This is a genomic window from Burkholderia mycopellens (assembly GCF_964265025.1).
Taxonomy (GTDB): domain Bacteria; phylum Pseudomonadota; class Gammaproteobacteria; order Burkholderiales; family Burkholderiaceae; genus Burkholderia.
This window is the reverse complement of sequence record NZ_OZ183804.1, coordinates 911,305-967,526: the sequence shown is the minus strand read 5'-3', so window position 1 is coordinate 967,526 and position 56,222 is coordinate 911,305. Positions and strand designations below refer to the sequence as shown.

52 protein-coding genes and 2 pseudogenes (2 of these 54 only partly in view) are annotated in these 56,222 nt (G+C 68.9%); 27 read left to right on the top strand and 27 right to left on the bottom strand.

Annotated features, from left to right (window positions below):
* The 4 genes from ACPTTC_RS38335 to ACPTTC_RS38320 all read right to left on the bottom strand — a co-directional run.
* Window positions 1-706 carry the 5' portion of a universal stress protein gene (locus ACPTTC_RS38335; protein WP_423396443.1) on the bottom strand. 128 nt of this gene lie to the left of the window's left edge, so the window shows 706 of its 834 coding nt (coding positions 1-706); the start codon lies at window positions 704-706; the stop codon falls past the left edge of the window.
* Window positions 703-1,206, bottom strand: coding sequence for a universal stress protein (locus ACPTTC_RS38330; protein WP_423396442.1), 504 nt, complete (start codon window positions 1,204-1,206; stop codon window positions 703-705). The genes ACPTTC_RS38335 and ACPTTC_RS38330 overlap by 4 nt, the downstream gene beginning before the upstream one ends.
* Before the next feature lie 69 nt (window positions 1,207-1,275).
* The gene (locus ACPTTC_RS38325) at window positions 1,276-1,503 is read right to left on the bottom strand and encodes a hypothetical protein (protein WP_423396441.1); all 228 of its coding nucleotides are present in this window, start codon (window positions 1,501-1,503) and stop codon (window positions 1,276-1,278) included.
* 8 nt (window positions 1,504-1,511) lie between these two features.
* Window positions 1,512-2,351, bottom strand: coding sequence for a universal stress protein (locus ACPTTC_RS38320; RefSeq protein WP_423396440.1), 840 nt, complete (start codon window positions 2,349-2,351; stop codon window positions 1,512-1,514).
* 189 nt (window positions 2,352-2,540) lie between these two features.
* Between ACPTTC_RS38320 and ACPTTC_RS38315 the strand changes: the two genes are divergently transcribed.
* From ACPTTC_RS38315 to ACPTTC_RS38300, 4 genes are all read left to right on the top strand, one after another.
* Complete coding sequence (locus ACPTTC_RS38315) at window positions 2,541-3,077, top strand: hypothetical protein (protein WP_423396439.1); 537 nt, start codon at window positions 2,541-2,543, stop codon at window positions 3,075-3,077.
* The gene (locus ACPTTC_RS38310; protein ID WP_423396438.1) at window positions 3,067-3,813 is read left to right on the top strand and encodes a beta-ketoacyl-ACP reductase; all 747 of its coding nucleotides are present in this window, start codon (window positions 3,067-3,069) and stop codon (window positions 3,811-3,813) included. Before ACPTTC_RS38315 ends, ACPTTC_RS38310 begins: the two co-directional genes overlap by 11 nt.
* Window positions 3,810-5,624 (top strand): PHA/PHB synthase family protein, encoded by a 1,815-nt coding sequence (locus tag ACPTTC_RS38305; protein ID WP_423396437.1) that lies wholly within the window; start codon window positions 3,810-3,812, stop codon window positions 5,622-5,624. The genes ACPTTC_RS38310 and ACPTTC_RS38305 overlap by 4 nt, the downstream gene beginning before the upstream one ends.
* Window positions 5,625-5,770: 146 nt before the next feature.
* Window positions 5,771-6,811: a zinc-dependent alcohol dehydrogenase family protein gene (locus ACPTTC_RS38300; protein ID WP_423396436.1), complete on the top strand. Its 1,041-nt coding sequence runs from the start codon at window positions 5,771-5,773 to the stop codon at window positions 6,809-6,811.
* 68 nt (window positions 6,812-6,879) lie between these two features.
* Here ACPTTC_RS38300 and ACPTTC_RS38295 read toward each other — a convergent pair whose 3' ends face one another.
* Entirely contained in the window at window positions 6,880-8,283 is a 1,404-nt protein-coding gene (locus tag ACPTTC_RS38295; protein ID WP_423396435.1) for an MBL fold metallo-hydrolase RNA specificity domain-containing protein, read from the bottom strand.
* A gap of 278 nt (window positions 8,284-8,561) precedes the next feature.
* On the opposite strand from ACPTTC_RS38295, the gene ACPTTC_RS38290 reads away from it, so the two are divergent.
* The gene (locus ACPTTC_RS38290; protein WP_423396434.1) at window positions 8,562-9,017 is read left to right on the top strand and encodes a hypothetical protein; all 456 of its coding nucleotides are present in this window, start codon (window positions 8,562-8,564) and stop codon (window positions 9,015-9,017) included.
* 31 nt (window positions 9,018-9,048) lie between these two features.
* Here ACPTTC_RS38290 and ACPTTC_RS38285 read toward each other — a convergent pair whose 3' ends face one another.
* The 5 genes and pseudogenes from ACPTTC_RS38285 to ACPTTC_RS38265 all read right to left on the bottom strand — a co-directional run bounded on the left by ACPTTC_RS38285 (window position 9,049) and on the right by ACPTTC_RS38265 (window position 13,638).
* Window positions 9,049-10,524 (bottom strand): efflux transporter outer membrane subunit, encoded by a 1,476-nt coding sequence (locus tag ACPTTC_RS38285; protein ID WP_423396433.1) that lies wholly within the window; start codon window positions 10,522-10,524, stop codon window positions 9,049-9,051.
* Window positions 10,502-11,587, bottom strand: a complete 1,086-nt coding sequence (locus ACPTTC_RS38280) for an HlyD family secretion protein (protein WP_423396432.1) — start codon at window positions 11,585-11,587, stop codon at window positions 10,502-10,504. The genes ACPTTC_RS38285 and ACPTTC_RS38280 overlap by 23 nt, the downstream gene beginning before the upstream one ends.
* On the bottom strand, window positions 11,584-12,288 hold the full coding sequence (locus ACPTTC_RS38275) for an ABC transporter ATP-binding protein (RefSeq protein WP_175970415.1): 705 nt from the start codon (window positions 12,286-12,288) through the stop codon (window positions 11,584-11,586). Before ACPTTC_RS38275 ends, ACPTTC_RS38280 begins: the two co-directional genes overlap by 4 nt.
* Window positions 12,285-13,421 (bottom strand): annotated as a pseudogene (locus ACPTTC_RS38270) (ABC transporter permease). The gene ACPTTC_RS38275 and the pseudogene ACPTTC_RS38270 overlap by 4 nt, the downstream one beginning before the upstream one ends.
* Before the next feature lie 28 nt (window positions 13,422-13,449).
* Window positions 13,450-13,638, bottom strand: coding sequence for a DUF2964 family protein (locus tag ACPTTC_RS38265; protein WP_175970347.1), 189 nt, complete (start codon window positions 13,636-13,638; stop codon window positions 13,450-13,452).
* Window positions 13,639-13,926: 288 nt separating this feature from the next.
* On the opposite strand from ACPTTC_RS38265, the gene ACPTTC_RS38260 reads away from it, so the two are divergent.
* A complete protein-coding gene (locus ACPTTC_RS38260; RefSeq protein WP_423396431.1) occupies window positions 13,927-14,574 on the top strand; it encodes a BON domain-containing protein in 648 nt (215 codons plus the stop codon).
* 43 nt (window positions 14,575-14,617) lie between these two features.
* Entirely contained in the window at window positions 14,618-16,531 is a 1,914-nt protein-coding gene (gene ftsH, locus ACPTTC_RS38255; protein WP_423396430.1) for an ATP-dependent zinc metalloprotease FtsH, read from the top strand.
* 23 nt (window positions 16,532-16,554) lie between these two features.
* Here the strand turns inward: ftsH and ACPTTC_RS38250 are convergent, their stop codons facing one another.
* On the bottom strand, window positions 16,555-18,348 hold the full coding sequence (locus ACPTTC_RS38250) for an adenosylcobalamin-dependent ribonucleoside-diphosphate reductase (RefSeq protein ID WP_423396429.1): 1,794 nt from the start codon (window positions 18,346-18,348) through the stop codon (window positions 16,555-16,557).
* A 55-nt stretch (window positions 18,349-18,403) separates the two neighbouring features.
* Between ACPTTC_RS38250 and ACPTTC_RS38245 the strand changes: the two genes are divergently transcribed.
* The 11 genes from ACPTTC_RS38245 to ACPTTC_RS38195 all read left to right on the top strand — a co-directional run bounded on the left by ACPTTC_RS38245 (window position 18,404) and on the right by ACPTTC_RS38195 (window position 27,473).
* Window positions 18,404-18,586 (top strand): hypothetical protein, encoded by a 183-nt coding sequence (locus ACPTTC_RS38245; protein ID WP_423396428.1) that lies wholly within the window; start codon window positions 18,404-18,406, stop codon window positions 18,584-18,586.
* 48 nt (window positions 18,587-18,634) lie between these two features.
* Window positions 18,635-18,979: a hypothetical protein gene (locus ACPTTC_RS38240; protein ID WP_423396583.1), complete on the top strand. Its 345-nt coding sequence runs from the start codon at window positions 18,635-18,637 to the stop codon at window positions 18,977-18,979.
* Complete coding sequence (locus tag ACPTTC_RS38235) at window positions 18,945-20,081, top strand: TIGR03364 family FAD-dependent oxidoreductase (RefSeq protein WP_423396582.1); 1,137 nt, start codon at window positions 18,945-18,947, stop codon at window positions 20,079-20,081. Before ACPTTC_RS38240 ends, ACPTTC_RS38235 begins: the two co-directional genes overlap by 35 nt.
* A 441-nt stretch (window positions 20,082-20,522) precedes the next feature.
* Window positions 20,523-21,383, top strand: a complete 861-nt coding sequence (locus ACPTTC_RS38230) for a transporter substrate-binding domain-containing protein (protein ID WP_423396581.1) — start codon at window positions 20,523-20,525, stop codon at window positions 21,381-21,383.
* 92 nt (window positions 21,384-21,475) lie between these two features.
* Entirely contained in the window at window positions 21,476-22,198 is a 723-nt protein-coding gene (locus ACPTTC_RS38225; protein ID WP_175951924.1) for an ABC transporter permease, read from the top strand.
* A 12-nt stretch (window positions 22,199-22,210) separates the two neighbouring features.
* Entirely contained in the window at window positions 22,211-22,957 is a 747-nt protein-coding gene (locus ACPTTC_RS38220; RefSeq protein WP_423396427.1) for an ABC transporter permease, read from the top strand.
* 27 nt (window positions 22,958-22,984) lie between these two features.
* Complete coding sequence (locus ACPTTC_RS38215) at window positions 22,985-23,776, top strand: ABC transporter ATP-binding protein (protein ID WP_069258218.1); 792 nt, start codon at window positions 22,985-22,987, stop codon at window positions 23,774-23,776.
* Between the two features lie 7 nt (window positions 23,777-23,783).
* Complete coding sequence (locus ACPTTC_RS38210; RefSeq protein ID WP_423396426.1) at window positions 23,784-25,277, top strand: aromatic amino acid ammonia-lyase; 1,494 nt, start codon at window positions 23,784-23,786, stop codon at window positions 25,275-25,277.
* Between the two features lie 56 nt (window positions 25,278-25,333).
* Window positions 25,334-26,089, top strand: coding sequence for a histidine utilization repressor (gene hutC, locus ACPTTC_RS38205; protein ID WP_175951927.1), 756 nt, complete (start codon window positions 25,334-25,336; stop codon window positions 26,087-26,089).
* A gap of 215 nt (window positions 26,090-26,304) precedes the next feature.
* Complete coding sequence (locus ACPTTC_RS38200) at window positions 26,305-26,817, top strand: low affinity iron permease family protein (RefSeq protein ID WP_423396425.1); 513 nt, start codon at window positions 26,305-26,307, stop codon at window positions 26,815-26,817.
* A gap of 509 nt (window positions 26,818-27,326) precedes the next feature.
* On the top strand, window positions 27,327-27,473 hold the full coding sequence (locus ACPTTC_RS38195; RefSeq protein WP_081436544.1) for a DUF3096 domain-containing protein: 147 nt from the start codon (window positions 27,327-27,329) through the stop codon (window positions 27,471-27,473).
* A gap of 125 nt (window positions 27,474-27,598) precedes the next feature.
* Here ACPTTC_RS38195 and ACPTTC_RS38190 read toward each other — a convergent pair whose 3' ends face one another.
* A complete protein-coding gene (locus ACPTTC_RS38190; protein WP_423396424.1) occupies window positions 27,599-27,814 on the bottom strand; it encodes a hypothetical protein in 216 nt (71 codons plus the stop codon).
* A 67-nt stretch (window positions 27,815-27,881) separates the two neighbouring features.
* On the opposite strand from ACPTTC_RS38190, the gene ACPTTC_RS38185 reads away from it, so the two are divergent.
* The 7 genes and pseudogenes from ACPTTC_RS38185 to ACPTTC_RS38155 all read left to right on the top strand — a co-directional run bounded on the left by ACPTTC_RS38185 (window position 27,882) and on the right by ACPTTC_RS38155 (window position 36,698).
* Window positions 27,882-30,320: an AsmA family protein gene (locus ACPTTC_RS38185; RefSeq protein WP_423396423.1), complete on the top strand. Its 2,439-nt coding sequence runs from the start codon at window positions 27,882-27,884 to the stop codon at window positions 30,318-30,320.
* 530 nt (window positions 30,321-30,850) lie between these two features.
* Window positions 30,851-31,057: pseudogene (locus ACPTTC_RS38180) on the top strand (double zinc ribbon domain-containing protein); the annotation flags it as partial.
* 423 nt (window positions 31,058-31,480) lie between these two features.
* Entirely contained in the window at window positions 31,481-32,299 is an 819-nt protein-coding gene (locus ACPTTC_RS38175) for a hypothetical protein (protein ID WP_423396594.1), read from the top strand.
* Between the two features lie 19 nt (window positions 32,300-32,318).
* A complete protein-coding gene (locus tag ACPTTC_RS38170; RefSeq protein WP_226199952.1) occupies window positions 32,319-33,002 on the top strand; it encodes a hypothetical protein in 684 nt (227 codons plus the stop codon).
* Window positions 33,003-33,031: 29 nt separating this feature from the next.
* Entirely contained in the window at window positions 33,032-34,231 is a 1,200-nt protein-coding gene (locus ACPTTC_RS38165) for a zinc ribbon domain-containing protein (RefSeq protein WP_226199954.1), read from the top strand.
* Between the two features lie 242 nt (window positions 34,232-34,473).
* Entirely contained in the window at window positions 34,474-35,193 is a 720-nt protein-coding gene (locus ACPTTC_RS38160) for a response regulator transcription factor (RefSeq protein WP_175952165.1), read from the top strand.
* The gene (locus tag ACPTTC_RS38155; protein ID WP_226199959.1) at window positions 35,193-36,698 is read left to right on the top strand and encodes a sensor histidine kinase; all 1,506 of its coding nucleotides are present in this window, start codon (window positions 35,193-35,195) and stop codon (window positions 36,696-36,698) included. The genes ACPTTC_RS38160 and ACPTTC_RS38155 overlap by 1 nt, the downstream gene beginning before the upstream one ends.
* A 19-nt stretch (window positions 36,699-36,717) precedes the next feature.
* Here ACPTTC_RS38155 and ACPTTC_RS38150 read toward each other — a convergent pair whose 3' ends face one another.
* Both ACPTTC_RS38150 and ACPTTC_RS38145 read right to left on the bottom strand, forming a co-directional pair.
* Window positions 36,718-37,824 (bottom strand): AraC family transcriptional regulator, encoded by a 1,107-nt coding sequence (locus ACPTTC_RS38150; RefSeq protein ID WP_423396422.1) that lies wholly within the window; start codon window positions 37,822-37,824, stop codon window positions 36,718-36,720.
* 158 nt (window positions 37,825-37,982) lie between these two features.
* The gene (locus ACPTTC_RS38145) at window positions 37,983-38,732 is read right to left on the bottom strand and encodes an SGNH/GDSL hydrolase family protein (protein ID WP_423396421.1); all 750 of its coding nucleotides are present in this window, start codon (window positions 38,730-38,732) and stop codon (window positions 37,983-37,985) included.
* A gap of 320 nt (window positions 38,733-39,052) precedes the next feature.
* Between ACPTTC_RS38145 and ACPTTC_RS38140 the strand changes: the two genes are divergently transcribed.
* Both ACPTTC_RS38140 and ACPTTC_RS38135 read left to right on the top strand, forming a co-directional pair.
* Window positions 39,053-40,687 (top strand): AMP-binding protein, encoded by a 1,635-nt coding sequence (locus ACPTTC_RS38140; RefSeq protein ID WP_423396420.1) that lies wholly within the window; start codon window positions 39,053-39,055, stop codon window positions 40,685-40,687.
* A complete protein-coding gene (locus ACPTTC_RS38135) occupies window positions 40,687-41,835 on the top strand; it encodes an AraC family transcriptional regulator (protein WP_423396419.1) in 1,149 nt (382 codons plus the stop codon). The genes ACPTTC_RS38140 and ACPTTC_RS38135 overlap by 1 nt, the downstream gene beginning before the upstream one ends.
* Before the next feature lie 107 nt (window positions 41,836-41,942).
* Here the strand turns inward: ACPTTC_RS38135 and ACPTTC_RS38130 are convergent, their stop codons facing one another.
* From ACPTTC_RS38130 to ACPTTC_RS38070, 13 genes are all read right to left on the bottom strand, one after another.
* Window positions 41,943-42,179, bottom strand: coding sequence for a hypothetical protein (locus ACPTTC_RS38130; RefSeq protein WP_423396418.1), 237 nt, complete (start codon window positions 42,177-42,179; stop codon window positions 41,943-41,945).
* Window positions 42,180-42,205: 26 nt separating this feature from the next.
* Window positions 42,206-42,895 carry a response regulator gene (locus ACPTTC_RS38125; RefSeq protein ID WP_423396417.1) on the bottom strand — a complete coding sequence of 230 codons (690 nt, stop codon included), beginning with the start codon at window positions 42,893-42,895 and terminating at the stop codon, window positions 42,206-42,208.
* Window positions 42,896-43,008: 113 nt separating this feature from the next.
* Window positions 43,009-44,451 (bottom strand): efflux transporter outer membrane subunit, encoded by a 1,443-nt coding sequence (locus ACPTTC_RS38120; protein WP_423396416.1) that lies wholly within the window; start codon window positions 44,449-44,451, stop codon window positions 43,009-43,011.
* A gap of 4 nt (window positions 44,452-44,455) precedes the next feature.
* Entirely contained in the window at window positions 44,456-47,599 is a 3,144-nt protein-coding gene (locus ACPTTC_RS38115) for a multidrug efflux RND transporter permease subunit (protein WP_423396415.1), read from the bottom strand.
* 20 nt (window positions 47,600-47,619) lie between these two features.
* Window positions 47,620-48,777: an efflux RND transporter periplasmic adaptor subunit gene (locus ACPTTC_RS38110; RefSeq protein ID WP_423396414.1), complete on the bottom strand. Its 1,158-nt coding sequence runs from the start codon at window positions 48,775-48,777 to the stop codon at window positions 47,620-47,622.
* A 274-nt stretch (window positions 48,778-49,051) separates the two neighbouring features.
* Window positions 49,052-49,792, bottom strand: coding sequence for a hypothetical protein (locus tag ACPTTC_RS38105; protein ID WP_423396413.1), 741 nt, complete (start codon window positions 49,790-49,792; stop codon window positions 49,052-49,054).
* Between the two features lie 52 nt (window positions 49,793-49,844).
* On the bottom strand, window positions 49,845-50,285 hold the full coding sequence (locus ACPTTC_RS38100) for a hypothetical protein (RefSeq protein WP_423396412.1): 441 nt from the start codon (window positions 50,283-50,285) through the stop codon (window positions 49,845-49,847).
* Window positions 50,286-50,342: 57 nt separating this feature from the next.
* Window positions 50,343-51,818, bottom strand: coding sequence for an efflux transporter outer membrane subunit (locus tag ACPTTC_RS38095; RefSeq protein ID WP_423396411.1), 1,476 nt, complete (start codon window positions 51,816-51,818; stop codon window positions 50,343-50,345).
* A gap of 11 nt (window positions 51,819-51,829) precedes the next feature.
* Entirely contained in the window at window positions 51,830-52,744 is a 915-nt protein-coding gene (locus ACPTTC_RS38090) for a biotin/lipoyl-binding protein (protein WP_423396410.1), read from the bottom strand.
* 24 nt (window positions 52,745-52,768) lie between these two features.
* Window positions 52,769-52,963 (bottom strand): DUF1656 domain-containing protein, encoded by a 195-nt coding sequence (locus tag ACPTTC_RS38085; protein WP_089429479.1) that lies wholly within the window; start codon window positions 52,961-52,963, stop codon window positions 52,769-52,771.
* Entirely contained in the window at window positions 52,953-55,055 is a 2,103-nt protein-coding gene (locus ACPTTC_RS38080; RefSeq protein ID WP_423396409.1) for an FUSC family protein, read from the bottom strand. The genes ACPTTC_RS38085 and ACPTTC_RS38080 overlap by 11 nt, the downstream gene beginning before the upstream one ends.
* A gap of 100 nt (window positions 55,056-55,155) precedes the next feature.
* A complete protein-coding gene (locus ACPTTC_RS38075) occupies window positions 55,156-56,079 on the bottom strand; it encodes a LysR family transcriptional regulator (protein WP_175970378.1) in 924 nt (307 codons plus the stop codon).
* A 122-nt stretch (window positions 56,080-56,201) separates the two neighbouring features.
* Window positions 56,202-56,222: the 3' portion of a flavin reductase family protein gene (locus tag ACPTTC_RS38070; RefSeq protein ID WP_423396408.1), read on the bottom strand. 507 nt of this gene lie beyond the right edge of the window; 21 of the gene's 528 nt are visible here — the last part of the coding sequence; its start codon lies off the right edge, out of view; it ends in the stop codon at window positions 56,202-56,204.

Below are 56,222 nucleotides of genomic sequence, written 5' to 3'. Positions count from 1 at the left end.
TCGCCCGGTTCAGCAGCGTCGCGCCGACGCCGACCGACCGGTCGCGCGGCGTCGTCGAGAACGACGCGCGAACGCCGTGCCGCTCGAGATACGCGGCGACGTCGACGCCCGCCGGCGTCTGGTCGGGGTCGGGTTGGCCGCGCACGACCGTCTCGACGTTGACGAAGCGCGCGCGGGCGAGCAGCGGCAGCGCATCGGCCATTGCGCGGGCGGCTTCGCGCCCGCCGTCCCAGCCGATCAGCACGTTCTCGCCGATCGTTCGCACGTCGCCCGCATAGGGCACGACGAGCGCCGGACGGCCGCTGCCCATCACGAGATCCTCGACGAAATGGCGTGCCACGTAGGTCATGCGATCGTCCGGGTCTTCCTGGCCGAGCACCAGCAGATCGGCGTGACGTGCGTGCAGGATGGCGACCGTCGTCGCGTCGCCGGTCGGCGCCTGCCATTCGACGCTGCGTCCCGCGCGCTCGGCGGCCATCAGGAATGTCTCCTCGGCTTCCTTGCGCCGCTGTTCGCACAGCCGCTCGTAGACGGCCAGCTTGAGCGGCTCGTCGGGCCGCCGCAACGGCTCGAAGAGATCCTGGCAGACCACGTAGAGGCCGATCAAATGCGCGTTCCAGCGTCCCGCCAGTTCGAGCGCGAGGTCGACGCGCGTCGCGCAGCGTTCGCTGTCGTCGAGGTGGACAAGCAGGGTCTTGTAGCTCATGACGGCTCCTTTTCGGTTGATGCCGCGACGGTCTCGGCGGGTTTGCCGGACGGGCAGCTCGCGGGAATCATCAGTACCGGGCACGTGGCCAGACGCAGCACGCGCTCGGCCACGCTGCCGAGGAACAGGCGTTGGGCGCCGCGCCGTCCATGCGTGCCCATCACGATCAGGTCGGCCTCGATTTCATTGGCAAGACTGACGATCCGGTGCGGGATATCTTCGCCGGCCGGCTCGACGTCGGCGATCTGCGGCGTGCCGGCCACGTCGCGCGCCTTCATGCGACGCGCTGCGTCGTCGGTGACGCGCAGCCCTTCTTCCCGGAACGCATCGATCAGGATCGACGGATCGTATCCGACCATGTCGTAGGCGGGCACCAGGAAATCGACGACGTAGACGGGGGTCAGCCGCGCACCTGTTTCCGACGCGAGGCCCAGCGCGGCGTCGAGTGCACGGGACGACGTGTCGCTGCCGTCGAGCGCAACCAGAATGTTCGAGTACATGGCGTTTCCCTTGAACAGAAGCGGATGACATCATCATCGGCGCGTGCGCGCCGATCGCGCTGATCTGGATCAAGCGTCGCGGTTGCCGCGCAGCACGCCGATCCACGCTTCGTGGGTCGGCTCGACGACCACCGTGACCGCGCTGGACGCGGACGACACGACCTGCGCATGGTCCGCGTTCGCGCACGCATCGATGTCGATGCCGAGCCAGCCGAACAATGCGCAGATCCGTTCACGCAACGCGGCCGCGTGCTCGCCGATGCCGGCATTGACGGCGCGCAGCCCGAACATGAGCATCGGCCGGCTCAGTGCGACATCAGCACCGGGAGCGTCATCGACGCGAGCACCGTGCGGGTGGCGCCGCCCATCACCAGCTCGCGCCAGCGCGGATGGCCGTACGCGCCCATCACGAGCAGGTCCGAACCCGTTTCGTATGCGCGTGACAGCAGCGTGTCGCCGATCGACGCGCCGGTGCCGGTATCGATGTCGAGCACGTTCACGTCGCGCGCATGGCGCGCCAGCATCAACGCGGCATCGGCGGCCGGAATGCGCGTGGTCGCCGCTTCGGAATTGCCGTCGACCACGGCGACGACGGTCGTGCGCTTCGCATGCTCGAGGAAGGGCAGCGCATCGTGTGCGGCACGGGCGGCTTCGCGGCTGCCGTCCCACGCGACGAACACCCGTTCGCCGATCGACGGGAATTCTCCGGTGTACGGCCAGAACAGCACCGGGCGGCCGGCGGACAGGACGAGGTTCTCCGCGAACTGGTCGTCGATGTAGGTTTCGGGATCGTTCGGGTCGCTCTGGCCTGCAATCACGAGGTCGGCAAGACGGGCGGCGCGCGGCACGGCGACATTCGCGCGTTCGTCTGCACGAACCCAGGCCGCCGGCACTTTCGCGCGGGCAGCCTCCGCATGGAACAGGCGCTCCAGCGCGGCGAGCCGTTCGTCGCGCTGTTCGCGGTGTTCGCGGAAATAGTCGGCGGAGCCGGCCATCACGTAGAACGAATGCGGCTCCGGCGTGTAGACCGCGAACAGCCCGGTGAGATGCGCACCGAAGCGCCGGGCGAGACGCAACGCGAACTCGAGGCGCGAATGCGCGCGGTCGCTCGTGTCGAGATGCACGACTAGGCTTTTGTAGCTCATCGGAATCGCTCCATCGACGGATGATCCGCCAGTGCAATCCAGTCTACGAAGCAGGGTTTCCGCGTGCTTGACTCAGATCAACGGGCGCCATGCGCACCGGTCGCACAGTGAAGCGGTCGCGATGCCGATGCCGGGCAGGCGGCATGACACGGATGCCAACCCATTGACCGGATCGAAGGAGGGAAGACGATGAGCCCCCACGCTTTGACGACACCGAACGACGCTTGCCGCGCGGGCTGCGATCTTGCCTTGCGCATGGCCGCGCTGAACCGCGGCTGGCAGCATGAATGGCTCGCGCTGGCCGGGCGGCGTATCGAGCGCGACCGCGACGCGGTGCGCGACCTGCAGCAGGCGCTCACGGCGACGCACGAATGGACGTCCTTCGGCGAAGCGGCGCGGCAGGTGACGCGCGACTACACGATCGCCACCGTCGCGATCTGGCAGGACGCCACCGAGCTGTGCATGCGCGGGCAGTTCGAGAGCGCGAGTGCCTGGCGCACGTGGCTGCGCGATTACGGCACCGGCACGCTGGCGCGCTGCCAGACCGACTGGTTGCCCGATCTCGGGCGGCTCGCCGTGGTCAACGAGGCGAGCATGCCGTGGCGCGACTGGATGGCCGCGTTCGAGCTCGGCATCACCGAAGCCGTCGATGCGGGCGGCGGGGCCGCGGCCGTCCGGTGTCTCGACGGCAGCCACGTCGCGCAGGAGCACGATCATGCGCGCTGAACGGGTTGCATTCGTCACCGGCGGGATGGGCGGCCTCGGCGCCGCGATCAGCCGCCGCCTGCACGACGCCGGCATGACCGTGGCGGTGTCGCACACCGAACGCAACGACCACGTCGCGACGTGGCTCACGCAAGAACGCGAGGCGGGCCGCACGTTTCGTGCGTACGAGGTCGACGTGGCCGACTACGACTCGTGCCAGCACTGCGCGGCACGCGTGCTGGCCGAATTCGGGCGCGTCGACGTGCTCGTCAACAACGCCGGCATCACGCACGACGCCACCTTCGTGAAGATGACCAAGAGCATGTGGGATGCGGTGCTGCGCACCAATCTCGACGGCCTGTTCAACATGACGAAGCCGTTCGTGCCCGGCATGATCGACGCCGGCTTCGGGCGGATCGTGAACATCGGGTCCGTGAACGGGGAGCGCGGAGCGTACGGGCAGGCGAACTACGCGGCCGCGAAAGCCGGCATCCACGGCTTCACGAAGTCGCTGGCGCTCGAGCTCGCGCGGCACGGCATCACGGTCAACACGGTGGCGCCCGGCTACCTCGCCACCGCGATGCTCGAGTCGGTGCCGAAGGAGGTGCTCGACACGAAGATCCTGCCGCAGATTCCGGCCGGCCGCCTCGGCGATCCCGACGAAATCGCCGCGCTCGTCGCCTTCCTCTGTTCCGATGCGGGCGCCTTCGCGACCGGTGCGGAATTCGACGTCAACGGCGGCATGTACATGCGATGAAAGCGTCCGTCATCCGTGCGCCGCTTCCGGGCGATTCGAGGCCGCCGCCGGATCGGGACGGGCAGCAGGCCGGCGCCTGCGAAGGCGCGGCAACCGAGGCAACGCCCGCCGAGCGATGGAACCGCGCCGCGCATGCGAACGTTGCCGCGATGACCTTCGGGCTGTCGCCCGTGTCGCTGGCGCTGGCCATGCTCGACTGGGGCGCGCATCTGGCGGTGTCGCCGGGCAAGTGCTTCGAACTCGCGACGCAGGCGTGGCTGGCGCCCGCGCCCGCGGCGGCGGAGCAAGCCGCGGCGGACGACGCCGGCGCGGACGGCCTGGCCGTGCATGCGGGGGGCGCCGATCCGCGTTTCGCCGCGCCGGCGTGGTCGGACTGGCCGTTTCGCGGGTATCGCGACGCGTTCCTGTCGGTCCAGCGCTGGTGGTGCGACGCGACGCGCGGCGTGCCGGGTGTCGAACGGCACCATGAGGAACTGGTCGGTTTCGTCGCGCGTCAATGGCTCGACGCGTGCTCGCCCGGCAACTTCCTGGCGACCAACCCGGTCGCGCTCGACGCGACGATGCGCAGCGGCGGCGCGAACCTCGCGGCGGGCGCACGACACTGGCTCGACGATGCGAACGCGTGGCTCGATCGCGCGGGCGGCAAGCGTGGCCGCGACGTGCGTGCGTACCTGCCGGGGCGCGACGTGGCGATCACGCCGGGCCGGGTCGTGTGGCGCAACGCATTGTGCGAGCTGCTGCAATACGACCCGACGACACCGCGCGTCGCGCGCGAGCCGATCCTGATCGTGCCGTCGTGGATCATGAAGTACTACATCCTCGACCTGCAGCCGCACGATTCGCTGATCCGTTTCCTGGTCGATGCGGGCTACACCGTGTTTGCGGTGTCGTGGCGCAACCCGGGCGCGGAAGCGCGCGATCTCGGGCTCGACGATTACCTGCGCGACGGGTGCCTCGCGGCGCTCGACGCGGTCGGCTCGATCTGCGGCGAGGCGGTCCACGCGGCCGGCTATTGCCTCGGCGGCACGCTGCTGGCGATCGGCGCGGCGGCGCTCGCGCGCGACGGGCGGCAACACGAGGCGCTGCGATCCGTCACGTTGCTCGCGGCCGAGACCGATTTCAGCGAACCCGGCGAACTCGGCCTGTTCATCGACGCGAGCGAACTGTCCGCACTCGATGCGCTGATGTGGCGGCAGGGCTACCTGGACGGCGCGCAGATGTCCGCCGCGTTCGAACTGCTGAACGCACGCGACCTGATCTGGTCGCGGATGATGAGCGAATACCTGCTCGGCCGGCGTACGAAGCCGAACGACCTGATGTCGTGGAATGCGGACACCACGCGCATGCCGTACCGGATGCATGCGGAATACCTGACCCGGCTGTTCCTCCACAACGATCTCGCGGCAGGCCGCTACTGCGTCGACGGGCGGCCGGTCGCGCTGTCGGATCTCGACGTGCCGACGTTCGTGGTCGGCACCGAGCGCGATCACGTGTCGCCGTGGCGCTCCGTCTACAAGCTCCACCTGCTGACGCACCATGCGTTGACCTTCGTGTTGACGGCGGGCGGCCACAACGCGGGCATCGTGTCGGAACCCGGTCATCCGGGCCGCCACTACCGCTGCGCGACCCGCGAACCCGGCGCGCCGTACCGCAGCCCGCGCGCGTTCGTGCGCGACACGCCCGCAGTCGACGGATCGTGGTGGACCTGCTGGCGCGACTGGCTGCGCGCGCGCTCGTCGGGCGACGTGCCGGCCCGCACGCCGGCCGCCGGGCTTGCCGCGGCGCCCGGCGCCTACGTGCTCGAGACATGAACGGGCACCGGCATCCGGATGCGGGCCGACGGCGCGGCCGTCCGGGTCGCATCCTGCGCACTCGCAATGGTGCTGGCACAGGTGCGGCATGCGCCGCAGTCCTGATGAACGAACCTGCCACCCTTTCTTTCGATGGAGGAACCGCAATGAAAGCACTCGTCTACCACGGGCCCGGGCACAAGGCGCTCGAGGAACGGCCCAGGCCGGAACTGCAGTCGCCGACCGACGCGCTCGTGCGCGTGACGCGCACGACGATCTGCGGCACCGACCTGCACATCCTCAAGGGCGACGTGCCGACCTGTGAGCCCGGCCGCATTCTCGGCCACGAAGGGGTCGGGATCGTCGAGCAGGTCGGCGCCGCCGTCGACGCGCTGAAGCCGGGCGACCACGTGCTGATTTCCTGCATCTCGTCGTGCGGCCGCTGCGAATATTGCCGGCGCGGCCTGTATTCGCACTGCGAGACCGGCGGCTGGATCCTCGGAAACCGGATCGACGGCACGCAGGCCGAGTACGTGCGCATTCCGCATGCGCAGACGAGCCTGTACCGGATTCCGCCGGGCGCGGACGAGGAGGCGCTCGTGATGCTGTCGGACATCCTGCCGACCGGGTTCGAATGCGGCGTGCTGAACGGCAAGGTGCAGCCCGGTTGCTCGGTCGCGATCGTCGGCGCGGGCCCGATCGGGCTGGCGGCACTGCTGACCGCGCAGTTCTACTCGCCCGCGCAGATCATCATGATCGATCCGGACAGCAACCGGCTGGAGGTCGCGCGGCGCTTCGGCGCGACCGATTGCCTGGACGGCCGCAGCGGGGACCCGGTGGCGGAAGTCATGAAGCTGACCGACGGCGTCGGCGTGGATTGCGCGATCGAGGCGGTCGGGATTCCGGCGACGTTCGAGATGTGCACGTCGCTGGTGGCGCCGGGCGGCGTGGTCGCGAACGTCGGCGTGCACGGGGTCAAGGCCGACCTGCACCTCGAGAAGCTGTGGGATCGCAACATCTCGATCACGACCCGGCTCGTCGACACGGTCAGCACGCCGATGCTGCTGAAGACCGTGCGCGCCGGGCGCCTCGATCCGAAACGCCTGATCACGCACCGGTTCTCGCTCGACGACGTCGAGCGCGCGTACGACACGTTCGGCCGCGCGGCGCAGACGCAGGCGCTGAAGGTCATTATCGAAGTCGGCTGACGGCCGGGGCGTGTGGCGGGAACCGATGTGTGACGCCCGGTTCCCGCCACGCCCGGCGGGTCACGCCGTCAGGACGAAAGCGCGGCCGGCTCGCGCGTGTCGCCGGATTCGACCGTATCGAGATCGACGCGCTGCGCGTACACCGGCACCTCGCACGGCCAGTGGAGCCGCTCCGCGATGCGCCGCCGCATCGCATCGGCCGCGGCCGGCTCGCCGTGCGTGACGAAGGTCCGCACGGGCGCGCGCTGCATCGTGCCGAGCCAGCGGAGAATCTCCTCGTAGTCGGCATGCGCGGAGAGCGCCGTGATCGACTCGACCTGCGCGCGCACGCGCACGTACTCGCCGTGAATCTTCAGGGTCGGCTCGTGCGCGGCCAGCGCCGCGCCGCGCGTGCCGGCCGCCTGGTAGCCGACCAGCGCGATCGTGTTGCGCGCATCGGGCGCGTAGCGGCTCAGGTGGTGCAGCACGCGGCCGCCCGTCGCCATCCCGCTGCCGGCGATGATGACCATCGGGCCCTGATGGTCGGCAATCGCCTTCGACTGCTCGACCGAGCGGATCATCGTGGCCGCGTGGCCGAGCGCGTTCGCCTCGGATGGCGTCAGCCGGTGTTCGAGAATATGGTGGCGATAGATCTCGGTCACGTCGGTGGCCATCGGGCTGTCGACGAATACCGGCACGCGCGCCATCCGGCCGGACGCCTTCAGGCGCGCGATGTAGTGCAGGATCTCCTGCGCGCGGCCGACGGTGAAGCAGGGCATCACCACGACGCCGCCACGCGCGAAGGTCTTGTCGAACAGCGCGGCGAGTTCGTTCTCAGGGTCCGATTCCGGATGCAGCCGGTCGCCGTACGTCGATTCGACGACCAGGTAGTCCGCATGCGCGGGCGCCAGCGGCGGCTGCATGATCGGGTCGTGATAGCGGCCGAGATCGCCCGAGAAGGCCAGCACCTTGTGATCCCAGTGCATCACGACGCTCGCCGCGCCGAGAATGTGCCCGGCCGGCAGCAGGCGGAACGCCAGCCCGCCGCCGAGCGGCGTGCATTCGTCGAATGCGACGGGCTTCAGCAGGTGCAGCGCGCGCTGCGCATCGTCCAGCGTGTAGAGCGGCTGCGCCGGATGATGCTTCGAGTAGCCGTGGCGGTTCGCGAACTCGGCTTCTTCCTCCTGCAGCCGCGCGCTGTCGCGCAGCATGATGTCGCAGAGTTCGGCCGTGGCCGCCGTGCAGTACACCGGCCCGCGAAACCCTTCGCGCGCCAGCACCGGAAGATAGCCGGTATGGTCGATATGCGCGTGCGTGAGCACGACCGCGTCGAGCGTGTCGGGCGCGACCGGCAACGGGCTCCAGTTGCGCAGCCGCAGGTTCTTGGTGCCCTGGAACAGGCCGCAATCGACCAGCACGCGCCGGTTGCCGTGCTCGATCAGGTACTTCGAGCCGGTCACGGTTTCGGTCGCGCCGAGAAAAGTCAGTTTCATGGATCGCCTCACGGGAGTGGACGGAGCAGTGAGTCGATTACAGCGCGGATGTGCGTGACGCGATTGATGGAAATCAGGGATTGTCGTATCGGTGCCCCGGTCGGGCGAGGTTTGCGCTCCGGCCGTTGCCGTGCCGGCTTGACGTCGGTCAACGCCCGGGCCGGCCGGTGGCATGATAGTGAACGTGTACGCGAACGCGATGTCGTGCCCCCGCTTTTCCGCGTACGTCGCGTACGCAATGCGCAGCGGGATCACGACGCTTTCGGGACGAATTCATCATGACGCTGATCGCCAATCTGGACGGCGCGCGAACCGGCTACCGGCTGTGCTTCGTCCGCGCACCCTGGGCGTGGTTCACCTGCCTGCCGCTCGACCTGCAATGCGGCCAAAGCTGGGCCGACGTGCCCTACCAGGACGTCGCGCAACCGCCTTACAGCGATTCGCGCGCGCAACTGCTGCGCGTGGCGTTCGACGCGCCGCGGCTGCTGCCGCCCGAAGCCGGCCGGCACGGGCAGGACTGGAGCGTCGAGCAGATCAACGACGGCGCGGTGCCGTGGCTGCGCAGCGAGGAATTCGTCGACGCGATGAAGCTGGCCGTGCCGGCGGGGGCGACGCTCGCCGAATTCGTCGAGACGATCGAGGCTGCCGGCGGCACCGTCTACGGCCCGCTCGGCTGGGCCGAGCTGCCGCCGTGGCAGCGGCCCGACATCGTGACGCACACGCAAACGGGCTGACTTCGGACGCCCGTGCCCGTGCCGCCGCGTATCAGCCCGCGTCACCCCAGCCGCCGCCGAGCGCGACGTAGAACGCGACCGTGTCCTGCAGCCGCTGCGCGACCGCCTGCAGCCACGCCAGGCGCGCCTGATGATATTGCACGTCGGCGACCAGCAACTGCACATAGCCGGTAATCCCTGCGTCGTAGCCGGCCTGCGTGAGCGTCAGCGCATCGCGGGCCGCGGCCATCGCGCGGGCCTGTGCATCGAGTGCCGCGGCGTCGTTCGCGAGCGCGCGCAACGTATCGGCGACCTGCGAGAACGCCGACAGCACCACTTGCCGGTAGGTCGCGTCGGCTTCGTCATACGCATCCTGCGCCGCGCGCCGCTCGTTCACCAGCGTGCCGCCGTGAAAGAGCGGCGCGGTGAGCCCGGCGCCGACGCTCCATGCACGACCGGCCGGCGCGAACAACTGGCCGGCGACGATACTGTCGAAACTGCCCGATGCGGACAGCGTGAGATTCGGATAAAGCGCGGCCGTCGCGACGCCGACTTGCGCGCTGGCCACGTGCAGTTGCGCTTCCGCCTGCAGGATGTCCGGCCGGCGGCGCACCAGCGACGACGGCGCGGTATCCGGCAGGCTTGCCGGCAGCGCGATGCGCTCGAGCGACAGGTCGGGCGTCTGCCAGTCGACGGGGTAGCGGCCCGCGAGCAGCGCGAGCAGGTCGTCGGCCTGCGCGCGCTTCTGATCGAGCGCGGGCAGCGTCGCCTCGAGCGACGCCCGCTGCGATTCCAGCGTGAGCACGGCGGCGTAGGGCGCCGCGCCGGCCGTCACCTGCGCGCGCGTCAGGCGGATCTGCTCGTCGAGCAGGCCGATCATTTCGCGCGTGGCCGAGGCTTCGTCGCGATACGCGGCGCGCGCGATCATCGTGTTGACGACGTTGGCGGTCAGCATCAGGTACGCGCCCGCGAGCGCCTGGCGCTGCGCGTCGACACCGGCCGCCAGCGCCTCGACCTGGCGCCGCTCGCCGCCCCACAGGTCGAGCGTGTAGCTGACCGTCGCCGACAGCGTGTACAGATTGAAGATCGATGCCGGCAGGGCCTGCCCGGTGCGCAGCGGCACGTCACGCTGGCGCGACGCGCCGGCCTGCGCATCGGCCTGCGGAAAGAAGACGCCTTCGCCGGCCTGCAGCGCATGTTCGCTGCGCCGCAGCGTCGCCTCGGCGAGATCGAGCGTCGGGCTGCCGGCCAGCGCCTCGCCGACGGTCGAGTCGATCGCACGGCTGCCGAAGCGCGTCCACCAGTCGCGCGCGAGCGGCTCGGCGGCCGACAGCGCCTGGGTTTGCCCGCCGCCCGTCCATGCGCCGGCCGTGGCGTCCGTCGCGGCGAAGCGCGATACGTGCGGGGTGGGCGGACGCGTGAAGTCGGGCCCGACCATGCATCCGGCCAGCGACGCGACGGCCGCGAGCGCGGCCGCCGCGCGCGGCATCCGGCGGGCGCGGCGATTATTTGCCGGCCACGTATACATCGACGATCTGCCCGGGAAACAGCCGGACAGCCTTGTTCGGGACGATACGGAAAATGACCGGCAGCACGCGCACGTCGACGCGCTCGGTGCGCTGGTCGGACAGTTCGATCTTTGGCGTCACGTACGGCTGCACGCGGACGAACTGGAGGTCGGCCTCGACCGACGTGCCGCGCACGAACATGTGCGCCTTCAGCGCGTGCAGGTCGGGCAGCTGGTGGATCAGGATTTCGTCGATGTAGCAGCGCACCTGCAGGCGGTCGACCGGCGTGCCGAGCACCGCGACGGGCGCGTTGCCCTGCGTGTAGGTGTCGTAGAGCCCCTGCGAAGTCAGGTAGGAGCCGACGGCCGCGTTCATCGCGAGCACGGTGCCGTCGGCCGGCGCGCGCAGCGTATAGCGGGCGAGCAGCGCGGCGGCCGCGTCGGCCGCACGCCGCAGCGCGATGGCCTGTGCTTCCTGGTTGCGTACGTCGTAACTCCACGCGCCGGCTTTCGTCAGGCGATATTGCCGCGTCACGACGTCGAGGTTGGCCGCCGCGACACGTACCGAGTTCGCGGCCGTATCGAGCACATCGCGGCTCACGGCCTTCGGGTCGATGTCGTACGCGCGCCGCTGCTTGTCGTACTGATCCTGCGCGAGCTTCAGGCTGGCCTGCGCGGCCGTCGCCTGCGCACTCGCCACGTCGAGCACTTCGCGGCGGGGCTGCGCCTTCAGCTCGTCGAGCAGCGCGGCGGCGGCGTCGGCCTGCGCCGCGAGCTGCGCGGCGGTGGCGCGCTGCACCGAGTCGTCGATCGTCAGCAGCGCATCGCCGGCCTTCACCGGATCGCCGTCGTGCACGAGGATGCGCGTCACCGCGCCCGTCACGTCCGGGTAGACGTTCACGTTCGCGCCGGCCGGCTGCTCGCTCTCGACGATGCCGTTCGCATAGACGCCGTGTGCATACGGATTGGCGGCCGGCTTGAACACCGGCGGCTGCGGCGGTTCCTGGCGGCTGTAGAGCCAGGCGGCGACGAGGCTGGCGAGCAGGCCGAGCACGGCCGCCGCGAACACGAACCGGTGTTTCATCGCGCACCTCCGCGCTCGATGCCGTTCAGCCTGCCGTCTTCCATCCGCAGGATGCGGTCCGCGTATTCGAAGATGCGCGCGTCGTGCGTGACGATCACGATGCAGCGCGTGTCGTTCAGCACCTTGTGCTTGACGAAGTCGATGATCATGCGGCCCGTGTCGCCGTCGAGCGACGCGGTCGGCTCGTCGAGGATCAGCAGGTCGGGCTGGCTGACGATCGCGCGCGCGATCGCCACACGCTGCTGCTCGCCGCCGGACAGCTTGACGGGCGGCAGGTGCGCGCGGTTCGCGAGCCCGACGACCTCGAGATAGCCGAGCGCCTCCTTGATCGCGTCGTCCCACGGGCGGCGCTTCAGGATCAGCGGGATCGCGACATTCTCGGCCGTCGTGAGCCGCGGAAACAGGTGGTAGTCCTGAAAAACGAAGCCGATCCGGTTCAGCCGGAAATCCGCGATCGCGTCGTTCGGCTGCGCCCACAGGTCGACGCCGTCGATCGATACCGAGCCGGATTCCGGCCGCAGGATGCCCGAGATCACGCTGAGCAGCGTCGTCTTGCCGCTGCCGGACGGCCCGACGATCAGCAGCATCTCGCCGAAGTTCGCCTGCATCGACACGTCGCGCAGCGCCTGCGTGCGCGCGTCGCCTTCGCCGAACCATTTGCTGACGCCGTGTGCGTCGATCGCGACCTTCGCCATCGTCAGCCCCGGAAGATGTCGAACGGCTCGATGCGCAGCACGCGCCGCACGCCGAGATAGCTCGAGATCGCCGCGATCACGACCACCATGCCGAACGCGAGCGCCAGGTTGCCGTAGGTGACGAGCGCCGCGTAGTCGGGAATCTGCAGCTTCGCGAGGCTGATCAGGAGCACGCACAGGCCAACGCCGAGCCCGTAGCCGGTCAGCGCGGTAAACGTCGCCTGGAACAGGATCATCGCGACGAGCTCGCGGCTTTTCGCGCCGATCGCCTTCAGCGCGCCGAACTTGTCCAGGTTCTCGAGGATGAACGCATAGAAGGTCTGGCCGGAAATCGACAGGCCGATGATGAAGCTGATGATCGTCATCAGCAGGATGTTGGTGCCGAGGCCGGTCTGATACTTGTAGAAATGTGCGATCTACGCGATGAATTCGTCGCGTGTGTACGCGCGATAGCCGAGCGCTGTCACGACGGCCTTGATGTGCGCGATGTCCGCATCCGACTTCGGCTCGACGAGGATGTACGACGTGGTGAAGCGCGGCGACGGAATGTACTGGATCGCACGGGCATACGTGGTATAGAGCGTCGGCGTGCCGAACAGGCCGCTGGCCGCGACCTTCGCGATGCCGACGATCACGCCGCGGTGGTCGTTCAATTCGAAATCGGTGCCGACCGACGGATTCTCGAGCTTCGGAAACTCCGGATCCTGGATCGCGATGAAGCCGTTCTCCGCGTAGATGTCCTCGATCCGGCCCTGCAGCATCGTCGGGCGGCCGAGCAGGCTTGCGTCGTCGAGGCCGACTACCGTCACGGCCTGGTAGGTGCCGGAGCGCAGCTTCACGAGCGCGGCGCCGGAGTAGAGCGGCACCGCATACTTGACGCCGTCGATGCTGCGCACCGCGTCGAGCACGTAGTCGGGCATGCCGATGCTGTTCGCGATCGTCTGCACGGCCGGGTCCATCACCCACACCTTCGCGCCGATGTTGATCACGGACGCCGACGACTTGTTCAGGATGCCGGCGAACAGCGACGTCATCTCGATCATCAGCAGCACCGAGAACGTGATGCCGACGGTGAGCGCGGTGAACTTCGCGCTGTCGTTCACGAGCAGCTTGAATGCGAGGCGGAGGATGCCGTTCATGATGGGCGATGCATCAGGGCCGCGTGTATCACGGGCGATCGCCCGGGGCGAGATTCAGCAGGACGACGAACGAGAGGATGCTCATGATCAGCGTGAGGATCGAGTACCTGAACACGCGTTCGTCGAACAGCAGCCCGTGAATGATGCCGGCCAGCGACGCGAGCGCGATGAACACGCTGAGCGTCGCGAGCGCGATTCGATACTGCTTTCGGTTCATGACGGTCTCCCGGGAAGCGGCTGGCGCCGGCTGCCATACGGATGCGAAGCGCCGGGTCGTGGCGGATTTCGCAGGGTCTGACGTCATGATCGCGTCCCGCTCCGTCGCACGGTTGATCTGCATCAACGGAAGAAACGGCCTGAACGTGCCCGCCGGCGGCTGCCCCAGGCACGCCGTTGCTTGATCCTCGTCAAGCCGCCGGCGCCGCCTTGCGCGATGCTGGATCCGGTGCGGCCCGTCACCGATCGCAAGTGTCGCGATCGACACGCGGGCCGACGGGAGACCGACATGAAGTCCGATGCAGCACTCAAGCAGGATGTCGAGCAGGCGCTGTTCTGGAATCCGGCGATCGATGCGCGCCGGATCGACGTCGACGTACGCGACCGGATCGTGACGCTGCGCGGCACGGTCGACAGCTGGGCGCAGAAGCTCGAGGCGCAGAAAACGGCGCTGCATGTCGAGGATGCGCGCGCGCTGGTGCTCGAACTGAACGTCACGCCGCCGGAAAACGCGTGCGCGGATCAGGAGCTGGCGATCGCGATCACGTTCGCGCTCGGCTGGCAGGAGGCGCTGCGCGATCGCAAGATTCGCGTCGAGGTCGATCACGGCTGCGTGACGCTCGACGGCGAAGTGGATCACGCGTTCCAGAGCCGCGCGGCGGAAGCGATGGTGAGCCGGATGATCGGCGTCGTCGGCGTCGCGAATCGCATCCGCGTGCGCGCCGACCCTACGGTGCCGGACGTCGGCACCCGGATCGCCGAAGCGCTCGCGCGGCGCGCGCAGCGCGAATCCGCGGGGATCTCGATCGCCGCCGCCGACGGCATCGTCACGCTGACGGGCAGGGTCGCGTCGCTCGCCGAACGGCGTGCCGCTTGCGGCGCGGCCGCGTCGGTCAGGGGCGTGCGCGAGGTCGTCGACCGGCTGACCGTTGCCTGACGTTGCATGCGCGGGCCCGCGCCCGCCGTGCCGGATCGACGCCATGAAAAAAACATTCGATTACTCCGGTCTGCTGATCCCGTTCGCGTTTGCCGTGCTGGTGGCGTATCAGCTGCTGATGGCCCAGCCGGCAACGACGTCGATTTCGTACAGCGACTTTCACCGGCTGGTCGACGCGCGGCTCGTCGACGATCTCGACGTCGGCCAGTCTTCGATCTCGGGCACGCTGCGCATGCCCGAAGCCGGCGCGGCGCTGCCGGCCTCCGACGCGGCCGCCGTGAAGAAGGCGGGGCCGCCGTGGCACTTCACGACCAACCGGGTGGCCGACGATCGTCTCGTCACCGACCTCACGGCCGCCGGCATCCGCTATCGCGGCGCGCCGGATTCGGGCTGGCTCGAAACGCTTGCCGGGTGGCTATTGCCGGTGATCGTCCTCGTGACGTTCTGGAGCTTCATGATGCGCAGGCCGGGCGGGGTCCGGGACCTGAGCGGCATGGGCAAAAGCCGGGCACGCGTATACGTGCAGCAGGAAACCGGCATCACGTTCGACGACATCGCCGGCATCGACGAGGCGAAAGCCGAGCTGCAGCAGATCGTCGCGTTCCTGCGCAACCCCGAGCGCTACCAGCGGCTCGGCGGCAAGATCCCGAAGGGCGTGCTGATCGTCGGCGCGCCCGGCACCGGCAAGACGTTGCTCGCACGCGCGGTGGCCGGCGAGGCGGCCGTGCCGTTCTTCACGATCAGCGGCTCGGCGTTCGTCGAGATGTTCGTCGGCGTCGGCGCGGCCCGCGTGCGCGACCTGTTCGAGCAGGCGCAGCAGAAGGCGCCGTGCATCGTGTTCATCGACGAGCTCGATGCGCTCGGCAAGGCGCGCGGTGTCGGCCTGATGTCCGGCAACGACGAGCGCGAGCAGACGCTCAACCAGCTGCTCGTCGAGATGGACGGCTTCCAGGCCAATTCGGGCGTGATCATCATGGCCGCGACCAACCGGCCCGAGATCCTCGATCCGGCGCTGCTGCGGCCCGGGCGCTTCGACCGGCACATCGCGATCGACCGGCCCGACGTGAACGGCCGGCGGCAGATCCTCGGCGTGCACGTGAAGCGCGTGAAGCTCGCGGCCGACGTCGATCTCGGCGAACTCGCGCAGCGCACACCGGGCTTCGTCGGCGCGGATCTCGCGAACGTCGTCAACGAGGCCGCGCTGCATGCGGCCGAACTCGGCAAGCCGGCGATCGGCATGGCCGACTTCGACGAGGCGATCGATCGCGCGATGACGGGCATGGAGCGCAAGAGCCGCGTGATGAACGACGAGGAAAAGCGGACCATCGCGTACCACGAAGCGGGGCACGCGCTCGTCGCGCAAAGCCGCGTGCGTTGCGATCCGGTGAAGAAGGTGTCGATCATCCCGCGCGGCATCGCGGCGCTCGGCTACACGCAGCAGGTGCCGACCGAGGATCGCTACGTGCTGCGCAAGAGCGAGCTGCTCGACCGGCTCGACGTGCTGCTCGGCGGCCGGGTGGCCGAGGAAATTGCGTTCGGCGACGTGTCGACCGGCGCACAGAACGATCTGGAACGGGCGACCGCGCTGGCGCGCCACATGGTCATGCAGTACGGGATGAGCGCGAAGCTCGGCCTGGCGACGCTCGACGACGCGACGGCGCAGGGCGGCTCGCCCGGCGTGTGGACGCCGGGCGACGGCCGGTGCAGCGAACACACCGCGCAGTTGATCGACGAGGAAGTGCGCGCGTTGCTCGAAGAGGCGCACGAGCGGGTCGCGGCGACGCTCGGCGCGCATCGCGACGCGCTTGAACGGATCGCGCTGTGCCTGCTGCAGCACGAGTCGATCGATCACGACACGCTGGTGGCGCTCATCGCGCCGCCGGACGATGGCGGCGATAAGCGCGGGCCTGCGCGCGCCGATGCGGAGCCGGCAACGGCCACGGACGCGCCGGCCTGACCGGCTGCCGTCGATCGGGCCGCTCAACAGCCGATGCAGACCGCGCCGTCGCGCAATTGCGCGGTGTCGTCGGTGACGACCGACGCGAGCCCCGGGTCGGGCCGAAACACCGTGATGCCCTTGAGCCGGTCGCGCCACGCCGCGAAGAACAATGCGTCGACCTGAGCCAGCGAACACTGGCTGTCCGTCGTCACCGTCTTCGAGATGCCGGCGTCGACGCAGGGCTGAAGCGCCGCGAGCATCGCGACGTGATCGATCGGCGCGATCTCGGCCGCGGTGGCGAAGTAGTCCGGCAGCGCGACGCCGTCGCCATGCAGTGCGCGAAAGAGCCGGTAAGCGTGGTTCTGCACGCGGAACGCGTGCACCTGTCCGTCGGCCGTGCGGACCATCCGGCGCTGCGTCCAGCCGACGGCCGGCTCGATGCCGTTCGAGCAGTTGTCGCAGAACGCGAGACTCACGCTGCCGGCCGGCGCGAACGACAGCAGATGGCTGTTGCGCAGCCCGTGCCGCGCGATCGCGTGATGCACCTTCAGCGGCAGCCGCGTGCGGTATGCGGGGCCGGTCAGGTAAGCGTCCGGATCGTAGGCGGGAAACACGCCGCGCTCGGCGGCCAGCGCGGCCGATGCGGCAAACGCGTGCTCGCGCATCGTCAGTGCGATGCTGCGCGCACAGGCGCGCGCGTCGACGCTGTCGTAGCGCAGCCGCAGCATCGTCAGCGCGTCGCCCAGACCCGTCACCCCGACACCGATGCGCCGCGTCCGCTGCGCTTCACGTGCATGCGCGGCGAGCGGCCACGCGGTGAGGTCGAGCACATCGTCGAGCAGGCGGACCTGGACGCGCACCGCGTCGGCAAGCGTCGCGAAGTCGAAGCACGGCGCGCCGTCGATTCCGAACGGATGGCGCACGAACCGCGACAGGTCGATCGGCCCGAGCACGCAGCTGCCGTAGGGCGGCAGCGGCTGTTCGCCGCACGGGTTGGTCGCGTCGATCCGCTCGTGCTCGCGCATTGGATTCGCGTCGCGGATCGTGTCGAGGAACAGCAGCCCGGGTTCGGCGCTGTCGCGTGCGGCGTTGACGATCGCTTGCCACATCTTGCGAGCGGGAACCGTCGCATGAAGGTAGCGCCCGTCCGGCCGCCGGGGCGACGCAACGGCGGCTGCATGGCGCGGCGCGTGGTGGACGAGCGCCCATGGCAGGTCGTGCGTGACCGCTTCCATGAACGCGTCCGTGATGCCGACCGACAGGTTGAAGGTCGGCCAGCGCGATCGCCCGCGCTTGGCCGTGACGAACGCAAGCAGGTCCGGATGATCGCAGCGCAGGACGCCCATCTGCGCGCCGCGGCGCGGGCCGGTGAACGTTAGTGCGCGGCACATCGCATCGAATCGGTCGATCGCCGCACATACGCCGCGTTCGGGCGACGGGCGGCGTTCGTATGCGCCGGCGGGCGGCACCGGCGAGAAGTCGTAGCCGATGCCGCCGCCCATCAGCAGCGTGAGCCGGGCGTCGTCGAGCGCCTGCGCGAGCGCGGCATCAACACCCTGCAGCGGCAGGTCCAACGGAACCGCGAGCGGGTGGACGAAGCAGTTGATCATCGTCCCGCCGGCCTTCGAGCCGGCATTCGCCATGATGCGACCGGCGCCGATCGCGCCGCGCTGCAGGTTCAGGAAGAACATGCGCTCGGCCCGCGCGCGCAGCGCGGGCGGCTCGGCGAGCGACAGTGCGTGGGCGACACGCTGGAAGACGGCCGTGCGCGACGTTTCGCCGGGCTGCGCATAGCGCTCGGCGAGCACGGTGGTGCAAAGCGGCTGCTCGTCCATGGCGGGGCTCGGCAACGACGGATGAGTCACTGTAAGAGCCTGCCCGTCCGCTTCGTTGATCGAGCGCAACCCGGCGCTCGATGCCGGGGTCCATTTCGTGACGCCCAGCCTCGGCGAACCGAGCGCGCTGGCCGGCGAACCGCTCGACGAAGGGGCGGCATGCGACAAGGCGGGCGAGCTCGTCGCGCAAGGACGGGCGGACATCGTTGCAGTGACGCTCGGCGCGCGCGGCGCGTGAGTCGTCACACGTGAGCGTGCGTTGCGCCTGCCCGGCAGGCTCACGACGGTGTGCAGCACGGTGGGTGCCGGAGACAGCTTCGTCGGCGGGATGGTCTGGGCGCTGGCCGCGCGGCGTGCCGTTCGACGATGCGTGCCGCTATGCGCTGACCGGCGAAGCGGATTTCGCCGCGTGTCGAAATGGCAAAATATGCCAATTCATGCTGTTTTGTGTTTTTTCATTCGAATGTCATCTCGCGTCGCGATAGTGCGAAATCGGGCGCCGGTCCCGGAGGATCTGCCCACGGGGGCGGCAAGTGGTAATCGATACGCCCGCCCCGAACGAGCGGCGCGTGTCATCTCGACAGAAGGAACGTGTAATCGTGAATGCCATCGCAGCAGCAGATTCTTATGACGTGGTCATCGTCGGCGCCGGCATCGTCGGCCTCGCACATGCCTATACGGCCGCCCTCAAGGGGTTGAGCGTCTGCGTGATCGAACGCGATGCCGCATGCGTGGGCGCGTCGATCCGCAATTTCGGCTTCGTCACCGTCACCGGGCAGCATGCCGAACATAGCTGGCGGCGTGCGCGGGCGAGCCGCGAGGTCTGGGCGGACGTCGTGCCGCAAGCCGGCATCGACGTGCTTCACCGGGGCCTGCACCTGATTGCGCGCCGCCCCGAGGCGATGCAGCTGATCGATGCCTTCATGCAGACCGGCATGGCCGACGGCTGCCGGGTCATGACGCCCGGCGAAGCGGCGGCCGTGGCGCCGGCGCTGCGGCTGGACGGCGCGCAAGGCGTGCTGCACAGCCCGCATGAACTGCGCATCGAGCCGCGTACCGCGATCGGGTTGCTGGCGTCGTGGCTGGCGGAACGCTTTGGCGTGCGCTTCCGCTACGGCGAGATGGTGCACGAAGTGCGCACGCCGACCGTGCGGACGTCGCGCGGCGTGCTGCACGCGGAGCGCGTGATCGTCTGCGGCAATGCAGACAGCCGTCACCTGCACGGCGACTGGTTCGCGCGGCACGCAGTCCGGCTGTGCCAGTTGCAGATGCTGCGCGTGCGGCCGCGCCGCCCGGTGGCGCTGCACGCCGCGGTGATGAGCGACCTGAGCCTGCTGCGGTACTCGGGTTTCGCGGCGCTGCCCGCCGCCGACGCATTGCGCACGCGCCTGAAGGCGGAGGAACCGGTGTGCCTCGGTTACGGCATCCACCTGATCGCGGTGCAGAGCGCCGACGGCAGTCTCGTGGTGGGCGATTCGCATGAATACGGCGCCGCACCGCTGCCGTTCGCGACGCAGGAGATCGACGCCCAGATCCTGCGCCTGCTGCACGAGACGCTCGATATACCGGAACTGGACATCGTCGAACGCTGGACCGGTAGCTATCCGTCCGCGGCCGAGGCCGATTGCGTGATCGAGGCGCCGGATGACGGCACGCGCGTCGTCGTCGTGACGAGCGGCGCCGGGATGAGCACGGGCTTCGGGATCGCGCAGGACGTGTTTGCCGCGTGGTGACGGCGCGCGCATGCGCGTCGCGCAGTTGCCGGGTGCGCGGGTAGCGCCGGCTTGACCGGCGTGCGCCCAAGCGGCGCTGACGGGCGGCGCACGCGGCCGGCCCGCATGCCCGATTCCGCCGATGCGCTTTTTCGAGCGATGCGCTTGCAGGCATGACCGTGGCATTCGACTGGCGATTTCGGCGTGTTTAGCGAAACAGTCGAATCATGAATTTGTCTAGTCATCCTGACAGAAAGATCATACGGAATGCACCAAGCTCGTGCCGAGAATCACCGCGAAGAGGCACGAAAAACCCCTGTTATTAGGGGATTTCCCGCGTTTGCCCGGTTTTTTTTGATCAACGCTTGTCGCTCCGTTTTTCTTCTTGCATGCTTGTATAGACAAATTCCTGAGGCTTGCATGACCGAGGGGATGACGAACTTCAACGCAAGGAGAAATCTCGTGAACGGCAAGCGCATCAAGTGGGCAGTCAGGACGATCGGCATCATTGCGGCGGCTGCGGCCACGCTTTCGGCGCCGGTGCAGGCGAAGGAATGGAAGACCGTGACGGTGGCGCTCGAAGGCGGCTACGCGCCGTGGAACCTCACGCTGCCGGGCGGCAAGCTCGGCGGCTTCGAGCCCGAACTGCTCGCCAACGTGTGCGAGCGTATCAAGGTGCAGTGCAACATGGTCGCGCAGGACTGGGACGGGATGATTCCGGGGCTGCAGGCCGGCAAGTTCGATGTCCTGATGGATGCGATCTCGATCACGCCGGATCGCGAGAAGATCCTGCTGTTCTCGCGTCCTTATGCGGCCACGCCCGCGACGTTCGCCGTCACCGATACGAAGATCCTGCCGAAGGCGGCGCCGGGCGCGCCGATCGTCAAGCTGTCGGGCGACGCGAACGCCGACAAGCCCACCGTCGACGCGCTGCGCAAGCAACTGAAGGGCAAGACGATCGGCATCCAGTCGGGCACCGTCTATACGAAGTTCATCAACGACAGCTTCAAGGACATCGCGTCGATCCGCGTGTACAAGACCTCGCCCGAGCGCGATCTCGATCTCGTCGCCGGCCGTATCGACGCATCGTTCGACGATGTCACGTATTACGCGGCGAACAACGCGAAGAAGGACAACGCATCGATCGTGCTCGCGGGCCCGAAGCTCGGCGGGCCGATCTGGGGGCCGGGCGAAGGGCTGGCCTTCCGCAAGCAGGATGCCGACCTGAAGACGAAGTTCGATACGGCGATCGGCGCCGCGCTCGCGGACGGCACCGTGAAGAAGCTCGCCGACAAGTGGTTCAAGACCGACGTCACGCCGTAAGCGCGCGTCCGGCCGCCGCCGCGCAAGCGGCATGAGCCGCGCGCGGCGGCGCACATCCTGCCGATCCTATCAACGCTTGCCGGGAGGCACGCATGGCGATCCTTGAAATGCTGGGCTTCGGAACCGAAGGCTGGGGCGGCGTGCTGCTGCTCGCCGCGCTGATGACGGTTGCGCTGACGCTTGCCGCGCTCGCGGTCGGCGCGGTGATCGGCGCGGCTATCGCAGCCGCGAAGCTGTCGCGCTACCGCAGCGCCCGCCTGCTCGGCGACCTGTACACGACGGTGTTTCGCGGCGTGCCCGAGCTGCTGGTCATCTACCTGTTCTATTTCGGCGGCTCGACGCTCGTCACGGCCGTCGGCCAGTGGTTCGGCGCGGAAGGCTTCATCGGCGTGCCGCCGTTCGTGATCGGCGCGCTGGCGGTGGGGATGATTTCCGGCGCGTACCAGGCCGAGGTGTATCGCGCGGCCGTGCTCGCCGTGTCGAAGGGCGAGCTTGAAGCGGCGCGCGCGATCGGCATGCCGCGCGGCATGGTGTTGCGCCGCATCCTGATTCCGCAGGTCCTGCGCTTCGCGCTGCCGGGCATCGGCAACGTGTGGCAGCTGAGCCTGAAGGATTCGGCGCTGATCTCGGTCACCGGGCTCGCCGAGCTGCTGCGCACGAGCCAGATCGCGGCGAATTCGACCCATCAGTATTTCGTGTTCTTCGTCGCGGGCGGCGCGCTCTACCTGGTCATGACGGGGCTGTCGAACCGCGTGTTCAACCGGGCCGAAGCGATCGTCGGCCGGTCGTTCCGCCGCAACTTCGCACGCAACTGACGGAGCGCGCCCATGTCACTCGATTTCGACTTCCTGTTCGATACGCTGCGCCAGCTGCTCGCGGCGGTACCGACCACGCTCGGCCTGTTCTTCGCGTCGCTCGTGCTGGGCGGCCTGCTGTCGCTCGTGATCGTCACGATGCGCGTGTCGCCGCGCTGGCTGCCGAACCGCTTCGCGCGTGCGTACATCCTCGTGTTTCGCGGCTCGCCGCTGCTGATCCAGATGTTTCTCGTGTACTACGGGCTCGGCCAGTTCGGCGTGATCCGCGAGAGCTTCATGTGGCCGCTGCTGCGCGAGCCGTACGTGTGCGCGGTGCTGTCGCTCGCGCTCTGCACCGCCGGCTACACGGCCGAGATCCTGCGCGGCGGGCTGATGGCCGTGCCGGTCGGGCAGATCGAGGCGGGCTATTCGATCGGCCTGTCGGGCTTCGCGCTGCTGCGCCGCGTGATCGGCCCGATCGCGCTGCGCCAGTGCCTGCCCGCGTATTCGACCGAGGCCGTGCTGCTGGTCAAGTCGACCGCGCTCGCCAGCCTCGTGACCGTGTGGGAGGTGACGGGCGTCGCGCAGCAGATCATCCAGCAAACCTACCGGACGACCGAGGTGTTCGTGTGCGCGGCCCTCATCTACCTGGGCCTGAACTTCGTCGTCGTGCGCCTGCTCGGCGCGCTCGAATGGCGGCTGTCGGGCCACCTGCGCGCGCCGAAGCCGTCCGGCCCGCCCACGGCCGGCGCACGTAATGCGCGCCGCGTCGCATCCTGACCGCGTCCTTCCTTCCAGGAGAATTCGATGAACACAGCTGCTCCCGTCGCCCTGTCGGTCAGGAACATCCACAAGTCGTTCGGCGATCACCACGTGCTGAAGGGCATCTCGCTCGATGCGCACGAAGGCGACGTCATCTCGATTCTCGGTGCGAGCGGATCGGGCAAGAGTACCTTCCTGCGCTGTCTGAACCTGCTCGAAACGCCCGACGACGGCACGGTCGCGCTCGCCGGCGAAGAACTGAAGATGAAGCGCGCGCGCGACGGCAAGCTGCATCCGGGCGACCGGCGCCAGGTCGATCGCATCCGCTCGCAGCTCGGGATGGTGTTCCAGAACTTCAACCTGTGGTCGCACATGACCGTGCTCGACAACCTGGTCGAAGGGCCGCTGCGCGTGCAGAAGCGTAGCCGCGCGGAAGCGGTCGAGGAGGCCGAGGCGCTGCTTGCGCGCGTCGGCCTCGCGGACAAGCGCGGCTACTATCCGGCTCATCTGTCGGGCGGCCAGCAGCAGCGGGTCGCGATCGCACGCGCGCTCGCGATGCATCCGAAGGTGATGCTGTTCGACGAACCGACGTCGGCGCTCGATCCGGAGCTGGTCGGCGAGGTGCTGCGCGTGATGCGCTCGCTGGCGGAGGAAGGGCGCACGATGCTGGTCGTCACGCACGAAATGGGTTTCGCGCGGCATGTGTCGAACCGCGTGATGTTCCTGCATCAGGGCGAGGTCGATGCGGACGGGACACCCGGCGAACTGTTCGGCGGCCAGTGCTCCGAACGCTTCCGCCAGTTCGTGTCGAGCCATCATGACCGCGCCGCGAACTGAGGCAGCCATGACCGTATTCCGTTCGGAACGGCCGCTCGACTGGCGGCAGATTGCGGCAGTGGCGGCCGGCGCGCCGCTCGCGTTGACCGACGAGGCGCGCGGACGCGTCGTCGCGGCGCGCGAGCTCGTCGAGGAAATCGTCGCGCGCGGCATTCGCGCGTATGGCGTCAACACGGGCGTCGGTGCGCTGTGCGACGTGATCGTGTCGCCGGCGCAGCAGGGCGCGTTGTCGCGCAACATCCTGATGAGCCATGCGGTCGGCGTCGGCGCACCGCTCGGCGCGGCGGAAACGCGCGCGATCATTGCCGCCGCGATCAACAACTACGCGCACGGGCACTCGGGCGTGCGCGCCGACATCGTCGACCAGCTGGTCGCGCTGCTCGAACACGATTGCCTGCCGGAAGTGCCGGCGCACGGTTCGGTCGGCTACCTGACCCACATGGCGCACGTCGCGCTCGTCTGTATCGGCCACGGCCATGCGCGTCATCGCGGCGAACGCGTGCGCGGCGACGAGGCGCTGCGCCGCATCGGCCGTGAGCCGCTGGTGCTCGGTGCGAAGGAGGGGCTGAGCCTCGTCAACGGCACGCCGTGTGTCACCGGGCTCGCCGCGCTCGCGCTTGCGCGCGCGGAGCGGCTGCTCGACTGGGCCGACTGGATCGCGGCGACGAGCTTCGAGAATCTCGGCGGCCAGCTCGCCGCGTTCGATCCGGCGTCGCTGGCGCTGCGCATTTCGCCGGGCATCGGGCACGTCGGCGCGCGCCTGCGCGCGATGCTCGCCGACAGCGCGATGCTCGCCGCGGCGAACGGGCGGCATACGCAGGATCCGCTCAGCCTGCGCACGATTCCGCACGTGCACGGTGCGGCGCGCGACGTGCTGGCGGTCACGGCGGAAGTCGTCGACCGCGAGCTCGCGTCCGTCACCGACAATCCGATCGTCGCGGGCACGCGCGACGCGCCGGCCGTCCATTCGCAGGCGCATGCGGTCGGCGCGGGCATCGCGCTCGCGATGGACAGCCTCGCGGCCGCGATGGCGCAGGTTGCGGCGATTGCCGAGCGGCGGCTCGACCGTCTCGTCAATCCGCTCGTGAGCGGGCTGCCGGCGTTCCTCGCGACGCCGGGCGGCACGTGTTCCGGGTTCATGATCGCGCAGTACACCGCGGTCGCGCTGGTTGCGCAGAACCAGCGGCTCGCCGCGCCCGCGAGCCTCGACGGCGGCATCACGTCGGGCCTGCAGGAAGATCACCTGTGCCATGCGACGCCGGCCGCGCTGAAGGCACTCGACATCATCGAGAACACCACGCGTGTGCTCGCGATCGAGTTGCTGGCCGCCGCGCAGGCGTACGATCTTCAGGAGAACCGCGCGTCGCCGGCGGCACCGACCGACGCGCTGTGGCGTTACGTGCGCGAACGCGTGCCGGCGTATCACGACGACCGGCCGCTCGCGGACGACATCGCGAGCGCGGCGGCCATCGTCGCGGGCGCACCGCCGTCGCTCGCGTGAAGCAGCGGCGGTGCGATGGTCGGCAGGTCATCCAACCTTCATTCGATCGAGGGCGCATGAACGAAGCGGAACGATACACGGCTGCCCGGCCGGATGCCGCACCGGGCGACGACGTGCCGGCGCGCGCGCTGCCGGCCTACCAGCAGATCAAGCGCTACGTGGTCGAGCGGATCGCGAACGGCGACTGGAAGCCCGGTGGTGCGATTCCGACCGAGGCCGAACTGGTGAAGGAGTTCGGCGTGGCGCGGATGACGGTGTCGCGTGCGCTGCGCGAGCTGACTGCCGAGCGCGTGCTGACCCGCATCCAGGGCGCCGGCACCTTCGTCGAGCGCCGTCATTACGAATCGACGGTGCTCGAGATCCGCAACATCGCGGACGAGATCGCCGAGCGCGGCCATCGGCACAGTGCACGCGTGGTGTCGATCGAAAGCAGCGACGATCCCGAAGCGGTCGAAGCGCTCGGGCTGCGTACGGGGCCGGTATTTCATTCGCGCATCGTGCATTGCGAGGAGGGCGAGCCGATCCAGTTCGAGGATCGCTACGTCAATCCCGCGCTGTTTCCCGCTTACCTCGAGCAGGATTTCACGGTCGAGACGCCGAACCACTACATGGTGCGGCTCGCGCCGATCCAGCGCGCGGAATTCCGTATCTACGCGCAAAAACCCGATGCGCAGGTGCGCCGGCACCTCGTGATGGAAATCGGCGAACCGTGCCTGCTGCTGCGGCGGCGCACGTGGGTCGGCGGGCAGGTCGCGACGTCGGTGCAGTTGTGGCATCCGGCGTCGCGGTTTCATCTGGCGGGGCGGGTGTAGCCAGGGGCAGGGCCGCCGCTGCCGTTGGCCGTCGCTACGGGAAGGCGATCGTCGGGGCGGGTCGGGCAGCCGGCTGCCTGATGCGCGAACCCCGCGCGACCGGCGTTCGGGCCGCTCGCGCGGGCCGGTCGACCGGGCACGCAAGCTGCTCGTTGATCGGCGGCGCGCGTGCCATTGCGTGCGCCGAGATCGACATCCTTCTCCGCGAGGCGGCCATGCGTGAAGCGAACCCTCCATCCCGCGCCCGGTCGGGCGCACACGACCGGACCTCGGCGGACCCTCGGGCGGTCGCGGTCCGGCATCCCGTCACGCGCGCGTTCGAACGGTTCGCGTCGCACGTGACCGTGTGGGCCGGTTCGCCGATCGCATTCGGCAGTGCCGTGGCTGTCACGCTGCTGTGGCTCGTTACCGGGCCGCTGTTCCACTATTCGGATGCATGGCAGCTCGTCATCAATACCGGGACGACGATCGTCACGTTCCTGATGGTGTTTCTGCTGCAGCGCAACCAGAATCGCGACAGTGTCGCGATGCACCTGAAGCTCGACGAACTCGTCGCCGTCACGCACGCGGCCAGCGACCGGCTGATCGGGATCGAGGACGCGTCGGAGGAAGAACTGCGTGCGATGGCCCAGACCTACCTCGACATGGCGAAGCGGGTCGCCGCCGGGGAGGAACCACAGGACGCCGATCGCGATCGCAAGCCGGCCGACCCTTCGCCGGAATCCTGACGGGCGGCGGCGCGACTGCGCAACTGCGCAACGACCGGCACGCGATCCGCGGACGATTTTTCAAGCGCTTGTCAATTCTGTCCCGTCGCCGCGGCGCGTGACGGCTTCGGCACGACGAAGCGCCGTGAGACGCGCGAACGCCTGGAGGTATTTGCACGGGCGCTCGCACGCCGAGCCAGGCACGGAAATCGCTCCGATCCGCAAGAGAACGCTGCACGACACGTGTCCGTCGTTCAGATTGCCTGCGCGGGTAAAGAATCTTCCGCCGGTGCGGGGAATCGCGTGCAGCGACGAAGCACAACCTGATGCAGTACGCCCGTGGCCGCCGGCTGCGTGTTTGCCTGGCGCCCGGAGATCCGTCGCCGGCATGACTCGGGTCAAGCGCTTGCCTCCTGCCGAGTAGCCGTATGTCGATGGGCGGCAAACGCACTTTCAAGCGACATCGTTTCAGTTTCAGGAGAGGCGCTTCACTCAGCGATATCGCGATCTATTGTCAAGAGGGCAACGCCATGCACGCATTCACGAACCTGAGCCCATTGGTCTCGCTGATCGCCGGAATTCTCATTCTGGTGGTACCGCGCCTGCTGAACTACATCGTCGCAATCTACCTGATCGTCATAGGATTGCTCGGGCTGTTCGGCGGGCATTTCCACTGACGCGCCGCGTGGAGAGACGCTGTGCATGACCGAACCGGGGCACGCACGCGAATGTGCGGGCCAGAGGACATTCAAAAAAGACGGCGCATTGGAACCTGCGTGTGTTCGACGTGCACCTCGACCTGTTAGTTAGCCTCATGAGCGTCTGGCGCAGTGCGCGCGATACCCGTCAGGCTGCCGTCGTCGCCGGCGACGAACCTGTCGCGGTAGAGGGGCTTCGGCGAGAACACCGTCACCTTCGCGCGCACGATGAAGTCGTGGGTGGCCAGCGCCCTCGGCGGGACGCTGCGCGCGAGCGCCCGGCCGGTCGGACGCGCTTGCGGGTCGATATCGTCGGACATCACCGTTCAACGCATATTCAGGAACACGAATTGCGCGATACTGGGCAGCAAACTCGGGGAGTGAGCCATGCACATCGGCCACACCGTCGGCAAGGCGGCCGCGTGGCTTGCCGTGATCGTCACCCTGGCGCTTGCCGCGCTGGTGATCGTCATCGTGACGTTCGACTGGAATCAAGCCCGGCCCTGGATCGATGACAAGGTGTCGGACGCGATCGGACGGCAGTTCGCGATCAACGGCGATCTGCATATCGGGTGGCGTCGGCCCGTGAGCGAGCGGGGCTGGCGCGCCTGGGTGCCATGGCCGCGGTTCATCGCACGCAACGTCACGATCTCCAATCCCGATTGGGCACGCACGCAGTATTTCGTCACGCTGGACGCGATCAGTTTCGAGGTCGAGGCGCTGCCGCTGATGGCTCGCCGCATCGTGATACCGGCAATCGACCTGGTCAATCCATCCGTCGACCTCGAGCGCCTGAAGGACGGTCGAGCCAACTGGACGTTCAAGCTCAAGCAGCCCGCGCAGCCGGGCCGATGGACGCTCGACCTGCATGAGGTCGCGTTTGCCCAAGGCCATCTCGGCTACTACGACCAGCAAAAGCAATTCGATCTGAGCGCGGTGATCGACACGCTCGGCCAGCCGATCCCGTTCGGCGCGGTGATGAAGCAGCAGGAGGCGCTGGCGCACCACGAATCGGCACAGACCGTCGGGCCGGCGGGTCAAAGAAAGCTCGCGGCCCAGGCGCACTCCCGTTCGGTGCAACCGGTGGTGCCCGCGTCGGGCGCCGACGCGGCGTCCCGTGCATCGGCCGCGGCCTCGCAAGCATGGGTCGCTGCTTCGCATGCCGTCGCGACGACATCCGGCGCCGCCATCGCCCCGGCCGCATCCGGCCCACCGGCGGCGTCGAACCCACCCGCAGCTGCCGCCGCGGCCTCGGCGACAATGCGTGCATCGGCGGGCGCTGCGCCCGCCGGATCTCCCGGCGTCGGGACTTACACGATTGGCTGGACCGTCAAGGGGACCTACAAGCAGGGCAATGTCGCCGGCACGGGGAAGATCGGCAATTTGCTGGACGTGCAGGACACGCAACGCCCGTTTCCGGTTCAGGCCGATGTGCGCTTTGGCGATACGCACCTGGCGCTCGTCGGCACGCTGACGGATCCGTCTCACCTGGCCGCGGTCGATCTCAGGCTGTGGCTCGCGGGCACGAGCATGGCCCACCTGTATGACGTCACGGGCATCACGCTACCCGAAACCTCGCCTTATGCGACCGACGGCCGATTGGTCGGCCAATTCCGGGCGTCCGGCAACGTTTTCAAGTACGAGGATTTCACGGGACGCGTCGGCGGCAGCGATCTCGGCGGCACGTTGGTGTACGTGTCGCGCGAACCGAGGCCGCTCTTGTCCGGTACGCTGGTGTCCAGGCTGCTGCAGTTCTCCGACCTTGCGCCGCTCATCGGCGCCGACACGAATGCCAGCAAGGCGCGGCGGGGCGCCGCGGTCGCGCAGCCCGCGAACAAGGCGTTGCCGGTCGAGGCATTTCGCACGGACCGCTGGAAGAAGATCGACGCCGACGTTCGGTTGACCGGGCGGCGCATCGTCAAGACCGCGAGCTTGCCGATCACCGACCTGTCGACCCACATCGTGATGCATGACGGCGTGCTGACGCTCGACCCGCTGAACTTCGGCGTCGCGGGCGGTACGCTTGCTTCGAACATCCACCTGGACGGTAGCGGCACGCCGCTCAAGGGGCGGTTCTCGCTGCAGGCGCGGCATCTGAAACTCAAGCAACTGTTCCCGACGTTCCCGGTGATGCAAACGGCGCTCGGCGAGGTCAACGGCGATGCCGCGTTATCGGCCACCGGCAATTCGCCGGCGGCGCTCGCGGCGACGTCCAACGGCGAGGTGAAGACATTGGTGACCGATGGCACGGTGAGTCTCTTGCTGATGGAAGCGGCGGGGCTGAACGTCGCAAACGTGGTGTACGAGAAACTGTTCGGCACACGTGACGTCAGGATCAACTGCGGCGTGGCCGACTTCGTGGCCACCAACGGCGTGCTCGACTCGCGCGTATTCGCGCTCGACACCGAGGATGCGGTGATCGGCATGGACGGCAACGTGAACCTGCGGGACGAGACCATGAATCTGACGATCCATCCCCATACCAAGGGATTCCGGGTGATATCGCTCCGCTCGCCGCTGTATGTCACCGGGTCCTTCAAGCAACCGCACGTCGGGGTGAAGGCTGGCGCATTGATCGCGCGTGGCGGTGCGGCGGTCGGGCTGGGCTTGCTGAATCCGCTCGCCAGCCTGCTCGCGTTGCTGCAGCCGGGCCACAGTCGCCCGTTGCCGTGCGGGCAGATGCTGGCCGACATGACGCAGCGCCCGACGGCGCCACCACCGGGCGTCCGGCAGAAGACGAAGGCGGCGCCGGCGTACATGAGCGTGCCGCCGGCGGCTTCCGCCGCTTCCGCGGCGACGGGTGCCGAACCCCGGCATGCGAAGTGAGGGAGCCGGGCCTCCTCTCATGGGCGGGACCGCCGTTCTCGCCGGTTGCAAGACGGTGGCGGGCGCAGGCCAGGACACGCTCCAGTGAGCGTCAACGCAAGCTGGCGCACGGCGATGAATACACATCGGGCCGGCGATAGTGCACACGGTGCATCCGATCAGGTTTGCATGCGAATGCGCGCTACGCCGCGTGCCTTACGGATGGCAAAACCTCGTAATTTCAGTGTAATATCCGCTGCAGAAGACCATTTGTATGATCAATTTAAATAATGAAAACAGTCAGCCGGATTCGATCCGGCGACTGAAACGGGGAAAGCTTGAACTCGCCATTCAATACCGGTGCATCCGGATCCGTTGGGCCGTACGTGCCAATTCACGTCGGCCGGATTTCTTCTTCTCTGCATCGACCCTTCCCGCGCGGCCGTCCCAATTCCGACTGATATCCCGCGCTGAACGGCCCGTTCCGCGTCGCTCGCCTTCGTAGCACGCGGCCGGCACGCCGCCATCCCGCGATTCCGACACACGTGCGCATGCTCGCACGGCGCCGTCACGTCGATCGATCGAAAGAAGAGGATTACTTATTTATGACTGCGTGTACCCACTGCGGGACCGATCTGCCCGGCGGTCTCAAGTTCTGCAAGCAATGCGGAACGCCGGTTGCGGCCGTCCGGCCCGAAGCGGCCGGCGCACCGTGTCGGAGCTGCCACGCCGTTCTGACGCCGAACCAGCGTTTCTGCAACAAGTGCGGGACGCCCGTTGCATCGGTCAACGACGCCGGCGCGATCGAGGCCGAGGTGCCCGCGCCGCCGGCCGAGCCGGCACTGCAACCCGCATACGCGGCTGCGGAATCCGCTCACGCGCCTGCACACGGCGCCGTCGATGCTCAAAAACCGCAAACCGGCGTCGAATCATTGGCGGCGAACGCCACGGAAAAAGACATCGCGCACGTCGCGAACACCGCCGATACGGTATCGGGTCGCGCCGGCGCACCGCTGCAATCGCATGACGCCGCAGCCACCGCCGCGCACATGACAGCGGCAGACCATCGCGACGACGCAATCTCTGCGCTGCCTGTCTTGCCTGGCGTCACGGATGCGCAAGCCGCGCCTGCGGGCGCATCGGCGAATGCCGAAGCGGCACTCGCCGACGACGCAACAAGCGTGGTCGATACGGCTGCCCCGCCTCGCGACGTGCCGGATGCCAATGTCACGTCGGCGTCGGCCGAACCCGAGCGCCCGGAGTCCGGCGTGGTGCCCCGGCCGATCGCACGGCCCGCGACGACGACCGACGATCCGTCGGCCAAACTCAAGGTCATCGCAGCCGGCGTCGCAGTCGCCATTGCCTGCGCGGGCGGCGCATTCTGGTGGCACGGCCGCCAGGCGAGCCCACCTGCAACGCCGGAACCGGTCGCCTCATCCACGGTTCCGGCCACCACGGCCAACGCCGCATCGGACCTCGCGGAACCGGGTTCCGTCACCACCGGCGCGGCCGTTGCGACGATGCCGACCGACGCACCGGCGTCCGCGCCGACCGAAACGACCGCCGCAGCCATGACCTCGCCTGCGTCGGGCGCGGCCGTCGTCACGACTGTCGCGACGGCTCCGGCGCCCGTAATGCCACCGGCGTCGAACGCGCCGCCCGCATCGGCGAACGCACAGCAGCCGTCGCCCTTCGCGAAACTGCAGGACGACACGCCCGCGCCAACCCCACCCGCCGCCGTTGCGGAAGCAGCGCGCGGCAAGCCGCGTCCGACACAGCCCGTCCGCCCGTCCACGGCGGCCAACCCTGCCGCGCCCGCCGTCGATGGCCTGCTGAAGCGCGCGCAGGGCGACCTGTCGCGCGGCCAGTACGACAAGGCCATTGCGACAGCGGAAAGCGTTCTTGCGATCGAGCCCGGCAACCGTCCGGCGAAGACGCTCATCGGCAAGGCCAAGGCGCGGCAGATGGATGCACTGCGCAACAACAGCACACTTGAATGAAGCGCCGGAGAATACCGACATGACCATCCAGAAAACCCTCGCCGCCGCCTGCGCGGTCACCTTGCTCGCCAGCGGCTGCGCCACCCAGAACGGGACCGGCGGAATCTCGTCTGAATCCGTGCTGCGTTGTACCGCGCTCGGCGCCGGCGGCGCGCTGGTCGGTGCGCTGATCGGCGGCACCAAGGGCGCGATCGGCGGCGCGGTTGCCGGACTCGCCGCGTGCGCCGTGATCGAAGTCGCGACGCGGCAGACGAAGACGGCGGCCGAAGTCGATCGCGAATATCGCGCGAACAACCGCAACAACCTGCCGCCCTACGCGAAGATCGATGCCTACAACACGGTCGTGACGCCGCGCTCCGCCGTCAAGACCGGCGAGCCGATCAAGCTGGCCTCGCAGATTCGCGCGGTGTCCGGCACCAACGAGCCCGTCCAGGAAATCAAGGAAGTCGTGACCGTTTACGCGCCGTCGGGCGAGCAGTTCAAGCGCGGCGAGAAGATCGTCAACGCGACGCCGGGCAGCGGCGAATTCGACAACAGTTTCACGCTGAAACTGCCGTCGGGGGCGCCGCAAGGCACGTACACGCTGAAAAGCCAGGTCTACCTGAACGGCAAGCCGGGATCGGTCCGGCAATCCAGCATCCAGCTCGCGCAGGTCGACGGCATCACCGTCGTCGCGCTGCTCGACGCCCCCGCATCCCACTGACCGGCCCGCGCCTGCAAGGAGATTCAACGATGTCAACGCTCGATCAAGCCCCCGTGTCGGGGAAGTTCGGACTGCTGCGCGCTGCCGAGGCCGTCACGAACTGGCGCGCACTCGCCATGTGCGCTTTCGCGCTCGTCGCCAGCATGCTGATGGGCATGCTCACGATCCAGGTAGTCAGTCACAGCCCCGTGCTCGGCCTGCTGTTCATCATTGCGACCCTGGCGGTCTCGCTGATCGGCTATTCCGCGGTCGGTATCGTACTGATGCGCGATGCGCAGGGTGAGTCGGTCGGATTCGTCGACGCGCTGCTGCAGGCGACGTTCAGCGTCCACCGCCTCCTCGGGATCGGCGTGCTGCTCGCGCTCGGCTGGGTCCTGCTGCTGCTCGCGCTGCTGATCGTGTTCCTGGTCTGCAAGATCCCGGGCCTCGGCCCGCTGCTGTATGCGATCGCGTATCCGCTCGCGGCGATCTTCACGGGCGCGATCTTCGCCGGCATGGGGTACGTCGGCTATCCGCTGGCGGCACCCGCCATCTGGCAGGGCAACTCGACGCTGCAGACCGCCGCGCGCCTGCTGCAGATCGGCCGCCGTCAACTGCTGAGCGTGATCGTCAGGATGTTCGGGCTGCTGCTGCTCGTCGGCGTCCTGTCCGCGATCGTGTTCGGCATTCTCGGCACGGGCGCCGCGATCGCGTCGTCGATCTCGGCGGCAACCGGCACCAGCCCGTTGGGCGGCCTGATGGGCACGCTCGGCGGCCTGGGCGGCTTCGGCCGGCACGCCGGCGCCTACGGCCTTGGCGCGGATGCGGCGGGGGGCGGGTTCGACTACCGCAGCATGGCCTACCTGGGTGCGTACGGCTTCGGCAACGGCCTGCTGTTCGCGATCGGTCTCGTGATTCCGTTCCTGACGTTCGTCAACGGCACGTGCCTCATCTATCTGCAGACGGTCAGCGGCGTCGATTTCTCCGCGACCGAAGAGAAGCTGAGCCAGCACGTCGCGGACGCGAAACGCCACGCCGAACAGGCTCGCGAGCGCGCCGCCGATCACCTCGCGAAAGCACGCGACTCGCACGCCGCCGGTACGGCAAGCGCGGCGGGGGCAGCTTCGCTGCCGGCGTCGGATGGGGAATCGCCTGCCGCGGACGGCGCTACGGCGTGCGCGCAATGCCACAAGCCGATGGCCGCCGACGACCTGTTCTGCGGCGAATGCGGTGCGCGCCGTCACGCGTGACGGCAGCATCGTCGCGCATCACAGCGCGGCCGGCGGTCACGCGGCGTTGGTTTCGCATGGCGACGGGCGTCGGGCGACGGGAAATATAAATTAATTGTGATCACTTCCCGCCGCAAAATTTTGCACAATGGCGGCAGCGCGGCCCGTTGCCGCGATTTGCCCCCCGGGAACCCGGCCGGCCGGACCGGGGCTTGCCCGAACCGATACCCGACCTCGGCACCGACGTGCCGCCGCCCGCCGCCATGGACCAACCGAAACGCATCCTGATCGTCGAGGACGACGCCGACATCGCCGACGTGCTGAGCCTGCACCTGCGCGACGAGCGCTACGAGGTCGTGCACAGCGCGGACGGCGCCGAAGGCCTGCGCCTGCTCGAGCAGGGCGGCTGGGATGCGCTGATCCTCGACCTGATGCTGCCGGGCGTCGACGGCCTCGAAATCTGCCGGCGCGCACGCGCGATGACGCGCTACACGCCGATCATCATCACCAGCGCCCGGTCGAGCGAGGTGCACCGGATCCTCGGCCTCGAGCTCGGCGCCGACGACTATCTGGCCAAGCCGTTCTCGGTGCTCGAACTCGTCGCGCGCGTGAAGGCGCTGCTGCGGCGCGTCGATGCGCTCGCGCGCGATTCGCGGATCGACGCGGGCACGCTCGACGTCGCGGGGCTGGCGATCGACCCGATCGCGCGCGAGGCGAGCGTGGACGGCGTGCGCATCGATCTCACGCCGCGCGAATTCGACCTGCTGTATTTCTTCGCACGGCACCCGGGCAAGGTGTTCTCGCGGATGGACCTGCTCAATGCCGTGTGGGGCTACCAGCACGAAGGCTACGAACACACGGTCAATACCCACATCAACCGGCTGCGCGCGAAGATCGAGGCCGATCCGGCCGAACCCGTGCGGATCCTCACCGTATGGGGCCGCGGCTACAAGCTCGCCGCGCCGGGCCAGCGGGACGCATGATGAAGCTCACCCTCACCCAGCGGCTGTCGCTCGTGTTCTCGGTGCTGCTGCTTGCGTGCTCCGGCGCGTCCGCGTGGCTGCAGATCCGCGCGAACGACATGCGCGAGCAGGAAGTCGTGCAGGGGCTGTCGCGCGACCTGGCCGCCAATATCGTCAACAGCGTGACCCACAGCGCGCCGCTGATGGATGCGAACGGGCTGCGCCCGGATGCCGTGCGCACGCTGTTCGGCCAGTTGATGGGCGTGAACCCGAGCGTCGAGGTGTACCTGCTCGACAACGCGGGGCGCATCAAGGGCGACGATGCGCCGCCCGGCCACGTGAAGCGCGACCGTGTCGATCTCGCGCCCGTGCAGCGCTTCATCGCGGGCGAGCCGCTGCCGATCCTCGGCGACGACCCGCGCAGCCCCGACGCGCGCAAGGTGTTCAGCGCCGCGCCGCTGCAGCGCGCGGGGCAGCCGCCGTCGGGCTACATCTACGTGGTGCTGCTCGGCGAGGCGCACGACCGGCTGGCCGCGCGGGTCGACGCCGGCAACGTACTGCGCACGACACTGTGGTCGATGGCGCTGGTCGCGCTGCTCGGCTTGCTCGCGGGCCTCACCGCGTTCAGCTTCATCACGCGCCCGCTGCGCCGGCTGACGGATGCGATGCGCCGCTTCGACGCGAACGGCACGCCCGACACGCAGCCGCCGGTGCCGCGCTCGCCGCCGGGCCGCCGTGGCGACGACATCGTCGTGCTCGAATCCGCGTTCGCGCAGATGGCCGACCGGATCGGCGACCAGTGGCGCGCGCTGACGCACCAGGACCAGCAGCGGCGCGAACTGATCACGAACATCTCGCACGACCTGCGCACGCCGCTCACGTCGCTGCATGGCTACCTTGAGACGCTGTCGCTGAAGTCCGACACGCTCGCCGAACCCGAACGGCGGCGCTACCTGTCGATCGCGCTCGCGCAGAGCGCGAAGGTCGGCCGGCTCGCGCAGGCGCTGTTCGAGCTCGCACGGCTCGAATCGGGCGGCGTGCAGGCCGAGCGCGAGCCGTTCTCGCTCGTCGATCTCGTGCAGGACGTGTTCCAGAAATTCGAGCTGACCGCGCAGGCGCGCGGCGTCGCGCTGCATGCGCGGATTCCGCCGCGGGTGCCGGTCGTGTCGGCCGATCTCGGGATGATCGAGCGCGTGCTGACCAACCTGCTCGACAACGCGCTGCGGCATACGCCGGCGCACGGCGAGGTCGAGGTCGCGCTGGAGCCGCGCGGCGACCGCGTGCTCGTGACCGTCGCCGATACCGGGGAAGGGATTCCGGCGGCCCGGCGCGAAGGGCTGTTCCAGCGGCCGCAGCGGCCGATGAGCGGCGGCGCGGTGACGAGCGGCGGGCTCGGGCTGCTGATCGTGCACCGGATGCTGGCGCTCAACGGCAGCAGCATCCGGCTGGTCGACCGGGCCGGGCGCGGTGCGGTGTTCGAGTTCGCGCTGGCGGTGGCTGCGCCTGCTGTCGGCGACGGGCGCTGACCATCGTCGATGCCCGCGTTCAACCGCCGCGCTTGCGCCGCACGTCGCTCGGCGTCCTGCCGGTCCAGCGCTTGAACGCGTGACGGAACCCCACCGCGTCGCTGAAGCCGAGCGTCGCCGCGATGTCCTCGGTGCTGAGCGTGGTCGTGGTCAGGTAGTCGATCGCCAGCGCCTTGCGCACGCTCGTCAGCAGTTCACTGTACGACGTGCCTTCGGCCTCGAGCTTGCGGCGCAGCGTGCGCGCGGTGATGCACAGCGTCCGTGCGATCGCGTCGAGGTCCGGGAACTGCCCCGGCATGCGCGTGAGCTCCTGGTAGACGCGGCGCGTGACGCCCGACTGGGTGCGCAGTTCGTCGAGCAGCCGCGCGCAGTGCGACGACACCTGCGCGGCGGTGATCGGGTTCGCGAGCTGCGGTGCGCGCGTGAGCCACGCGGCCGGGTAGCTGAGCACGTTGCGCGGCTGGTCGAACGCGAGCGGGCATTCGAGCGCGTCGGACAGCATGGCCGCGTGCGGCGGCTCCGGCTGCGTGAACTGCGCACGCGCCGGCACGCACCACGCGCCCATCACGTCCTTGATGATCGTCACGTGCAGCGCGAACTGCATGTCGATCAGGAAGCGGTACAGCGGCTCGTCGAGACAGGGCAGCGGCATGGTTTCCCGATCGGGAAACAGCCACGAAACCGTATCGTCCTGCACGACCCAGCCGATTTCGAGCATGCGGTTCGCGAGCTGGTGGTATTTGACGGCCGAGTCGAACGCGTGGGCCATCGATTCCGAGCACAGCATCGCGTAGCCGTACATCCCGTAGCTCGACGCGTGCAGCCGGTGCCCGACCCGCACGCCGAGATCCGGCTTGCCGTAGGCGCGGATCGCGTTGCCCGCGGCGGTCAGGAACTGCCGGGACGACGTGAGCGTGAACGGATCGGCGACCGCGGCGGGATCGAGATCGGTCCCCGCCAGCACGGCAGCGGCGTCGAGCCCCAGGTCCGATGCGACCTGCAGCAGGACCGCGAGCTTGGACGGCGAGAAGCACTTCTCGCGCAGCATGGCGGGCAGCGCGGCATCGGGCGACCGATCGCCGGGGGGCCGTATCTTGGCCGGTTTCAACGGCGCGTCGCGCAGCATGGGTGAGTCCTGAGTCCGATTCGATACCGATTCCAGGTACGCGATTCTGCCCTCGAATGCGCCGGGTCGCCACGGGGTTCACCCTGAGTCCGGCCGCCGCCCGTGGGCCGGACCGTCTGCCGCGCAGGGCGCCGGCGCGCCGTTTTGCCCGATGTCGACTACTTCCCCGTGTGCAGGGGTGCGCCCGTCTCGCCGAGCAACGTCAGAATTCTGTCGGTGACGAGTTCGGCCCATCGACGATATTGATTCGGCCCGGGATGGTACCGGTCGATTGCCATCTCGGCGGGATTCGCGGCCCACTCGAGCGACACGTAACGTCGCGCGGGATGGAGGTCGACCCAGCGCTGCAAGATCCGGTCGAGTCGAATGGCGTAGCGGCCGAGGTACCACCGCAGCGGATGCGGTGCGGCCGGCAGGATGCGCAACGGCGGCAATCCTGTCACGACGATGCCGGCGGCGCCGGTTCGCAGTCCGAGATGATCCGCGAGCGCGATATAGTCGCGGATGAATTGCCCCGGCTTGCGCTGGGACGTGACGTCGTTCGTGCCGAGCGCCGTGACGAGGTAGTCGGCCGGCCCGATCGTGCTGCTCATCGACAGCTTCAACGCCTCGTCCGTATTGACGCCGGACTTCGCGATCAGTTGCCATTCGACCCGTCGGCCCGTGGCGCGTGCCAGGAGCCGTGCAACCGGCTGCGCCAGTGCCTGTTCCTGCTCGTCCACGCCCACGCCCGCCGCCGAAGAATCGCCGACCACCAGGATGCGCAGGGGCGCCGTCGAACCATCATCCGCGCCCTCGCTCCCTGTACGGGGACCGTTGGCCTCGGGCAGGCGCAGCGCGGTTCTGCGCAACCAACGTGCCTGAGCCAGCAGGATCGGGCCGAGCGCGTACTTGTATAGCGTCAACATGGAGCAAGAAGATCGAGGTGATGCGCTTTCGCAGTGAAGAATCGCGGAGGCTACGCGACTTCGTTCAGAAAGGCCAGCGTGGCCGCGATACGGGTCTTGTCGCGCAGGATCTTCCGATGACCTTGCTTGCGTGTCCGTTTCGATCATCTTTACGGCCGCATCGATCATTTGCAAAGCATGGCCGGCGGGCGATAGTCGGCCTTCGTGCGACGACCTGCGCCCAAGCGGCACGGGGCGTCGACCGAGCGGCGCCAGCATCGATCCGGGAGCGGTTCCCGCGATGCGCGAAGCCTGCGCGCCGGCCGCACAAGGATACCTACATGATCAAGAGACACTGGACCGCGTCATATGGCGCGATCCCCGCCGAGATCGATCCCGATCGCTTTCCTTCCGTCAGCGCGCTGCTGGACGACGCGATGCGCCGGTTCGCCGATCGCCCGGCGTTCCACTCGTATGGCCGCACGCTCACCTATGCCGACGTCGACCGCCTGTCGACCGCGCTGGCCGCGTATCTGCAGCAGGTCGTGGGCGTCCGCAAGGGCGATCGCGTGGCCGTGATGCTGCCCAACGTGCTCGCGTTTCCGGTCGTCTTCATCGCCGTCGCGAAGATCGGCGCGATCCAGGTCAACGTGAACCCGCTCTATACGGCGCGCGAACTCGAGCATCAGCTCGATGACGCGGGCGTCGAAGTCGCCGTGGTGTGCGGCGGGTCGATGGGCACGTTCGCCGAAGTGGTCGGCGGCACGCGCGTGCGCACCGTGCTGAGCGTCGGGCGCGGCGATCTCGGCGTCGTCGATGCGCCGGCCGGCGCGTGCGACGCACTGCCGCCCGGTTCGATCCCGCTCGCGGATGCCATTGCCGCCGGGGAATCGCTCGCGCTCGAACCTGTCGCGCTCGGCGGCGCGGACCTGCTGCTGCTGCAGTACACCGGCGGCACGACCGGCCTGTCGAAGGGCGCCGCGCTGTCGCACCGCAACCTCGTCGCGAACATCGAGCAGTTCGGGGCGATCGTGCCGGCCGCGCGCGCGCCGGGCGAGGAGGTCGTCGTCACGGCGATCCCGCTGTATCACATCTTCGCGCTGACGGTGAACTTCCTATCCTACTTCGCGATCGGCGCGCAGAACTGGCTGGTTGCGAACCCGCGCGACATGGACGGCTTCATCGACGTGCTGAAGGCCGCGCGGCCGACGGTGTTCGTCGGCGTGAACACGCTGTACGCGGGGCTCGCCGGCCATCCGCGCCTGACGGAAGTCGACTGGTCGCGGCTGAAGCTGTCGGCCGGCGGCGGCGCGGCCGTGATCGACGTGATCTCGTCGCGCTGGCAAGCGGTGACGGGCAACTTCATCCGCGAGGGCTACGGGCTGTCGGAAACGTCGCCGGTCGTGTCGTTCAACCCGCAGTCGATCGACGCGTTCACGGGCACCACCGGCGTGCCGCTGCCGTCGACCGACGTGAAGCTGCTCGACGACCAGGACAACGAGGTGGCGATCGGCGGCGCGGGCGAGATCTGCGTGAAGGGGCCGCAGGTGATGGGCGGCTACTGGCGGAAACCGGACGCGAACGCAGCCGCGTTCACGGCGGACGGCTATTTCCGCACCGGCGACGTCGGCGTGTTCGATGAAGCCGGTTTCCTGCGGATCGTCGACCGCAAGAAGGACATGATCATCGTGTCGGGCTTCAACGTGTACCCGAACGAAGTGGAAGCCGTCGCGACCGCGGTGCCGGGCGTCGCCGAATGCGCCTGCATCGGCGTGCCGGACGCGCGCACGGGCGAGGCCGTGAAGCTGTTCGTGGTGCTGGCGCAGGATGCCGACGTGACGGAGGAACAACTCGTCGCGCATTGCCGCCAGAGCCTCGCGGGCTACAAGGTGCCGAAGCTCATTCGCTTCGTCGACCGGCTGCCCAAGTCGACCGTCGGCAAGATCCTGCGCCGGGAACTCAGCCGCACCGACTGATGGCGTCGGCGCGCCGCGCAGCACCCGGCGCGCCGAGGGCCCGGAAGGCTCCGCGTGGGCCGCTCAAGTACAATGCGAGCGGTTCGATCGACGGGGACGCGATGACCGGTTCAGATTCACTTTCCGCCCAGCCCGGGCGTGCGCTGCCGTCGCCGAGCGCGACGGTGCCGATCTCGCTCGTCAATGGCTTCCTCGCGAGCGCGGGCGTGCAGCGCGACATCGTCGAGCGCTACCTGCGCGGGGCCGGCATCCCGATCGAGCTGCTCGGCGAGCCGCATGCGCGCGTGACGGAGGAGCAGTTCTCGACGCTGTACCGCACGCTCGCGATCGACCTCGACGACGAGATGCCCGGCATCTTCTCGCGCCCGCTGCGCGGCGGCACGCTGAAGTACCTGTGCCTGAGCCTGCTCGATGCGCGCAACCTCGAAACGGCGCTGCATCGTTTCGGGCAATTCTTCCATATCCTGCTCGACGATTTCTTCGTCGAATCGAAGCGCGACGGCCTCGTCGCGCAGGTGCTGCTGCGCCCGAACGACGCCATCGGCCCGATCGGCGCGCTCGGCCAGGAATTGATGCTCAAGCTCGTGCATGGCGTGTGCTCCTGGCTGATCGGGCAGAAGATCCCGCTGCTGCGGATCGAGTTCGCGTGCCCGCGGCCGCGCCATGCGGTCGATCACCTGTACTTCTTCACCGGTTCCGTGCAGTTCGATTGCGAGCGCACGCTGATGCGCTTCAGCGCGGACTACCTCGATGCGCCGATCCGGCAGAGCAAGCGCAACCTGCGCAAGTTCCTTGCGCGCGCACCGGGCGACTGGATCTTCGAGTCGTTCAGCGAACAGCTGGTGTGCCATCGCGTGCGGCAGTACCTGTCGGAAGCGTTGCCCGACCTGCCGGCGATCGACCAGGCGGCCGAGCACCTGCATTGCTCGGTGCGCACGCTGAGCCGCCACCTGGCTGCCGAGGGGACGACGTTCCAGGTGCTCAAGGACGAACTGCGGCGCGACATCGCGATCCAGCGGCTGACCGACACGCCCGACACGATCGCGGCGATCGGCGCCGACATCGGCTTCGACGATCCGAGCGCGTTCCATCGCGCGTTCCGGCACTGGACGGGGAGCACGCCGGGCACTTACCGGCGGCGCGCGTAACGCGTCGGGCGTCGTGCGTCGCTTCAAGGTAGCCGGTTCCCATAATCGGCTACCTTCTCGAGTTCCCATGGATGGCTCCCATACGCGACGTGACCGGACTCGCGTGTTCATCGACGGGTGCGCGGCGCGCGCAGCAGTTTGACCAGATCGACGACCGACGCGACCAATCCGGCCAACAGCAACGCGGCGAGTACCAGGTAGTCCGGTGTCTCGCGAATCACGGCTGCGAGCGCGCCGTTCGTCGCGGGAAACCAGACCGCATGAATCAGGCCGTACCCGACGAACGTTGCATCGGCGATCGTCAGCCCCACAGCAACCGTCAGGATGCCGAAGATTCGCGCCACACGCCGCCGCGATCCATGACGCGCGTTCACTGCGTGCTGCGCAGCCGGTAGCCGACGCCGCGCATCACCTCCGGCATCCCCGACGCGCCCGCGCATTCGAGCTTCTTGCGCAGCCGGCTGATATGGCTGTCGACGGTACGCTCCAGCGCATCGACGTCGGCGAGGCAGGCGTCGATCAGTTCGCTGCGCGTGAACACGCGGTTCGGCGAGCCGGCCAGGTGCGCGAGCAGCCGGAATTCGGTCAGCGTCAGCGACACGCCGGTTTCTCCGGCGTCCGTGCGGACCGTGGTCAAGTAGCTTTGCGTGTCGATTTCAAGGTTGCCGACCTTGATGAAGCGTCCCGACGCGGCCGTTTCGACGCGACGCAGGATCGCACGGATGCGCGCGACCACCTCGGCCGGATTGAACGGCTTCGTGATGTAGTCGTCGGCGCCGAAGCGCAGCCCCTGCAAGCGATCGATCTCGCGGTCGAGCGCCGTGATGATGACGATCGGCGTGTCGCCGCGGCGTCGCAGTTCGACCAGGACTTCCCAGCCGTCCTTCTCCGGCATCCTGACGTCGAGCAGGATCAGGTCGGGCTTCAACACGGGCTGCACGTCGAGCACGGCCTGGCCGTGGCCGACGCGGTAGGTGCGAAAGCCGTCGTGGGCGAGGTAGGCGTCGAGTATGTCGGCGATCTCCGGATCGTCTTCGGCAATGAGTATCAGAGGGTTCATCGGGTTCACTGGAAGTGAGCGTGACCGGTAGGCGGGCCGGCGGCGCGGCACGTGCGCCGCCGGACTTCACCGTGCTTTCAGTCGTCGCGAACGGATCGGCGACGGCGCATGGCTCAGTTGTTCGCCACGTTGTCGGCGGGCGGCACGTCGGTGTCGATCAGCCCGCCACCGAGCGCCTTGTAGAGCGCGACCGCGTTGTTCAGTTCGGCGTTGCGCAGATCCAGCAACGCCTGGCGCGCGGCATACAGCTGCCGCTGCGAGTCGAGCAGCTCCAGCCGATCCTCGATGCCGGCGCGATAGCGCAGGTTCACGAGATCGGTGCGGCGCTCGGCGCTTTTGACGACCTTCGTCTGCGCGTCGATCTGGCGGCTGAAGGTCTCGCGCCCGGCGAGGCCGTCGGCCACTTCGCGGAACGCGGTCTGGATCGCGCGTTCGTACTCGACGACCGCGCTGGACTTGCGCACTTCCGCGAGATTCAGCTCGGAGCGCAGCCGGCCGCCCTGGAAAATCGGCAGCGTGACCTGCGGCGCGAAGCTCCACACGCGCTGGCCGCCGTCGAACAGGCTGCCCAGCCCCGGGCTGAGGAAGCCGATCGACGAGGTCAGCGACAGGCGCGGGAAGAACGCCGCGCGCGCCGCGCCGATATCGGCGTTGGCGGCGACGAGGTTCTGCTCGGCCTGCTGGATGTCCGGCCGGCGGTACAGCAACTCCGACGGCAGGCCGGCCGGCAGTTGCGTCATCACCGGCTGGCGTTCCAGCGACAGCGGGTCGGGCAGGGTCTTCGGCAGGTCGGTGCCCACCAGCAGTCGCAGCGCGTTGTTCGCCTGCTCGACGGCGCGCGAACGCGCCTCGAGATCGGCGCTGGCGCTCGCGACCTGACCTTCGGCCTGCGCGATGTCGACGCCGCTGGCCTGGTCGGCGAGCTTGAGCCTGCGTGCGAGATCGAGCGACTGGCGCCAGTCGCCCAGCGTGCGTTCGGACAGCGCGCGTTGTTCCTGCGCGAGGCGCTCGGCGAAATACGCGTTGGCCACGGAGCCGACGAGCGCGATCTGCACGGCGCGGCGGCCGTGATCGGTCGCGAGGTAGCGTGCGAACGCCGCATCGGACAGCGACTTCACGCGGCCGAACAGGTCGATCTCGAACGCGCTGACGCCGACGTTCACACCGTACTGGTTCTGCGTGTTTTCGAGCAGCGGCGGGTTCGATTGCGAGTCGGCCGCCGTGCGCTGGCGCGTGAAGCTCGCGCCGGCGCCGATCGACGGCAGGCGCGCGGAACGCTGGATGCCGTACTGCGCTTCCGCGGCCTGGACGTTCAGCGCGGCCAGGCGCAGGTCGCGGTTGTTCTCGAGCGCGAGCTCGATCAGGCGCTGCAGGCGACGGTCGCCGAACATCGTGCGCCAGCCGAGATCGGCCGCGTTCGCGTGCGGGTCGGCCGCGGCAGCGGTCGTATAGGCGGTCGGCACCGGCATCTCGGGCCTGACCAGCTTCGGCGCCATCGAGCACGCCGACAGCGCGAGGGCGGCGGCAACCGCTGCGGAAAGAATGAGTAATCGCATGGCATCAACCTTCATGTTCGTGGGTCACGGCGGCGGGCTGCTTGCCGGATGCGCGCCATGCCGAGAGGCGTTCCTGGATGCTCATCACGAACACATAGAAAACCGGAACGAAGAAAATGGCCAGCACGGTGGCGGTCACCATGCCGCCGAACACGCCGGTGCCGATCGCATGCTGCGTTTCGGCGCTCGCGCCGGTCGCGATCATCAGCGGTACGACGCCGAGGCCGAACGCGAGCGAGGTCATCAGGATCGGGCGCAGACGCAGCTTCGATGCCTGCACGGCCGACTCGATCAGCCCCATGCCTTCCTCGCGCAACTGCTTCGCGACCTCCACGATCAGGATCGCGTTCTTCGCCGACAGGCCGATCACGGTGATCATCCCGACCTTGAAGAACACGTCGTTCGGCAGCCCGCGGAGCATCACGGCGCCGAGTGCGCCGATCAGGCCGAGCGGCACCACCAGCATCACCGACAACGGAATCGCCCAGCTCTCGTAGAGCGCCGCGAGCACCAGGAACACGACGACCATCGACAGCGCCATCAGCATCGGCGCCTGCGATGCCGACTCGCGCTCCTGCAGCGACTGGCCGGTCCACGCCACCGTGAAGCCCGGCGGCAACTGCGCGGCCAGACGCTCCATCTCGGCCATTGCCGCGCCGCTGGAGTAGCCGGGGGCCGAGCCGCCGGAGATACGGGCGGACGGATAACCCTGGTAGCGCACCATCTGCAGCGGGGTTTCCGACCAGACCGGACGCACCACTTCGGACAGCGGCACCATGCCGCCGGTCGCGTTGCGCACGTAGAGCTTCATCACGTTCTCGATCTGCATGCGCGCCGGCGCATCGGCCTGGATGATCACCTGCTGCATGCGGCCCGCGTTCGGGAAGTCGTTCACGTAGGTCGAGCCCATCGCGGCCGACAGCGTGTCGCTGATGGTCGTGAACGACACGCCGAGCGCTTCGGCCTTGTCGCGGTCGATGTCCAGCTTCACGCTCGTGCCGGCCGGCAGGCTGTCCGGATAGACGCCGGTCACCACCTTGCTTTGTGCGGCGAGTTCGAGCAGCCTGGTTTCGGCCGCCTTGAGCGCGGCGTAGCCCTGGTTCGCGCGATCCTGCAGGCGCATCGTGAAGCCCGAGCTGGTGCCCAGCCCGTCGATCGCGGGCGGCAACAGGCTCATGACCGTGCCTTCCGTCACGCCGCCCATCGCGGCCTGCGCGCGCATCGCTTCGTCCATCGCGGTTGCGTCTCCGCGCTTGTCCCAGTCCTTGAGCACCGCGTAGTTCAGTGCCGCGTTGGAGCCGAGGCCGGAGAAGCCGTAGCCGATGATCGAGATGCTCGATTCGATGCCCGGACGCGATGCGAGATGCTTCTCGAGCGTCTTGACCACGTCGCCGGTGCGCTCGACGGTCGAATCCGCCGGGAGCAGGAAGCCGGTCATGAAGTAGCCCTGGTCTTCCTCGGGCAGGAACGACGACGGCAGCATGCGGAAGCCGAACACCAGCGCGGCGGAAATCGCGACGAACAGCAGCATCACGCGGCCCGTGCGGCCGACCAGCCGGCCGACGCGCGTCTCGTACCATTGCGTGAGGCGGTCGAAGCGGCGGTTGAACCAGCCGAAGAAGCCGCGCTTCTCGTGGTGGCCATGCTCGACCGGCTTGAGCATCGTCGCGCACAGGGCCGGCGTCAGCGTCAGCGCGAGCAGGGCCGAGAACATGATCGACACGGCCATCGACATCGTGAACTGCTGATAGATCACCCCGACCGAACCGCTCGACAACGCCATCGGCAGGAACACGGCCGTCAGCACCAGCGTGATCCCGATGATCGCGCCGGTGATTTCCTTCATGGCCTTGATCGTCGCGTCCTTCGGCGACAGGCCTTCTTCCACCATCAGGCGTTCGACGTTCTCCACGACGACGATCGCATCGTCGACGATGATGCCGATCGCGAGCACCATGCCGAACATCGTCAGCACGTTGATCGAGAAGCCTGTCATCAGCATGACCGTGAAGGTGCCGAGCATCGCCACCGGCGCGACGATCGCCGGGATCAGCGTGTAGCGCACGTTCTGCAGGAACAGGTACATCACCAGGAACACGAGCACCATCGCCTCGATCAGCGTGTGAATCACCTTCTCGATCGAGATCTTCACGAACGGCGCGGTATCGAACGGGATCGAGTAGGTCATGCCGGCCGGCATGGTCTTGGCGATCATGTCGAGCTGCTCGCGCACGGCCTCGGCGGTCTTCACCGCATTGGCGCCCGGCGCCAGCTGCACGCCGGCGAAGGTGGCGGGCTTGCCGTTCTCGCTGTTGACGAAGGTGAACGCCTGCGGGCCGAGTTCGACCCGCGCGACATCGCCGAGCACGACCTTCGAGCCGTTCGCATTCGCGCGCAGCACGATCTTCGCGAACTGCTCCGGCGTCGTGAGCTGGCCTTGCGCGGTGAGCGGCACCGTGACGCGCTGGCCCGGCAGCGCGGGCGCCGCACCGAGGCTGCCCGGGGCGATCTGCACGTTCTGCTGGCTGACGGCCGTCGTCAGGTCGTTCATCGACAGGCCGTAGGTGATCAGCTTCTGCGGATCGACCCAGATGCGCATCGCCTGTTCGGAGCCGAACAGCTGCACCTTGCCGACGCCTTCGACACGTCGCAGGTCCTCGACGATGTTGCGCGCCATGTAGTCGGCCAGCGCGTTTTCATCGTAGCGGCCGCTGTCCGACTTCAGGCCGACGAACAACAGGAAGCCCGTGGAGGCGGATTCCACGATCACGCCGTTTTGCCGCACGACGGGCGGCAGGCGCGGCTCGACCGACTTGAGCTTGTTCTGCACCTCGACCTGCGCCATCGCCGAATCGGTGCCGGGCTTGAAGGTCGCGGTGATCTTCGCCTGGCCGGAGGTATCCGACGCCGATTCGAAGTACAGCAGGTTCCGCACGCCGGACAGCTCGCGCTCGATGAGGCTCAGCACGCTGTCGTTCATCGTCTGCGGCGTGGCGCCCGGGTAGGTGGCGGTAATGGTGACGGTCGGCGGCGCGACCGACGGATAGCGCGCAACCGGCAGTTCGGGGATGGCGATCAGGCCCAGCAGGATGATGAAGAGGGCGATTACCCACGCGAACACCGGGCGCCGGATGAAGAATTGGGACATGACTGGAGGCTCCCCGTGACTCAGTGCGACGAAGCGGTCTTGACCGATTCAGGCGCCTTCCAGGCGGTCGCCGTCACGGCCGCGCCGTCGCTCAGGCGCTCCATGCCTTCGACGACGACCTTCTGGCCCGCCTGCAGCCCCGATTTGATGCGGTAGCTGCGGTTCGTCAGCTCACCCAATTCGACGGCCTTCAGGTGCGCCTGGCTCTTCGCGTCGAGCACCCACACCTGCGGCTTGCCGCCTGCGCGGACGATGGCCTGCTGCGGCACGGTCAGCGCGTTGTCGAAATGCCCGCGCGGGATGCGGGCACGCACGTACATGCCCGGCAGCAGCTCGCGTTTCGGGTTGTCGACCAGCACGCGCAGCAGCACGTCGCCGGTGCCGGGGTCGACGTTGACGCCGGAGAACAGCATGCGGCCCTTCACGTCGTAGCGCGAATCGTCGTCGCGCAGCACGTCGACCGGCAGCCCGTTGCCCGCCGTGTCCGGCTGGGCCGTAAGCGCGCCGCGCAGCGATTCGAGCGACGCAGCCGGCTGGCGCACGTCCACGTAGACCTGGTCGATCTGCTGGATGCGCGCCATCGGCTGGCTGTCGCTGCTCGCGACCAGCGCACCTTCGGTCACGAGGGCCTGGTCGATGCGGCCCGTGATCGGCGCCTCGACGGTCGCGAACTTCAGGTCGAGCTGGCGGCGGGCGAGCGTCGCGCGGGCCTGCGCGACGTCGGCGGCGGCCTGATCGCGTTGCGATACCGAATCGTCGTACACCTGACGGCTGATCGCGTCGGCCTCGACCAGCGGTTTAAGACGGGTGGTCTGAACCTTGGCCCGCTCGAGCGCGGCTTCCGCGCGTTGCAGGGCCGCCGCGGCCGTGTCCATGTCGGCCTTGAACGGCGCCGGGTTGATCTGGAACAGCGGCTGGCCGGCGCGCACTTCCGTGCCCTGCTCGAACAGCCGCCGCTGCACGATGCCGCTGACCTGCGGCCGGATCTCGGCGATCCGGATGGCCGCGACGCGGCCCGGCAGGTCTTCGGTCAGGTCGAGGGGGGCGCCGGCCAGCGTCATCGCCGCAACCGGGGTGGCCGGCGCGGCGGCCTGCTGTTCGGAGGGCCCGCAGCCCGCCAGCATCGCCGCCACCAGCGCGCACACGGCGCCGTAGCAGGCTCGTTTCTGATTTTTCATGTGGACTCCATGAGACGCAGGCACCCAACGGCCCGCATTGTCGGATCGCAGTGTGCGTGCGCCCGATGGAGTTTTTTGTGCGGAAAGATGGAGGTTTGATGGAGGAGAAAGCCATGCGGGAGGAAGGCGGAAGCGGCGGAGCTGCTACCTTGCTTTGAAGCCGCCGGCTCCCATAACCGGCAACCTTCGTGCGCTCCCATGAACGACACCCGTCGGAGATGCCGACGGCGGCCGTCGTGCAGGCGTGCGACGCGAGGGCTTCGGGGCCGGCCGGTCAGGCCGCGACCGAGGCGGCCGCCGCGCGCACCTTTGCCGCCCGCAGATGCCGATCACGATCGGCCAGCCAGTCCTTCCGCTCGCCGCGCCAGCCCACCGCATGGATGCGATCCATCCGGCGAGCGGCCAGGGTTGCCGCGCAGGCCAGGCCGGAGAGCGGGATATCGAGCAGGCGCCAGCGGCCGGCATGCGGCGTATCGACCTCGCGGAATGCCCCCGCGAGCGGCGCCAGCGCATCGAGCGTGGCGCCGTGCCCGGTCCCGCACGCGTTCGAGATGCTGTCCAGCCGCAGCTGGTCGCGCGATGCCGGATCGGCGAGCGCGCCGGTCTGCGCCATGCCGAGCCCGATCGGGCCACGGGCGATCGCGATGACGATCCAGATCCCGGCATGGCCGACCACGACGTCGAGCCCGTCCAGCCCGTCGCAGCCCGCGACCGCGATATGGTCGGCGTCGCGGTCGATCAGCGTCAGCTCGTCGGCCGCGCGGCCGGCCAGCGTCCCCAGGATCACGCGTAGCGCCGACCGGCCGATCGCGAAGCGGCGGCCGTGCGCGCGATTCGGATGCGTCCGGGCACGCCGCAGTTCGGTCTTCGACAGGTAGAGATGGCCTCGCTCGCTGGTGACGAACTGCCATTCGCCGCGCAGTCGCCACAACAGGATTTCGCCGGGATCGGGGAGCCGCGACGGACATGACGCAAGCGTGTGCGAGCCGGTGATCGTCAGGGTGGGATAGCGCATGCCGGCCCTCGTGTCGGTGGTGAGTTCAACGCGGCGTGGCGCACCGGCCGCGTCATGCCTGTTGTCCGGCCTGCCGTGCTTCGTTCTCCGAAGGCTGCCGCGTGAGTCGCGTGGCGAGCGAGACGGCTTGCTCGAACGACGCCACCGCATGATGCGGAATCCCGAATGCCTTGACGGCGACTTCGCCCTGCGCCGCGACTTCCGCGCGTCGGTCGGGATCGGGTTCGACGCTGACGAGTGCCTTGCAGACGGCGCCCAGCGCCGCCTTGTTCTGCTTGAGCCAGACCGCACGATGCTTGCGGTCGTCGTGGCTCTCGTCGGTATCGAGCTCGACGTAGACGATCACGAACGGCTCGCCATGGCGCATCAGCGTGTCGATCTCGCCTTCCCAGCGGGGCGCGTAGCCCGGCGTCGCGTGTTCGGCGCGAAACACGCAGACCGGAAAGCGATGGATGTCGTGTAACGCGAAATCATTCGGATTGAGAGCGGGCATCGGGATGGCTCCGGTGGGTGAGCGACGCCGAAGCGTCGGGGCGCCGGGTGGCGGCGTTCAATTCGCATTCGCTGGCGGCGCGCCGGCCTGCGCGACCGGCGGCGCATCGCGCCAGCCGACGCCGAGCGACTTGTAGAGCGCGATCGCGCCTTGCACTTGCGCGAGCCGGCTGAGTGCGAGCGCATCGCGTGCGCGGTACGTCGCACGCTGCGCCGTCAGCACCGACAGGTATTCGCCGAGGCCGTTGCGGTATAGCCGTGTCGCGCGCGACTGCGCATCCTGGCTGCTGTCGACTGCCGCGGCGAGCATGGCCTGCCGGTCGCGCGCGGCGCCGATCGCCACCAGCGCGTCCTCGACATCGCGAAACGCGCTGCGGATGCGCTGCTCGTATGCCAGCCGGGCAGCCTCGGCGGCCGCGCGCGCGGCGTCGACGCCGGCTTTCGCGCGGCCGCCGTCGTACAGCGTCTGCGTGCCGTCCAGTGCGACCGACCAGGCGACGCTCGCGCCCGTGAACAGGTCCTGCACGAGGCTTGCCGTCGTGCCGAGGCTCAGCGGGATCGCAAAATGCGGAAACTGCTCGGCGCGCGCGACGCCGATCTGCGCGGTCGCGGCGGCAAGCCGCCGTTCGGCGGCGCGAATGTCGGGGCGTTCGCGGATCACGTCCGACGGCAACGTGACGGGCAATGCGGGCGCGACCGGCAGTGTCGCGCCGGGCGCGCTCAGCGTGTCGCGCAGCGTTTCCGGGAAACCGCCGACGAGCACGCCGATCGCATGGGCGAGCCGCGCGACGTCCTGATGCAGCGGCGGCAAGGTCGCCTGCGCGAGCTGCAGCTCGGCACGCGCCTGCGCGACCGCGAACGACGTGCCGAGGCCGCGCCGGTTCGACTGCTCGGTCAGCCGTCGCGTGGCGTCGAGGCTCGCGACGTTGTCCGTCGCGATCCGCAGCCGCTCCTGGGTCGCGCGCAGCGCCGCGTAATCCGACGCGAGTTCGGCCAGCAGGCTCACGAGGATCGCGTGGCGATCGTCGTCGAGCGCATCGATCCGCGCGTCGGCCGATTCGACCGCGCGTCGCGTGCCGCCGAACAGGTCGAGTTCCCACGACGCATCGAAGCCGAGCCGGTAGGTGCGCGACTGGCCGATCCCGGGCGGCCAGTCGAGCGCCCGTGACGAACGTAACGCATCGGCATTGCCGCCCGCGGTGACGGTCGGGCCGAGGCGGCTCGCGATCTGGTCGCGTTCGGCGCGCGCCTGCAGCAGCCGCTGGCGCGCGATCGCGAGATCCTGGTTGTGCGCGATCGCCTGGTCGACCAGCGCATCGAGCCGTGCGTCGCCGAACGTGCGCCACCAGTTCTGCAACTGCGCGGGATCGGTGGTGACCGTGTCACGCGGCGCGCTCCAGCCGGGCGGGTGCGCGGGCTGCGGCGCCACGTAATCGGGGCCGACGGTCGTGCAGGCGGCCAGCGCGCACGTGCAGGCCGCGATGAAGGCGCGCGCGCAGCGTGTCGCACGCAGCGCAGGGAGCGGGAATCGCATCGTCGCCATCATCACATCCACGCGTGCAGCCACGACGCGAGCCGGCCGCGCGGCGTACGCTCGCGTCCGCGTTCGCCGACTTCGACGCTGCACGTCATGCCTGCCGCCAGCAGCACGCCGGCCGGCACCCGGTCAATCTCGATGCGCACCGGGATGCGCTGCGCGAGCCGCACCCAGCTGAAGGTCGGATTGACCGCGGGCAGGCCGAGTTCGTCGAGCGTGCCGTTCTCGTCCGCGATGCCGCGGCCGATGCTCGTCACGTGCCCGCTCAGCAGCGGATCGAAGCCCATCAACCGGATCGTTGCGGGCGCACCCGTCGCGATGCGGCGCAGCTTGGTTTCCTCGAAATAGCCGGTGATCCAGAAGCTGTGCGCGTCGAGCACCGAGATGCCGGGTTTGCCCTCGACCGCGTAGTCGCCGTGACGCAGGCGCAGCTGCGTCACGTAACCGTCGACCGGCGAGCGCAGCGTCGTGCGTTCGAGGTCGAGCCGGGCGACGTCGAGCGCCGCCAGCGCCTTGCGGTGCTCGGCCTGCGCGATCGCCACCGCGCGGCTCGAGCGCTGGATGTCCTCGCGCGGCACGAGATCGTCGAGGCCGGTGCGCCGCTGCGCTTCGTCGCGCTTCTGGCGCATCGCCTCGGCGGTCGCGGCGACCTGCGCTTCGGCCTGCTCCACCGCGAGCGCGAAGCGCTGCGGATCGATCCGGTACAGCACGTCGCCTTTCGCGACACGCTGGTTGTCGACCACGGCGACTTCGACGACGGTGCCCGACACTTCGGGCGCGATCCGCACGACGTGCGCGCTGACACGCGCGTCGCGCGTCCACGGCGCGAGCACGTACGCATGCCAGAGCGCGGCGACGAGCACGATCGCGACGGCCACCGTGGCGAGCGTCAGCAGGGAGCGGATGAAGGGTTTGAGCGACATGACGCGAGACGTTCCGACGAGGGGCTAGAAGTAGAGGATCAGCGTGGCGACCAGCACGAGCGAAATCGCGAACTCGAACAGCGCCGGGTGCCACACGCGGCGCAGCACGCCGAGCCGGGCGAGCAGCGCGCGCACGGCCATGTAAAGCGGCACGGTCGCGCACGCATAGACGAAGAAGGGCGGCAGGTAGATGCCGGCCAGCGGGAATTCACTGAGCATCGCGGGCGCGCTCCGGAACGGCGGTGAAATAGGCGGCGTACGTGTGCAGCAGCACGTGGACGTCGGCGAAGGCGGCCATCAGCCACTTCAGTTCGGCGTTGCCCGGCTGGGCGGCGGCGAGGCCGGCGAGGGCGTGCGCGGCGCGCCGTGCATGCCGGGCCGCGCGCGTGGGGGCGGCGGCATGCCGCGCGAGGCCGGCGAGCCCGGCGCGCACGCGGCGGCGCGCGGCGTCGGGCAGCCCGTCGCGCGCGGCGCCGCGACGGATCCGCAGCAGTTCCTTGCCGACGTGCAGCGCCGCGAGCGCCTCGATGCTCGCCTGCGTCATCGCGGCCGGCTGGCTCGCGAGCAGCGCGCCGAGCTGCGCGATGCGGTGCTGCTGGCGCTGCTGCCAGCCCGCCGCCGTGACGCGCTTGCCGGCCACGAGCGCGAGCGTGTCGTCGCGGATCGTGCGGCGCATCCGCGTGGCGTCGGTGGCCAGGTTGCGCGGCAGGATCAGCCGGAACGTGAGCAGCGTGAGGAAGGTGGCGAGCACCCACGCGACCGACTGGTTCAGGAACAGCGCAACGTCGGGGCGGAACGGATTGGTCGCGCCGGTCAGCGTGTTGAACGCGACCAGATACGCGAGCCCCGCAAGCGAGGTCTTCGGCACGCTCGTCGCGTAGATGCCGGGCATCCAGAACAGCGCGAGTGCCACGACGAGCAGCGGAAAGCCTTCGATGCGCGGCAGGATGCCGAACGCGCACACGAACGCGGCCGGCACCGCCAGTACCGTGCCCTTGATGAACGCCTGCGCGCCGGCGGCCGGGTTGCCGGCGGTCGCGAGCAGCGCGCAGTACGGCGCGACGACGAGCAGCATCATGTCGCCCTGGTTCCAGCCGGTCGCGAGCCAGAACGCGCCGGAGAGCGCGATCGCGCAGGCCGAGCGCACGCCGTTGCGCAGCGCGGCGCCCGTGTCGCGGTGAAAGCGCACCCGGGCGGGCCGGTCGCCCGGCCGCGGGCGCTGCAATTCGACGAGCCCGTCGAGCGCCGCGCGGTAGTCGTCGATCTGTTCGATCAGCCGCTCGCCGGCAATCAGCCACGCCGCCTCGTCGCGCGGATCGCCGAGCGCGATGCCGTCGAGCGCGTCGCGCAAGCGTTCGCGCGCGTCGCCCAGCAGCGCAAGCGCGTGCGCCGCGCCGCCGGGGCCGGCGCCCAATGCATCGGCGGCGGCCTGCCACGCGGCCGCGAGGCGCGGCTGCAGCGACGCGACCGCTTGCGCGCCGGGACTGTCGGCCGGCAGCGGCGGCGTGCCGCCCGCGAGCGCGCCGAACAGCGACGCCATCCCGTGCCGCACGGCAGCCGCGCGCTGCGCGAGATCTTCCGATTCGGCCTTGCCGAGCGCGAGCAGATCGTCGATGCCGTAGATGCCGGCGAACAGCGCGTGCCGCTTGTCGTCGGCGGGCGCCGCCGCGAGGCCGTTGCGCTGCGCGGCGATGGCCCGTGCGACGTCGGCCGTGACGCGCGTCACCAGCGCTTCGAGTTTGGCGTGCACGTCGCGCGTGCCGAGCAGCATCGACACGAGGCTCAGGCACAGCACGCCGATCGCGACCGTCGAGCCGCGCCCGATCACGTGCTCGAAGGTCAGCTCGGGATGCTGCATCGCGCCGTAGGTCGCGAGGCCGATCGTGTAGCCGGCCACCACGGTGCCCGACGCGCGGAAGTGCCGCAGCAGCGTCATGCCTGCAACGCAGAGGCCGAGCCAGAACGCGAAGCCGAGGATGAACAGCAGCGGCTGCTGCGCGAAGCAGCCCATCAGCACGAACGCGACGACCATCCCCGCGATGGTGCCGACCACGCGCCACACGCCCTTGCCGATCACGGCGCCCTGCACGGGGTTGATCACGAGCAGCACCGTCGACGCCGCCGAGTACGGGGTTTCCAGTTCGAGCAGGTACGCGACGCCGAGCGCGAGCGCGGCGGCAATGACCGAGCGCGCGACATACGCGCCGCGCGGCGTGAAAATGTCGATGCGCGCGATCAGCGCCGCGGCCGCGCGATTCAGGCGGCGGGGCGGCGCCGCGACGGCGCGCGTCTGATCGGCTGCGTCATGCACTGCGCTTGCTCCATGAGAAAGGACGAAGCCAGTCTACGGTCGAGCCATGCATGCCGAACAGTGATGTCTTTGCACTCGACGAGTGCGTGCGACGCATGCGTCATGCGTGCGCCGGGTGCAGCACCGGCTGGCCCGTGCACAGCCCGCGCACGACACGCCGCAACCACTGGTGCGCGGGGTCGCTCTGGAAGCGCGGATGCCACGCCTGCGTGATCAGCACGGTTTCGAGCGGCACCGGCAGTTCGAACGCGCGCACGCCGAGCCCGGCCTGCACCGCGCCGCGCGCGAGATGTTCGGGCAGCGGCAGGATCAGGTCCGACGCCTGCAGCGCGAAGATCGCCGCATACGGCGTCGGCACGACGAGCAGCACGTGCCGCGCGAGGCCGCGCGCGGCGAGCGCGTCGTCGATCGGCCCCGCCGACTTGCCGCGCCGCGAGACGCCGATATGCGGCCAGCGCGCGAAGCGCTCGGGCGTGATGTCGTCGTCGAAGATCGGGTGGTCGTCGCGCGCGAGGCCGACGAAGGTCGTCGTGAACAGCGGCTGCACGCGAATTTCCGGCCCCAGGCGGCGCGATGCGCTGATGAACAGGTCGATGCGGCCGCTGCGCAATGCATCGTCGTCGATGTCGTCTTCCTCGGGCGTGAAGCGCAGCATCGCGCGCGGCATCCCGCGCGCCATCTCCTCGAGCAGGCGGCTGCTGTGCAGGCCGACGAAGATGTCGTTCGCGCGCACGTTGAACTGCTTGTCGAGCGTGCCGAGATCGATTTCCGCGGACGGGGCGAGCAACTGCGACGCGCGCTCCACGGTTTCGCGGACGACGCCGCGCAGCTCGAGCGCGCGCGGCGTCGGCACCATCTTGCGGCCCGCTTGCACGAAGATCGGGTCGCCGACCGTTTCGCGAATGCGCGCGAGCGTGCGGCTCATCGCGGGCGGGCTCAGGTTCATGCGGCGTGCGGCGCCGACGACGCTCCCCTCTTCGAGCAGCGCGTCGAGCGAAATCAGCAGGTTCAGGTCGGGTGCCATCGGCTTCTCCGTGTCATCGCGTGCATGCGGCGCAATGGTAATGCGGGATAGGCGCGCGCAGCGTGACTGCAACGCACGCAACGATTGCGCGCGGCATCACGCGTGGCGCACGCATCGGGGTGTCACTGGCCGGCGCCGGCATC

What these genes read in the sequence shown, in the direction of transcription:
- ACPTTC_RS38265 (WP_175970347.1), bottom strand. Translation starts at nt 13,638, where the DNA reads ATGAACCGAAAGCAGTATCGAATCGCGCTCGCGACGCTCAGCGTGTTC.
- ACPTTC_RS38155 (WP_226199959.1), top strand. Translation starts at nt 35,193, where the DNA reads ATGAAGCTCACCCTCACCCAGCGGCTGTCGCTCGTGTTCTCGGTGCTG.
- ACPTTC_RS38305 (WP_423396437.1), top strand. Translation starts at nt 3,810, where the DNA reads ATGAAAGCGTCCGTCATCCGTGCGCCGCTTCCGGGCGATTCGAGGCCG.
- ACPTTC_RS38200 (WP_423396425.1), top strand. Translation starts at nt 26,305, where the DNA reads ATGCGTGAAGCGAACCCTCCATCCCGCGCCCGGTCGGGCGCACACGAC.
- ACPTTC_RS38210 (WP_423396426.1), top strand. Translation starts at nt 23,784, where the DNA reads ATGACCGTATTCCGTTCGGAACGGCCGCTCGACTGGCGGCAGATTGCG.
- ACPTTC_RS38125 (WP_423396417.1), bottom strand. Translation starts at nt 42,895, where the DNA reads ATGAACCCTCTGATACTCATTGCCGAAGACGATCCGGAGATCGCCGAC.
- ACPTTC_RS38120 (WP_423396416.1), bottom strand. Translation starts at nt 44,451, where the DNA reads ATGCGATTACTCATTCTTTCCGCAGCGGTTGCCGCCGCCCTCGCGCTG.
- ACPTTC_RS38215 (WP_069258218.1), top strand. Translation starts at nt 22,985, where the DNA reads ATGAACACAGCTGCTCCCGTCGCCCTGTCGGTCAGGAACATCCACAAG.
- ACPTTC_RS38225 (WP_175951924.1), top strand. Translation starts at nt 21,476, where the DNA reads ATGGCGATCCTTGAAATGCTGGGCTTCGGAACCGAAGGCTGGGGCGGC.
- ACPTTC_RS38325 (WP_423396441.1), bottom strand. Translation starts at nt 1,503, where the DNA reads ATGCTCATGTTCGGGCTGCGCGCCGTCAATGCCGGCATCGGCGAGCAC.
- ACPTTC_RS38300 (WP_423396436.1), top strand. Translation starts at nt 5,771, where the DNA reads ATGAAAGCACTCGTCTACCACGGGCCCGGGCACAAGGCGCTCGAGGAA.
- ACPTTC_RS38100 (WP_423396412.1), bottom strand. Translation starts at nt 50,285, where the DNA reads ATGCCCGCTCTCAATCCGAATGATTTCGCGTTACACGACATCCATCGC.
- ACPTTC_RS38220 (WP_423396427.1), top strand. Translation starts at nt 22,211, where the DNA reads ATGTCACTCGATTTCGACTTCCTGTTCGATACGCTGCGCCAGCTGCTC.
- ACPTTC_RS38085 (WP_089429479.1), bottom strand. Translation starts at nt 52,963, where the DNA reads ATGCTCAGTGAATTCCCGCTGGCCGGCATCTACCTGCCGCCCTTCTTC.
- ACPTTC_RS38295 (WP_423396435.1), bottom strand. Translation starts at nt 8,283, where the DNA reads ATGAAACTGACTTTTCTCGGCGCGACCGAAACCGTGACCGGCTCGAAG.
- ACPTTC_RS38315 (WP_423396439.1), top strand. Translation starts at nt 2,541, where the DNA reads ATGAGCCCCCACGCTTTGACGACACCGAACGACGCTTGCCGCGCGGGC.
- ACPTTC_RS38075 (WP_175970378.1), bottom strand. Translation starts at nt 56,079, where the DNA reads ATGGCACCCGACCTGAACCTGCTGATTTCGCTCGACGCGCTGCTCGAA.
- ACPTTC_RS38160 (WP_175952165.1), top strand. Translation starts at nt 34,474, where the DNA reads ATGGACCAACCGAAACGCATCCTGATCGTCGAGGACGACGCCGACATC.
- ACPTTC_RS38190 (WP_423396424.1), bottom strand. Translation starts at nt 27,814, where the DNA reads ATGTCCGACGATATCGACCCGCAAGCGCGTCCGACCGGCCGGGCGCTC.
- ACPTTC_RS38110 (WP_423396414.1), bottom strand. Translation starts at nt 48,777, where the DNA reads ATGAAAAATCAGAAACGAGCCTGCTACGGCGCCGTGTGCGCGCTGGTG.
- ACPTTC_RS38170 (WP_226199952.1), top strand. Translation starts at nt 32,319, where the DNA reads ATGACCATCCAGAAAACCCTCGCCGCCGCCTGCGCGGTCACCTTGCTC.
- ACPTTC_RS38285 (WP_423396433.1), bottom strand. Translation starts at nt 10,524, where the DNA reads ATGTATACGTGGCCGGCAAATAATCGCCGCGCCCGCCGGATGCCGCGC.
- ACPTTC_RS38135 (WP_423396419.1), top strand. Translation starts at nt 40,687, where the DNA reads ATGGCGTCGGCGCGCCGCGCAGCACCCGGCGCGCCGAGGGCCCGGAAG.
- hutC (WP_175951927.1), top strand. Translation starts at nt 25,334, where the DNA reads ATGAACGAAGCGGAACGATACACGGCTGCCCGGCCGGATGCCGCACCG.
- ACPTTC_RS38195 (WP_081436544.1), top strand. Translation starts at nt 27,327, where the DNA reads ATGCACGCATTCACGAACCTGAGCCCATTGGTCTCGCTGATCGCCGGA.
- ACPTTC_RS38310 (WP_423396438.1), top strand. Translation starts at nt 3,067, where the DNA reads ATGCGCGCTGAACGGGTTGCATTCGTCACCGGCGGGATGGGCGGCCTC.
- ftsH (WP_423396430.1), top strand. Translation starts at nt 14,618, where the DNA reads ATGAAAAAAACATTCGATTACTCCGGTCTGCTGATCCCGTTCGCGTTT.
- ACPTTC_RS38165 (WP_226199954.1), top strand. Translation starts at nt 33,032, where the DNA reads ATGTCAACGCTCGATCAAGCCCCCGTGTCGGGGAAGTTCGGACTGCTG.
- ACPTTC_RS38250 (WP_423396429.1), bottom strand. Translation starts at nt 18,348, where the DNA reads ATGGACGAGCAGCCGCTTTGCACCACCGTGCTCGCCGAGCGCTATGCG.
- ACPTTC_RS38145 (WP_423396421.1), bottom strand. Translation starts at nt 38,732, where the DNA reads ATGTTGACGCTATACAAGTACGCGCTCGGCCCGATCCTGCTGGCTCAG.
- ACPTTC_RS38330 (WP_423396442.1), bottom strand. Translation starts at nt 1,206, where the DNA reads ATGTACTCGAACATTCTGGTTGCGCTCGACGGCAGCGACACGTCGTCC.
- ACPTTC_RS38280 (WP_423396432.1), bottom strand. Translation starts at nt 11,587, where the DNA reads ATGAAACACCGGTTCGTGTTCGCGGCGGCCGTGCTCGGCCTGCTCGCC.
- ACPTTC_RS38095 (WP_423396411.1), bottom strand. Translation starts at nt 51,818, where the DNA reads ATGCGATTCCCGCTCCCTGCGCTGCGTGCGACACGCTGCGCGCGCGCC.
- ACPTTC_RS38115 (WP_423396415.1), bottom strand. Translation starts at nt 47,599, where the DNA reads ATGTCCCAATTCTTCATCCGGCGCCCGGTGTTCGCGTGGGTAATCGCC.
- ACPTTC_RS38185 (WP_423396423.1), top strand. Translation starts at nt 27,882, where the DNA reads ATGCACATCGGCCACACCGTCGGCAAGGCGGCCGCGTGGCTTGCCGTG.
- ACPTTC_RS38090 (WP_423396410.1), bottom strand. Translation starts at nt 52,744, where the DNA reads ATGTCGCTCAAACCCTTCATCCGCTCCCTGCTGACGCTCGCCACGGTG.
- ACPTTC_RS38290 (WP_423396434.1), top strand. Translation starts at nt 8,562, where the DNA reads ATGACGCTGATCGCCAATCTGGACGGCGCGCGAACCGGCTACCGGCTG.
- ACPTTC_RS38260 (WP_423396431.1), top strand. Translation starts at nt 13,927, where the DNA reads ATGAAGTCCGATGCAGCACTCAAGCAGGATGTCGAGCAGGCGCTGTTC.
- ACPTTC_RS38150 (WP_423396422.1), bottom strand. Translation starts at nt 37,824, where the DNA reads ATGCTGCGCGACGCGCCGTTGAAACCGGCCAAGATACGGCCCCCCGGC.
- ACPTTC_RS38140 (WP_423396420.1), top strand. Translation starts at nt 39,053, where the DNA reads ATGATCAAGAGACACTGGACCGCGTCATATGGCGCGATCCCCGCCGAG.
- ACPTTC_RS38105 (WP_423396413.1), bottom strand. Translation starts at nt 49,792, where the DNA reads ATGCGCTATCCCACCCTGACGATCACCGGCTCGCACACGCTTGCGTCA.
- ACPTTC_RS38320 (WP_423396440.1), bottom strand. Translation starts at nt 2,351, where the DNA reads ATGAGCTACAAAAGCCTAGTCGTGCATCTCGACACGAGCGACCGCGCG.